General features: G+C 72.1%; 48 protein-coding genes. 29 read left to right on the top strand and 19 right to left on the bottom strand.

Features of this window, described 5'->3' with window-relative positions:
- Window positions 1-178: 178 nt before the first annotated feature.
- Together ACIGWZ_RS11930 and ACIGWZ_RS11925 are read right to left on the bottom strand one after the other, a co-directional pair.
- Window positions 179-1,975 (bottom strand): ABC transporter substrate-binding protein, encoded by a 1,797-nt coding sequence (locus ACIGWZ_RS11930; protein WP_400063387.1) that lies wholly within the window; start codon window positions 1,973-1,975, stop codon window positions 179-181.
- An 88-nt stretch (window positions 1,976-2,063) separates the two neighbouring features.
- Complete coding sequence (locus tag ACIGWZ_RS11925; RefSeq protein WP_400063385.1) at window positions 2,064-3,095, bottom strand: ABC transporter permease; 1,032 nt, start codon at window positions 3,093-3,095, stop codon at window positions 2,064-2,066.
- A gap of 490 nt (window positions 3,096-3,585) precedes the next feature.
- On the opposite strand from ACIGWZ_RS11925, the gene ACIGWZ_RS11920 reads away from it, so the two are divergent.
- Window positions 3,586-4,683, top strand: coding sequence for a hypothetical protein (locus ACIGWZ_RS11920; protein WP_400063384.1), 1,098 nt, complete (start codon window positions 3,586-3,588; stop codon window positions 4,681-4,683).
- Between the two features lie 21 nt (window positions 4,684-4,704).
- Here the strand turns inward: ACIGWZ_RS11920 and ACIGWZ_RS11915 are convergent, their stop codons facing one another.
- Window positions 4,705-6,858: a prolyl oligopeptidase family serine peptidase gene (locus ACIGWZ_RS11915; RefSeq protein ID WP_400063382.1), complete on the bottom strand. Its 2,154-nt coding sequence runs from the start codon at window positions 6,856-6,858 to the stop codon at window positions 4,705-4,707.
- Window positions 6,859-7,089: 231 nt separating this feature from the next.
- Between ACIGWZ_RS11915 and ACIGWZ_RS11910 the strand changes: the two genes are divergently transcribed.
- The 8 genes from ACIGWZ_RS11910 to ACIGWZ_RS11875 all read left to right on the top strand — a co-directional run bounded on the left by ACIGWZ_RS11910 (window position 7,090) and on the right by ACIGWZ_RS11875 (window position 15,079).
- Window positions 7,090-7,284 carry a hypothetical protein gene (locus ACIGWZ_RS11910; RefSeq protein WP_046926170.1) on the top strand — a complete coding sequence of 65 codons (195 nt, stop codon included), beginning with the start codon at window positions 7,090-7,092 and terminating at the stop codon, window positions 7,282-7,284.
- Window positions 7,285-7,450: 166 nt separating this feature from the next.
- Window positions 7,451-8,491, top strand: coding sequence for an N-acetyl-1-D-myo-inositol-2-amino-2-deoxy-alpha-D-glucopyranoside deacetylase (gene mshB, locus ACIGWZ_RS11905; protein ID WP_400063380.1), 1,041 nt, complete (start codon window positions 7,451-7,453; stop codon window positions 8,489-8,491).
- Window positions 8,488-9,009 carry a DUF6113 family protein gene (locus tag ACIGWZ_RS11900; RefSeq protein ID WP_400063378.1) on the top strand — a complete coding sequence of 174 codons (522 nt, stop codon included), beginning with the start codon at window positions 8,488-8,490 and terminating at the stop codon, window positions 9,007-9,009. Before mshB ends, ACIGWZ_RS11900 begins: the two co-directional genes overlap by 4 nt.
- Before the next feature lie 215 nt (window positions 9,010-9,224).
- Window positions 9,225-11,396 (top strand): hypothetical protein, encoded by a 2,172-nt coding sequence (locus ACIGWZ_RS11895; RefSeq protein ID WP_400063376.1) that lies wholly within the window; start codon window positions 9,225-9,227, stop codon window positions 11,394-11,396.
- 209 nt (window positions 11,397-11,605) lie between these two features.
- The gene (locus tag ACIGWZ_RS11890) at window positions 11,606-12,595 is read left to right on the top strand and encodes an ABC transporter ATP-binding protein (protein ID WP_400063374.1); all 990 of its coding nucleotides are present in this window, start codon (window positions 11,606-11,608) and stop codon (window positions 12,593-12,595) included.
- Window positions 12,592-13,329, top strand: a complete 738-nt coding sequence (locus tag ACIGWZ_RS11885; RefSeq protein WP_400063372.1) for an ABC transporter permease — start codon at window positions 12,592-12,594, stop codon at window positions 13,327-13,329. Before ACIGWZ_RS11890 ends, ACIGWZ_RS11885 begins: the two co-directional genes overlap by 4 nt.
- Window positions 13,326-14,567: a sensor histidine kinase gene (locus ACIGWZ_RS11880; RefSeq protein ID WP_400063370.1), complete on the top strand. Its 1,242-nt coding sequence runs from the start codon at window positions 13,326-13,328 to the stop codon at window positions 14,565-14,567. The genes ACIGWZ_RS11885 and ACIGWZ_RS11880 overlap by 4 nt, the downstream gene beginning before the upstream one ends.
- A 116-nt stretch (window positions 14,568-14,683) precedes the next feature.
- The gene (locus ACIGWZ_RS11875; RefSeq protein ID WP_400064399.1) at window positions 14,684-15,079 is read left to right on the top strand and encodes a hypothetical protein; all 396 of its coding nucleotides are present in this window, start codon (window positions 14,684-14,686) and stop codon (window positions 15,077-15,079) included.
- A gap of 129 nt (window positions 15,080-15,208) precedes the next feature.
- Here the strand turns inward: ACIGWZ_RS11875 and ACIGWZ_RS11870 are convergent, their stop codons facing one another.
- The gene (locus tag ACIGWZ_RS11870) at window positions 15,209-15,559 is read right to left on the bottom strand and encodes a hypothetical protein (RefSeq protein WP_400063368.1); all 351 of its coding nucleotides are present in this window, start codon (window positions 15,557-15,559) and stop codon (window positions 15,209-15,211) included.
- 180 nt (window positions 15,560-15,739) lie between these two features.
- Here ACIGWZ_RS11870 and ACIGWZ_RS11865 point away from each other — a divergent pair, with 180 nt between their 5' ends.
- Both ACIGWZ_RS11865 and ACIGWZ_RS11860 read left to right on the top strand, forming a co-directional pair.
- Window positions 15,740-16,375 carry a response regulator transcription factor gene (locus ACIGWZ_RS11865; RefSeq protein ID WP_400063366.1) on the top strand — a complete coding sequence of 212 codons (636 nt, stop codon included), beginning with the start codon at window positions 15,740-15,742 and terminating at the stop codon, window positions 16,373-16,375.
- A gap of 67 nt (window positions 16,376-16,442) precedes the next feature.
- On the top strand, window positions 16,443-17,552 hold the full coding sequence (locus tag ACIGWZ_RS11860; RefSeq protein WP_400063364.1) for a PP2C family protein-serine/threonine phosphatase: 1,110 nt from the start codon (window positions 16,443-16,445) through the stop codon (window positions 17,550-17,552).
- 91 nt (window positions 17,553-17,643) lie between these two features.
- Here the strand turns inward: ACIGWZ_RS11860 and ACIGWZ_RS11855 are convergent, their stop codons facing one another.
- Together ACIGWZ_RS11855 and ACIGWZ_RS11850 are read right to left on the bottom strand one after the other, a co-directional pair.
- Complete coding sequence (locus ACIGWZ_RS11855; RefSeq protein ID WP_400063362.1) at window positions 17,644-18,504, bottom strand: transglutaminase-like domain-containing protein; 861 nt, start codon at window positions 18,502-18,504, stop codon at window positions 17,644-17,646.
- Between the two features lie 14 nt (window positions 18,505-18,518).
- On the bottom strand, window positions 18,519-19,547 hold the full coding sequence (locus ACIGWZ_RS11850) for a GNAT family N-acetyltransferase (protein ID WP_400063360.1): 1,029 nt from the start codon (window positions 19,545-19,547) through the stop codon (window positions 18,519-18,521).
- A 140-nt stretch (window positions 19,548-19,687) separates the two neighbouring features.
- On the opposite strand from ACIGWZ_RS11850, the gene fdxA reads away from it, so the two are divergent.
- Both fdxA and dapC read left to right on the top strand, forming a co-directional pair.
- On the top strand, window positions 19,688-20,008 hold the full coding sequence (fdxA, locus tag ACIGWZ_RS11845; RefSeq protein ID WP_033319951.1) for a ferredoxin: 321 nt from the start codon (window positions 19,688-19,690) through the stop codon (window positions 20,006-20,008).
- A 167-nt stretch (window positions 20,009-20,175) separates the two neighbouring features.
- A complete protein-coding gene (dapC, locus tag ACIGWZ_RS11840) occupies window positions 20,176-21,273 on the top strand; it encodes a succinyldiaminopimelate transaminase (protein ID WP_400063359.1) in 1,098 nt (365 codons plus the stop codon).
- A gap of 77 nt (window positions 21,274-21,350) precedes the next feature.
- Here dapC and ACIGWZ_RS11835 read toward each other — a convergent pair whose 3' ends face one another.
- Entirely contained in the window at window positions 21,351-21,752 is a 402-nt protein-coding gene (locus tag ACIGWZ_RS11835; RefSeq protein WP_400063357.1) for an ATP-binding protein, read from the bottom strand.
- Between the two features lie 301 nt (window positions 21,753-22,053).
- Window positions 22,054-22,983, bottom strand: a complete 930-nt coding sequence (locus ACIGWZ_RS11830; RefSeq protein WP_400063356.1) for a heavy metal transporter — start codon at window positions 22,981-22,983, stop codon at window positions 22,054-22,056.
- A gap of 40 nt (window positions 22,984-23,023) precedes the next feature.
- Here ACIGWZ_RS11830 and dapE point away from each other — a divergent pair, with 40 nt between their 5' ends.
- Both dapE and ACIGWZ_RS11820 read left to right on the top strand, forming a co-directional pair.
- Window positions 23,024-24,115 carry a succinyl-diaminopimelate desuccinylase gene (gene dapE / locus ACIGWZ_RS11825; protein ID WP_400063354.1) on the top strand — a complete coding sequence of 364 codons (1,092 nt, stop codon included), beginning with the start codon at window positions 23,024-23,026 and terminating at the stop codon, window positions 24,113-24,115.
- Window positions 24,116-24,236: 121 nt separating this feature from the next.
- Window positions 24,237-24,986 (top strand): TIGR00730 family Rossman fold protein, encoded by a 750-nt coding sequence (locus tag ACIGWZ_RS11820; RefSeq protein WP_400063353.1) that lies wholly within the window; start codon window positions 24,237-24,239, stop codon window positions 24,984-24,986.
- Window positions 24,987-24,994: 8 nt separating this feature from the next.
- On the opposite strand, the gene folP is transcribed toward ACIGWZ_RS11820, so the two are convergent.
- Complete coding sequence (folP, locus tag ACIGWZ_RS11815; RefSeq protein ID WP_400063351.1) at window positions 24,995-25,855, bottom strand: dihydropteroate synthase; 861 nt, start codon at window positions 25,853-25,855, stop codon at window positions 24,995-24,997.
- 92 nt (window positions 25,856-25,947) lie between these two features.
- Between folP and ACIGWZ_RS11810 the strand changes: the two genes are divergently transcribed.
- Both ACIGWZ_RS11810 and ACIGWZ_RS11805 read left to right on the top strand, forming a co-directional pair.
- Window positions 25,948-26,394, top strand: coding sequence for a DivIVA domain-containing protein (locus tag ACIGWZ_RS11810; protein WP_400063349.1), 447 nt, complete (start codon window positions 25,948-25,950; stop codon window positions 26,392-26,394).
- Window positions 26,391-26,996, top strand: a complete 606-nt coding sequence (locus ACIGWZ_RS11805) for a DNA-3-methyladenine glycosylase I (protein WP_400063347.1) — start codon at window positions 26,391-26,393, stop codon at window positions 26,994-26,996. Before ACIGWZ_RS11810 ends, ACIGWZ_RS11805 begins: the two co-directional genes overlap by 4 nt.
- A gap of 41 nt (window positions 26,997-27,037) precedes the next feature.
- Here ACIGWZ_RS11805 and ACIGWZ_RS11800 read toward each other — a convergent pair whose 3' ends face one another.
- Complete coding sequence (locus tag ACIGWZ_RS11800) at window positions 27,038-27,838, bottom strand: enoyl-CoA hydratase-related protein (protein ID WP_400063346.1); 801 nt, start codon at window positions 27,836-27,838, stop codon at window positions 27,038-27,040.
- A 333-nt stretch (window positions 27,839-28,171) separates the two neighbouring features.
- Between ACIGWZ_RS11800 and ACIGWZ_RS11795 the strand changes: the two genes are divergently transcribed.
- Window positions 28,172-28,339 carry a DUF3117 domain-containing protein gene (locus ACIGWZ_RS11795; protein WP_006603288.1) on the top strand — a complete coding sequence of 56 codons (168 nt, stop codon included), beginning with the start codon at window positions 28,172-28,174 and terminating at the stop codon, window positions 28,337-28,339.
- Window positions 28,340-28,533: 194 nt separating this feature from the next.
- Here ACIGWZ_RS11795 and ACIGWZ_RS11790 read toward each other — a convergent pair whose 3' ends face one another.
- On the bottom strand, window positions 28,534-29,217 hold the full coding sequence (locus tag ACIGWZ_RS11790) for an O-methyltransferase (RefSeq protein ID WP_400063343.1): 684 nt from the start codon (window positions 29,215-29,217) through the stop codon (window positions 28,534-28,536).
- A gap of 177 nt (window positions 29,218-29,394) precedes the next feature.
- Between ACIGWZ_RS11790 and sigE the strand changes: the two genes are divergently transcribed.
- The 5 genes from sigE to ACIGWZ_RS11765 all read left to right on the top strand — a co-directional run bounded on the left by sigE (window position 29,395) and on the right by ACIGWZ_RS11765 (window position 34,791).
- A complete protein-coding gene (gene sigE / locus ACIGWZ_RS11785) occupies window positions 29,395-30,165 on the top strand; it encodes an RNA polymerase sigma factor SigE (RefSeq protein WP_400063341.1) in 771 nt (256 codons plus the stop codon).
- Window positions 30,162-31,106, top strand: coding sequence for a zf-HC2 domain-containing protein (locus ACIGWZ_RS11780; RefSeq protein WP_400063339.1), 945 nt, complete (start codon window positions 30,162-30,164; stop codon window positions 31,104-31,106). The genes sigE and ACIGWZ_RS11780 overlap by 4 nt, the downstream gene beginning before the upstream one ends.
- A gap of 125 nt (window positions 31,107-31,231) precedes the next feature.
- Window positions 31,232-33,418 (top strand): trypsin-like peptidase domain-containing protein, encoded by a 2,187-nt coding sequence (locus tag ACIGWZ_RS11775; RefSeq protein ID WP_400063337.1) that lies wholly within the window; start codon window positions 31,232-31,234, stop codon window positions 33,416-33,418.
- A 116-nt stretch (window positions 33,419-33,534) separates the two neighbouring features.
- Window positions 33,535-34,026 (top strand): sec-independent translocase, encoded by a 492-nt coding sequence (locus ACIGWZ_RS11770; RefSeq protein WP_400063335.1) that lies wholly within the window; start codon window positions 33,535-33,537, stop codon window positions 34,024-34,026.
- A gap of 117 nt (window positions 34,027-34,143) precedes the next feature.
- Entirely contained in the window at window positions 34,144-34,791 is a 648-nt protein-coding gene (locus tag ACIGWZ_RS11765) for a hypothetical protein (protein ID WP_400063333.1), read from the top strand.
- Between the two features lie 163 nt (window positions 34,792-34,954).
- Here the strand turns inward: ACIGWZ_RS11765 and ACIGWZ_RS11760 are convergent, their stop codons facing one another.
- Genes ACIGWZ_RS11760 through ACIGWZ_RS11750 form a run of 3 tightly spaced genes read right to left on the bottom strand, consistent with a single transcriptional unit; the run spans window position 34,955 to window position 38,036 of the window.
- Window positions 34,955-36,121 carry an Mrp/NBP35 family ATP-binding protein gene (locus tag ACIGWZ_RS11760; protein ID WP_400063331.1) on the bottom strand — a complete coding sequence of 389 codons (1,167 nt, stop codon included), beginning with the start codon at window positions 36,119-36,121 and terminating at the stop codon, window positions 34,955-34,957.
- Between the two features lie 42 nt (window positions 36,122-36,163).
- Window positions 36,164-36,748, bottom strand: coding sequence for a DUF1003 domain-containing protein (locus ACIGWZ_RS11755; RefSeq protein WP_400063329.1), 585 nt, complete (start codon window positions 36,746-36,748; stop codon window positions 36,164-36,166).
- Entirely contained in the window at window positions 36,738-38,036 is a 1,299-nt protein-coding gene (locus ACIGWZ_RS11750; RefSeq protein ID WP_400063328.1) for a magnesium transporter MgtE N-terminal domain-containing protein, read from the bottom strand. The genes ACIGWZ_RS11755 and ACIGWZ_RS11750 overlap by 11 nt, the downstream gene beginning before the upstream one ends.
- 243 nt (window positions 38,037-38,279) lie before the next feature.
- Here ACIGWZ_RS11750 and ACIGWZ_RS11745 point away from each other — a divergent pair, with 243 nt between their 5' ends.
- Complete coding sequence (locus ACIGWZ_RS11745) at window positions 38,280-39,062, top strand: hypothetical protein (protein WP_400063326.1); 783 nt, start codon at window positions 38,280-38,282, stop codon at window positions 39,060-39,062.
- 332 nt (window positions 39,063-39,394) lie between these two features.
- Here the strand turns inward: ACIGWZ_RS11745 and ACIGWZ_RS11740 are convergent, their stop codons facing one another.
- The 3 genes from ACIGWZ_RS11740 to ACIGWZ_RS11730 all read right to left on the bottom strand — a co-directional run bounded on the left by ACIGWZ_RS11740 (window position 39,395) and on the right by ACIGWZ_RS11730 (window position 41,833).
- Complete coding sequence (locus ACIGWZ_RS11740; RefSeq protein ID WP_400063324.1) at window positions 39,395-39,985, bottom strand: hypothetical protein; 591 nt, start codon at window positions 39,983-39,985, stop codon at window positions 39,395-39,397.
- 65 nt (window positions 39,986-40,050) lie between these two features.
- Complete coding sequence (locus ACIGWZ_RS11735; protein WP_400063322.1) at window positions 40,051-40,644, bottom strand: hypothetical protein; 594 nt, start codon at window positions 40,642-40,644, stop codon at window positions 40,051-40,053.
- A 58-nt stretch (window positions 40,645-40,702) separates the two neighbouring features.
- The gene (locus tag ACIGWZ_RS11730) at window positions 40,703-41,833 is read right to left on the bottom strand and encodes a magnesium and cobalt transport protein CorA (protein WP_400063320.1); all 1,131 of its coding nucleotides are present in this window, start codon (window positions 41,831-41,833) and stop codon (window positions 40,703-40,705) included.
- Between the two features lie 476 nt (window positions 41,834-42,309).
- Here ACIGWZ_RS11730 and ACIGWZ_RS11725 point away from each other — a divergent pair, with 476 nt between their 5' ends.
- A complete protein-coding gene (locus ACIGWZ_RS11725; RefSeq protein WP_400063318.1) occupies window positions 42,310-42,897 on the top strand; it encodes a suppressor of fused domain protein in 588 nt (195 codons plus the stop codon).
- Between the two features lie 93 nt (window positions 42,898-42,990).
- Here ACIGWZ_RS11725 and ACIGWZ_RS11720 read toward each other — a convergent pair whose 3' ends face one another.
- Window positions 42,991-43,260: a hypothetical protein gene (locus ACIGWZ_RS11720; RefSeq protein ID WP_400063316.1), complete on the bottom strand. Its 270-nt coding sequence runs from the start codon at window positions 43,258-43,260 to the stop codon at window positions 42,991-42,993.
- 163 nt (window positions 43,261-43,423) lie between these two features.
- On the opposite strand from ACIGWZ_RS11720, the gene ACIGWZ_RS11715 reads away from it, so the two are divergent.
- The 3 genes from ACIGWZ_RS11715 to ACIGWZ_RS11705 all read left to right on the top strand — a co-directional run bounded on the left by ACIGWZ_RS11715 (window position 43,424) and on the right by ACIGWZ_RS11705 (window position 45,751).
- On the top strand, window positions 43,424-44,062 hold the full coding sequence (locus tag ACIGWZ_RS11715) for a DUF6758 family protein (RefSeq protein WP_400063314.1): 639 nt from the start codon (window positions 43,424-43,426) through the stop codon (window positions 44,060-44,062).
- 128 nt (window positions 44,063-44,190) lie between these two features.
- The gene (locus ACIGWZ_RS11710) at window positions 44,191-45,045 is read left to right on the top strand and encodes a PHP domain-containing protein (protein ID WP_400063312.1); all 855 of its coding nucleotides are present in this window, start codon (window positions 44,191-44,193) and stop codon (window positions 45,043-45,045) included.
- 100 nt (window positions 45,046-45,145) lie between these two features.
- On the top strand, window positions 45,146-45,751 hold the full coding sequence (locus tag ACIGWZ_RS11705) for a MarC family protein (protein ID WP_400064398.1): 606 nt from the start codon (window positions 45,146-45,148) through the stop codon (window positions 45,749-45,751).
- Between the two features lie 121 nt (window positions 45,752-45,872).
- On the opposite strand, the gene ACIGWZ_RS11700 is transcribed toward ACIGWZ_RS11705, so the two are convergent.
- Window positions 45,873-46,028: a hypothetical protein gene (locus ACIGWZ_RS11700; RefSeq protein WP_400063310.1), complete on the bottom strand. Its 156-nt coding sequence runs from the start codon at window positions 46,026-46,028 to the stop codon at window positions 45,873-45,875.
- A 201-nt stretch (window positions 46,029-46,229) separates the two neighbouring features.
- Between ACIGWZ_RS11700 and ACIGWZ_RS11695 the strand changes: the two genes are divergently transcribed.
- Complete coding sequence (locus ACIGWZ_RS11695) at window positions 46,230-47,156, top strand: NYN domain-containing protein (protein WP_400063308.1); 927 nt, start codon at window positions 46,230-46,232, stop codon at window positions 47,154-47,156.
- The last annotated feature ends 201 nt before the right edge of the window (window positions 47,157-47,357 follow it).

Below are 47,357 nucleotides of genomic sequence, written 5' to 3'. Positions count from 1 at the left end.
TACGGGGGGGGGGGGGGGGGGGGGGGGGGGGGGGGGGGGGGGGGGGGGGGGGGGGGGGGGGGGGGGGGGGCCGCGGGGGGGGGGGGGGGGGGGGGGGGGGGGGGGGGGGGGGGGGGGGGGGCGCCGGCGGGGGGGCCCCCCCCCCCCCGGCGCCGGGGTAACCGTTAGGGGTGCGCGGTTACTTCTTGACGTACAGCTTGGTCGGGTCGATGGAGCTGATGATGTCGTTGTTGACGACGCCGCCGACCTTGGAACCGTGCAGCTGGATCTGCTTGTAGTAGAAGGTCGGGATCTGCGGCAGGTCCTCCTTGAGGATCTTCTCGCCGAGCGCGAACCAGTCGTCCGCGGCCTTCTTCTGGTCGGTCACCTCGGAGATCCGGTCGATCTCCTTGTTGGTCTCAGGGCTGTTGTACAGCGAGTAGTTGGTCCCGCCGTCCTGGATCTGCCGGCCGTCGTACACCGGGGGGAGCACCGTCAGCGCGCTCGGCCAGTCCGCGCCCCACGCCGAGGGGTAGACGTCGAACTGGTTGTCCGTCTTGCCGATGATGTCGTAGTAGGTGTCCGGCGGCAGTTCCTTGCTCTGGACGTCGAAGCCGGCCTTCTTGAGGTTGTCGACCACCTTGACGGAGTACTTCGACGGCTCGGTCGCCGTGTTGTGGGCGTAGGTCAGCTTCATGCCGGACTTGCCGGCCGCCTTCAGGATCTTCTTGGCCTTCTCGATGTCACCCATCGGCTTCTTGAGCTTGCCGTAGGGGTCGATGTCCTTGAAGCCGGTCAGCGTCGGGCTGATGTAGCTGCCGGCGAGCTCGCCGCCGCCCGGGGTGCCGTACTGGTCGAGGATGGCCTGGGTCGGCATCGCGTAGGCGATGGCCTCGCGGACCTTCTTGTCCTTCAGACGCCGCATGTTGAAGTTCATCACGCCGACGTAGGGCTGGTAGCCGGAGGTCGAACGGGCCTTGATCTTCGGGTCGTTGGCGACCTGCAGCATGCTCGCCGAGTCGACCTGGTTGTTGAAGCTGATCGCGGCCTGGTTGTCCGGGTTGTCGGCCATCAGACGCTGGGTCGACTGGGGGTAGGACACGCTGAACTGGATGTCGAACTTGTCGACGTACTGGTGACGCGAGATGTCGGTGTTCGGGTCCCAGTTGGTGTTCTTGACCAGCGTGATGCCCTTGCCGTTCTTGAACGACCCGGGGACGATCTTGTACGGACCCGAGGAGACCGGGGCCCTGTCGTACTTCTCCTTGGTGTCCTTGGCCTTCTCGACCGCACCGTAGCCCGCCATCGCCAGGGCGTAGGGCAGGTCACCCACCGGCTTCTTGAAGTGGAAGACGATGGTCTTGTCGTCCGGCGTGTCCAGGACGGTCTTGGGCAGGTGCTTCCCCGCGTAGGGGCCGCCCTTGAGGAGCTTGCGGTAGTCGGTGGAGTCGGCCAGCCAGCGCTGGACGTAGGTCGGGCCGCTGGAGATGAAGTTCGCGAACGTCCGCTCGATGGTGTGGCGGATGTCCGTCGAGGTGATCGGCTTGCCGTCCTCGAACTTGACGCCGTCCTTGAGCTTGTACGTCCACGTCTTGCCGCCGTCGGACTTCTGGCCGCTGTCCGTGGCGAGGTCGCCGACGACCGTGTACTTGCCGCTGTTGTCCAGGTGGTACGTGGTCAGCCGGCGGGTGAGCAGGAGCGAGAGGGTGCCCATGTCGGAGACGTACTGCTGGGCCGGGTCCAGGTGGGCGTAGGTGTCACGCTGGTAGACCTTGATCGTGCCGCCCGGCTTGGCGCCGGCCACCGGCTCGGCCGGGCCCTTGGAAGCGGCCGCGTCACCGAAGGCGATCTGCGCGCGTTGCTTTTCGGCATTGCGGCGGGCGCCGTCGTCGGACGCACCCTGCTTCTGGCCGGCGCTGCACGCGGTCAGGGCGAGCGCCCCGGCGGTCAAAGCCACGATCGCGGCCTGCGCTCTGCGCATACGGACATTGCTCATGGTGATGAATGCACCTGCCTGTCGTTGATCCGTTGCTGCTGCCTGACTGATGCGGTGCTGGGGTGGCAGCACCCCCCGTGGAACGGAGTTACCGAGCCCTCTTGGGGTCGAAGGCGTCCCGGACGGAGTCCCCGAGCAGGTTGAACGCGACGATGAAGAGGACCATCGCGGTGCCGGGGAAGAACAAGTACGTGATGTCGTTGCGGTAGTAGTCGGCCGCGTAGGCGAACATCCGGCCCCAGTCCGGGGTGGGCTCGACGAGACCCACGCCGAGGAAGGAGAGCCCCGCGATGGAGGTCACGAAGTTCGGCAGCATGTAGGTCGTCTGGACCAGGATCGGTGTCATCACGTTCGGGATCAGTTCGCGCCGGATGATCCGCCACGGAGACGCGCCGCTGATCTTGGCCGCCTCGATGAACTCACGCTCGCGCAACGACAGCACTTGGCCGCGCAGCAGCCGGGCCAGGCTCATCCAGCCCAGGAACCACATCACCAGGATGATGATCGTGACCCGCAGCCAGTCGGGCATCTGGTCCGCGGGAGCGACGAAGATGGCGCTCACAACCGGGACGAACGCGACATAGAACAGCTGGTTGGGGAAGGCCATCAGCAGGTCGATGACCCGGCCGATGAAGTAGTCGGTGCGGCCGCCGAAGTAGCCGGCGGTGACACCCAGCAGGATCGCGGTGAGCACCGAGACGAGCGTGATGGCCACGGCGAGGCCCAGCGTGTTGCGGATTCCGTAGAGCAGCTGCATGAACACGTCGCGGCCCAGGCTCGGTTCGATGCCGAACCAGAAGTCCGAGGAGATGCCGCCGTTGGGGCCGGCGGGGTACGAGTTGATCAGCAGGCCCGGGGTGTTCACCCCGTACTGGGTGTAGGGGTCCTTGCCGTAGATCTTGGAGATGACCGGTGCGAGCACCCCGATCGCGAAGAAGAACAGCACGACGCAGGCGCTGATGATGCCGGTCCGGTCGCGCTTGAAGCGCGCCCACATCAGCTGGCCCGGCGAGCGCCCCGTCAGCACACCGTCCTTGCGACTCTTCTTCGAAGTCACACCTTCGGAGCCCGGACCTGGGGTGTCGGTCTTGGTCACCGCGGTCTGGGATGGACTAGTCATCGCGAAGTGCCCCCGCGCCGAGTTCTTTTGGAACATGATGCGGCGCAGAGTCGCGCCGTCTGGATGAGCGCGACTTTCGCAAGTGATTTATGGCGGAGTCAAGGGTATGCGGTGTGCCGGTGTGCAGGTCGTCCGCTTCTTGAGCGAAGATTACGCAGATCGACGCATAGGCGTGCTTGACACCCTGCGCTCAAGTACGGCATGGGCGACATATCGCTCTGAACTTCTTTAACAAGAAGGCAACTCTGCCGTCGCAACACCGATATACGGACGCGGAACCATGAACAACGTACGGCCGTGCGGGTGCCGTAGACCGGCCGGGGACCGTCCGAAGGGACCCCGGCCGGTCACCGTTCCGCCGGTGTCCGCCGCCCCGGCGGATGCGGATGTGTTGTCCCGTTCCCTCGCGTGCAGTAGACCTGCGGTGGGCGCCCTCGCACCGGCGGGCGCCGAGGACGGCGAGGCGCATCGACGCGGACGGGGGCGGGCCGTGTCCACCAGGCAACGGAAAGATCTCAGCGACGGCGCGCGCGGCATCGGCGCGCTGGCCTGTCTGCTGCTGGCGCTGCTGAGCGTCGGCTGGATCATCCGGGACCTCGGAATCGCGCAGCAGCCCGCCGACGTGTGGTGGACGTGGCTGGGCGAGGCCCGACGGCCCGGCGAGTTCACCGCCTGGGCCACCTCCGCCCTCGACCCGCTGCTGGTGCTCGGCGCGCTCACCGCCGCGGTCACCGCGCTGCGCGCCGCCTCCTCGGTGGTCTCCGGCGCGCTGCTCGCCGTCGGGGCGGCCACGCTGCTGCTGCGGCTCCCGCTGCTGTGGGTGCTGGGTGCGAGCTGGCTGCAAGGACTGGAGAGCGGACTCACCGGCCGGGCCCGGCTGACCGCCGGAACCCAGATCGCGCTCGCCGCGGTGCTCGTCGTCGTGGTCGCGGCGGGCCGCCGGCCGGACGGGAGCGCGCAGCGGGGCCTGCGGGGCGTGGCACGCACCGCGTACGGCGTGGTCCACCGTCCGCCGTCCCAGGCATCCGGCGGCATGCCCGGCCGGCCGCGCAAGGGACCGGCCGTCGCGCTCGGTGTCCTCCTGGCCACCTCCGGGCTGGCGGTCGCCGCCTGGGAGGCCCACTGGTTGCTGCGGCTCGGCTGGGACACCTACCGCAAGGGGCTGCTGGGCGATGCCTCCGTCTTCCGGGTGCTGCTGCAGCCCCCGGTGCACTGGCAGGCGGCGGCGCTCGCCCTGCTGGCCCTGACCGGCGCCGCCGCGGCGGTCCGCCGGGCGTCCTGGGCTCGGCCGGCGGCCATGGCGGCCGGGGCGCTGCTGTTCGCCCAGGCGGCCGCCGCGCTCGCCTTCGCCGGCGCCACCGGGCAGCTGGACCGCTTCCCGGTGCTGCCCGGCCAGGCGCAGCTGGAGCTCGGCACCGCGCTGTGGGTGGCGGCCGCCGGGCTGGCCGCGGTGGTCGTGGCGGCCCGGCCCGGGGTGCCGGACGAGAGCCGGGACGCGGTCGCGGCGGTGGCGTACGGCGCCTCCCCGGGCGCGGAGCGGCCGCCGCACGCCCCACCCCCGCCGTCCACCCTCCCGCCCGGCTGGTAGGCCCCGGCGCCGGCCGCTCCGTCAGCGCATCCCCAACGACCGCTTGAGGAAGTCCACTTCGAGCAGCAGCAGGTTTTCGGCCACCTGTTCCTGCGGCGTCATATGGGTCACCCCCGACAGCGGCAGCACCTCGTGCGGGCGGCCCGCCGCGAGCAGCGCGGCCGACAGCCGCAGCGAATGCGCCACCACCACGTTGTCGTCCGCCAGCCCGTGCACGATCAGCACCGGCCGGTGCGGCTCCGCCGCCCCCGACAGCCCCTCGTCCGTGACCAGGGAATTCTCGGCGTAGACCGCGGGCTCCTCGTCCGGGTGCCCCAGATACCGCTCCTGGTAATGGGTGTCGTACAGCCGCAGATCGGTGACCGGCGCGCCCGCCACCGCCGCGTGGAAGACGTCCGGGCGGCGCAGCGCGGCGAGCCCGGCCAGGTAGCCGCCGAACGACCAGCCCCGGATCGCGACCCGGTCCAGGTCGAAGGGAAAGGATCCGGCCAGTGTATGGAGGGCGTCGACCTGGTCCTCCAGGACGACCGAGGCGAGGTTCCTCGACACCGCCTTCTCCCAGCCGGGCGAGCGCCCCGGGGTGCCCCGGCCGTCCGCGACGAGCACCGCGAACCCCTGGTCGGCGAACCACTGGGACGTCAGATAGGCGTTGTGCGCGGCGACCACCCGCTGGCCGTGCGGACCGCCGTACGGGTCGAGCAGCACCGGCAGCGGACCGTCGGCGTCCGTATATCCGGTGGGCAGCAGTACCGCGCACGGGATCTCCCGGTCGCCGGCCGAGGCGAAGTGGGGGCGGGCGGTGAGCGCCGGCCGCTCGGCGTACGAGGCGATCGGGGCGAGCGTCTTCTCGCCGCCGTCCGCGTCCAGTCGGATCACCTCGACCCGGGCGCCGGGCCACTCAGGCGAGGACTGCGAGAGCACCATCAGCCCCCCGCCGCGCACCGCGGAGGACACCGTCGGATGCGGCCGCTCGCCGACCCGCTCCCAGCCGCCCTGATCGCCGCTGCCGCGGAACCAGGCGCGGAAGACGCCGATGTCCTTCATGTCGGTGCCGCTCGCGGAGAAGAGGACGTCGTCCTCCCCGATGTCCAGTACGGCGCGGACGTGCAGCGGCGCGCCGGTCAGCGGGCGGTCCCCGACGAACAGCTTGCGCGCCCCGCCTTCGTCGGCGATGCGCACGAGGCGGCCGTCCGGCGTCCAGGCGGGCGTCCCGGGGAACGGCTCCACCCATGCCTCGTCGTCGTCCTCGTGCACCGTGCGGGTCGCGCCGGTCGCGGTGTCGACGGTCAGATACCGCTGGTCGCGCTGGTCGCGGGACTGCACCAGCAGCAGCGGGGGACCGGCCGCCGACCAGTGCACCCGCGCCAGATAGGGGTAGCGCTCATGGTCCCAGGTCACGTCCGTACGGGAGCCGTCCAGGCCGAAGAGGCCCAGCGTGACCACGGCGTTGGCGGTGCCCGCCGCGGGGTAGGCGACCCGGGCGGGCTCGCGGTCCGGGTGCGCGGGGTCGGCGATCCACCAGCGCCGCACCGGGGATTCGTCGACCCGGGCGGCCAGCACCTGGTCGCTCTGCGGGGACCACCAGTAGCCCCGGTGGCGCCCCATCTCCTCGGCGGCGATGAACTCCGCGAGGCCCCAGCTGACTTCGGGGCCGTCCGGCTCGGCGAGCACCCGGTCCGTGCCGTTCTCCGCGGCGTCCGCCGCGATCACCCGCAGCCGGCCGTCGGCCACATAGGCCACCTGCCGGCCGTCCGGCGACGGCCGCGGGTCCACCACCGGCCCCCGGACCGGGAGTTCGCGCGTGGTGCCGGCCCGCAGCTCGCAGACGAAGAGCCGGCCGGAGAGGGTGAACGCCGCCAACTCCACCGCGGCGTCCACCGCGTAGTCGACGATGCCCGCCGAGCCTTCCCGGGTACGCTCGCGGCGCGCCCGCTCCTGCGCGGTGAGTTCCTCGTCCGCGCCGGCCAGCAGCGCCCCGGGGTCGGCGGCCGTGAACTCCCGTCCCTCGTCCAGGTCGAGGACCCACAGCCGCTGCGCCCGGTCGCTGCCGCCGGGGGAGCGGAGGAAGACGACGCGGGCGCCGTCGGGCGAGAGGGAGTAGCCGCGCGGGGCGCCCAGCGTGAAGCGCTGGGTACGGGCGTACTGCCGGGGGAAGGAAGGCTGTCCGGTCGTCATACGCCGAGCCTAGAGGGGCGCGGACTCATGGCAGTCGCACTCGTGAAGATCGTGTGCGCCCCTCCTCTGCTTCCGTGCTCCGACTTATGCGCTCGGACGGAAAGTTATGATCCCTTGCGCGTCGTGGGTACGGGGTAAAGAGCCCATGGCATACCCCGGTGTGCGGGCCGTCGAGGCGGTTCGTGTGCCGTGAACTCTGTCCGGTCCGTGCGTACTTGGAGGTGAGCCGCCGTGGCACTCTCGATTTCGGCGGTGGTGCTGCTGGCGATCATCGTCTTCTTGCTTGTCAAGAAGTCCGGGCTGAAGGCTGCGCATGCGTTTGTCTGCATGCTGCTGGGCTTCTATCTGGCCAGCTCGTCCATCGCCCCGACGGTCAAGCAACTGACGACGAACGTCGCCAGCATGCTCGGCAACATCAAGTTCTGAAACGCCCCGCCTGCCGAGCGCTGGGCCGCATCGCGCGCCGAGTGCTCGGCACGGCACCGGGGCCGTCCGAGGGGGAGCCGCCGGGTGCCCATCACCCGATCGGGCGTATCGACGGCAACGGGAATCGCATGCTGAAGGCGGGACGGGCGGCTCGTAGGCTGTCCGTATGACCGCCCACCCTCGCCCAGCCACCGCTGGGAGGTGCCCCCAGCCCACCACCGGCCCCAGCGGAGAAGCGCCCGGCCTTCGTCCGGGGGGACCCCCGGCGCAGCGCAGTGACCTCCCCGCCCGCCGTCTGCTGCTGGTGCATGCGCACCCGGACGACGAGTCGATCAACAATGGCGTGACCATGGCCAAGTACGCCGCCGAGGGCGCGCTGGTCACGCTGGTGACCTGCACACTCGGCGAAGAGGGCGAGGTCATCCCGCCCGAGCTCGCCCATCTCGCGCCCGACCGCGACGACGCCCTGGGCGCGCACCGCGTCGGCGAGCTGGCCGCCGCCATGGCGGCCCTCGGCGTCACCGACCACCGCTTCCTCGGCGGGGCGGGCCGCTACCGCGACTCCGGAATGATGGGCGCCCCCCAGAACGACCGGCCCCATGCCTTCTGGCAGGCCGATCTCGACGAGGCCGCCGCCCACCTGGTGGCCGTCGTCCGCGAGATCCGCCCGCAGGTCCTGGTGACATATGACCCGAACGGCGGATATGGCCACCCCGACCACATCCAGGCACACCGCGTCGCGATGCGGGGCGCGGAGCTCGCCGGGCAGGCGGCGTTCCGGCCCGATCTGGGCGCGGCGTACGCGATCGAGAAGATCTACTGGAACTGCAACCCCCGCTCGGTCGTGGAGGAGGGCTTCGCCCGGCTGACGGCCGCCGGCGTCGGCTTCCCCGGGATCGCCGCCGTGGACGACGTCCCGGGCGTGGTGCCGGACGCGGATGTCACGGCCTCCATCAGCGGCGGTCCGGACCACGCCGCCGCCAAGACCGCGGCGATGCGCGCCCACTACACCCAGATCGCGGTCGACGGGCCGTTCTTCGCGCTCTCCAACGACTTGGGGCAGCCGCTGTTCGGCAGCGAGCACTATCAGCTGGTGCACGGCGAGCCGGGTGTCCCCGAAGGCGAGCGCGAGCGCGACCTTTTCGCGGGAATCGCCGTCGGCGGGGAACGGGACGAGAGCGTCCGGACCGAGGAGGCCGCGGAATGAGTACCGGAAAGGGCGGCAGCGCCGCAGGAAATGGGGCCAACGGGGCCAACCGGGCCCGTGGTGCCCAGCGGTCGCGGGCGGGCGGCGGCAACGGCTCCGGCGCGCGCCCCTCGCCGCCGCGGCCCGCCAACGGGATGTCCGCGCCGGTGACACCGGGCAGGATCGGCATATATGTCCTGCTGCTGGTCGCGGGGGTGCTGGTCGCGCTCGCCGGGACGCTCGTCCAAGCGGCGTGGTTCCCGGGCGGGTTGCTGCTGGCCCTGGCCGGGATCGGCGGGCTCTTCTACGGCGGGGTCACCGCGACCGGCACCCTGGCCGGCGCCCTGATCCCGGGCGCGGGCTGGCTGGTGGCGCTGGTCCTGCTGCTCGGCAACGTCCGGCCGGAGGGTGACTTCCTGTTCGGCGCCGGCATCAGTTCGTACCTCTTCCTGGGCGGCGGCAGCCTTCTGGCTGTGATCTGCGCCACCGTCGCAATGCGGCGGGCTACGGGCGTACCGTACGGCCGAGTTGGCGGATGACGTGGTCCATAACGGGACGGATGCCGCGCGGTGCCCGCTGAACGATTCGGGTGCAGGGGGTTCGCCCGTGCCAGCGGTCTTCGTACGCTCTTCGGGTGTCCATCGGCGGCGGACAGTATGGTGGTGCGCGCCGCCGCGCCGCCCTGGGGGCACCTCCCGGCCCGAGCCCGGGAATCATCTCTGACGAGCGGCGGAGCCAACCGGGAGAACCTGCTTTGAGTCGTGAATCTGACAGTTCGTCCTCCGGCCCCCAGGGCCGCGGCGGAGCCGCGTACCCCTCGGGCACGCAGCCGTACGGCTCGCCCGGGGGAGACGCCGACGAGGCCACGGCCCAGCCGGAGGAGCCGAAGACCGAGACCACGCTGACGACGCGGATCAAGATCAACATTCCGGGGTCCCGCCCCATCCCGCCGGTCGTCGTGCGCAAGCCCGTCGGTGAGGAGTCCGGCATGAACGCATCGGCTGCACCCGGCGGCCCCGCCGGATCCCGGGGCGCGCCCCGTCCCGCACCCGGCGCCGAACGGGCCGGCGAACGTACCGCGAACACCCCGCGGCCCGAGGCCCCGGCGGCGGACGCACCGCCCGCGGGCGGCCCCGCCGAGAAGACCAGCGACTGGTTCGCCCCGCGCAAGCCGCAGGCCGGCGCCGGCGGCGGATCGTCGAGCACCGGGTCGCACGCGGCGCCGCCCGTCCCCCCGGCTGCGACGCCGCCGCGCGCCCCGTCGGGTGCGAATCCCCCGCAGCGTCCCGATCTGCCCTACTTCTCCGACGGCCAGGCCGCGCCGGGCGGCGGTTCGCCGTTCGACACCGGGGCCCCGCAAGGCGGTTCGCCGTTCGACACGGGTGCGTCCCAGGGCGGCGCGCCGTTCGGCGGCTCCCCGTTCGACGGCGCCGCGCACGGCGGCGGTTCGCCGTTCGACGGGGCCGCGCGCGAGCACAGCCCCTTCGACTCCCCGATGGGCGGCGCGGCCGACACCCCCGCGCCCCCGAGCGGCCCGACGACCGGCCCCGCGCGCGGCGACAGCGTGCTGGGCCTCCCGCCCGGCTTCCGCGACCCCGTGACGGGGGGCACGCCCGGCAGGCCCGACGACACCGCCGAGCTCACCCCGCAGCCCCCGGCGCCCCCGCTGGCGGGCCCGAGCAGCGGCATCGGCGTCGCCGGAGGCATCTCGGGCGGGCTGCCCGGCAGCGCGGCCGCCGCGGCGCCCGGCGCCGCGAGGAAGGGCGGCCGCAAGGGCGGCGTGCCCGGTGCCGTCGGCGCGGGCGACGGCGTGCCCGGCGGCCGGGTGTCCGGTGACACCCTGGTCAGTGGCATCCCGACGGTCTCCGACGGCCCCTCGGCCCCGTCGCCGTTCGCGTCCGGCCCGGCCGACGGTGACGACAGCGCCGCCCCCGCGCCGCCGCGCCGCAAGATCCCCGAGCCGATCAAGCCGCCCAAGAAGGGCCGCAGCAAGATCGTCCTGGTGGGCGTCGGCCTGGTGGCCCTGGTCGGCGTCGCGTACGGCGCCGGTCTGCTGCTCGACCATGCGGACGTGCCCAACGGCACCACCGCGCTCGGCGTCGACATCGGCGGCATGGCGAAGGACGACGCCGTCAAGCAGCTGGAAAAGGAGCTGGGGGAGCGGCGTACCGCGCCGCTCAAGCTCACCGTCGCCGGCAAGTCCGTCACGCTCCAGCCCGCCCAGGCCGGTCTGGACATCGACCTGCAGGCCACGGTCCGTAACGCGGCAGGACGGGACTACAACCCCGTCTCCGTCATCGGCTCGCTGTTCGGGGGCACCCGGGTCGCCCAGCCGAAGATGATCGTCGACGACGAGAAGCTGGGGGTCGCGCTGCAGAACGTGGCGGGCTCCGCGAGCGCCACCAAGGACGGCGGGATCACCTTCGAGAACGGCAAGGCGGTGCCGCACTACGGCGTCCCGTACAAGTCGGTCGACACCGGAGCGTCCAAGACCAAGGTCTCCGACGCCTACCGCGACCGCGCCTCGACGGGCACCGACACCCCCGTCGTGCTGGCCGCCGCCACCCAGCAGCCGAAGGTCGGCAAGGCCGCGGTGGACAAGGCGATGAAGCTCTTCGCCGAGCCCGCGATGTCGGGCCTGGTGACGGTCCGTGCGGCGGGCCACCAGGTCTCCTTCAGCCCGGAGAAGTCGATCCCGAAGTTCCTGTCCATCACGCCCGACCCCGAGGGCAAGCTGACGCTGAAGTACGACCTGCCGGCCCTCCAGCAGCTCTACGGCGACACGTTCGACGGCGTGCTGGTCACGACGGGCAGCGGCGTCAAGAAGCCGGTCAGCGTCAACATGGTGGCGAGCACGGTGGGCAAGGCGCTCCTGGGCCGCACGCCCGCCGAGCGGGTCCAGACGATCGGGGCCGACACTCCGTGACCGATGCCCCGTGACCGGGGCCGGGGACGGCGACCGCCCGTCGCGGTGCGGGGCGAGCGCGCGTCGTCCCGTGCAGAAGCGCAGGTGAGGCCCCCTCGGGGCGATTCCTCAGGGAATCCCCTAGGGGGCCTCACCCATGACATCTGTCATGACGGAGTGGCTACACACGACACTGCCGCGCGGCCCGCGCATGCCGGAAGCTCAAAGGCATGACGACGACAGCCACCACCGAAGCCACCGCCGCGCAGGCCGCCGGTCCGGCGCCCGTGGTCAGCTTCCGAGGGGTCAGCAAGAGCTACGGCGCGGTGCGCGCGGTGGCCGATCTGGACCTGGAGCTGCACCGGGGCGAGACCGTCGCCCTCCTCGGGCCGAACGGTGCGGGCAAGTCCTCCACCCTCGACCTGCTCCTGGGGCTGCGCAGCCCCGACTCCGGCAGCCTCTCGCTCTTCGGGACGACCCCGCAGCGCGCGATAGAGCAGGGCAAGGTCGGTGCGATGCTGCAGAGCGGCGGCCTGATGGAGGGCGTCAAGGTCAAGGAGCTGATCGGGCTCGCCCGCGATCTGCATCCGCGCGGCTATCCCGTCGACCAGATCATGGCCACCGCCGGCATCACCGACATCGCCGACCGCCTCGTCGACAAGCTCTCCGGCGGCCAGGAGCAGCGGGTGCGCTTCGCCCTCGCCACCGCCGGCGCCAACGACCTGATCGTGCTGGACGAGCCGACCACCGGCATGGACGTCTCGGCCCGCCGGACCTTCTGGGGCACGATGCGCAGCCAGGCCCAGCAGGGCCGTACGGTCCTCTTCGCCACCCACTACCTCGAAGAGGCCGACGAGATCGCCGACCGGGTGATCGTTCTGCACCGCGGCCGGGTGCTGGCCGACGGCACGGCCGCCGAGATCAAGGCCAGGGCCGGCGCCCGCCGGATCACCTTCGACCTCGAGGGGCCGATCGACCGCGAGGCGCTGTCCGGCCTGCCGTTCCTGACCTCCCTGTCCGTGTCCGACGCCGGGTCCGGCTCCGGGCGCACGGTCCGCATCCGGTCCCAGGACGCCGACGCGACCGTGCATGCGCTCTACGGCCTCGGCGCCTACCCCCGCAATCTCGAGGTCTCCGGCCTCGGCCTGGAGCAGGCCTTCATCGCCCTCACCACGGCATCCGACGCGACCCCCACCACCGCCGAGGAGGCGGCCCGATGAGCACCCTGATCAAGCTGGAGATCGTCCGCGCGCTGCGCAACAAGAAGTTCATGTTCTTCTCGGTGATCTATCCGCCGGTGCTGTATCTGATCATCGCCGGCGGCGCGGACAGCAAGCCGATCCCCGGTATGAAGCTGGACATGGGGCTCTATTTCATGGTCTCCATGGCAGCATTCGGTGCCATGACGGCCGTCCTGCTGGGCAACAGCGAGCGCATCGCCAAGGAGCGCGAGAAGGGCTGGGTGCGGCAGCTGCGGCTGACGGCCCTGCCCGGCCGCGGCTATGTCGCCGCCAAGATCGGCGCGGCGGCGACGGTCAGCCTGCCCTCGATCCTGCTGGTCCTGATCGTCGCCGCGGCGGTCAAGGGCGTACGGCTCGAGGCCTGGCAGTGGATCACCATCGCGGTCGGCACCTGGCTCGGCAGCTTCGTCTTCGCCGCGCTGGGCGTCGCCATCGGCTATATGGCCACCGGCGACGCGGTCCGCCCGATCGCGATGCTCTTCTACTTCGGCCTGGCGTTCCTCGGCGGCCTGTGGATGCCGCTGACGATCCTGCCGGAGTGGGTGCAGAACATAGCGGAGTGGCTGCCGACGCATGCGTACGCCGCGCTCGGCACCGCGGTCGAGGCCGGCGGCGCACCGCATCTGAAGGACGTGGCCATTCTGGCCGGCTATCTGCTGGTCTTCGCCAGTGGCGCGGCCTGGCTCTACCGGAAGGACACCCGCAAGGCATGAACGAGCCGGAGGCCGAGCGGAGCCCCGTCATGATCGGGACGGCCCCCCGTAACCGCAGGCAGGCGCTGAGCAAGGCCGCATGGATCGCCGTCTGGTTCCTCTACCTGGCCGGTCCCGTCGGACAGCTGCTCGACGGCAGGATGTCCGCGGCCGACGAGGCGCTGGGCTGGAGTGGGCTCATCGTCTTCGTCGGTGGCTACTTCGCCGTGGTCTTCCGGCACATGATCCATCTGCCGACGCGCGGAAGCCTGGTGCGCTGGCTGCTGGTCTTCCTGGCGGTGCTCGCCGTACTGCTGTCCTCCACGCTCGGCCCCAACTGGCTGGTTCTCTTCACCTTTGTCTGCGTCGCCGCCGCGGTGACGCTGCCCTTCTCCCTGTCGCGGTGGGTCATCCCGGCGCTGACCGCCGCGCTGATCCTCATCGGGCTGCGCTACGAAGATGTGCGCATCTATCTCTTCTCCTACGCCCTGCCCTGCCTGCTGAGCGGCTTTGCCATGATCGGGGTGCAGCATCTGATCCGCACGATGGCCGAACTGCGCGTCGCCCGCGAGGAGGTCGCCCGCCTCGCCGCCAATGAGGAGCGGCTGCGCCTGGCCCGCGATCTGCACGATCTGCTCGGCCACTCCCTCTCCCTGATCACCCTCAAGAGCGAGCTGGCCGGGCGGATGCTGCCCGACCGTCCGGACGACGCCGCCCAGCAGGTCGCCGACATCGAGCGGGTCAGCCGGCAGGCGCTGGTCGACGTCCGCGAGGCGGTCACCGGATACCGCCGGCCGCGGCTCGCCGTCGAACTGGCCGGGGTGTGCGCGGCGCTCCGTACGGCCGGTGTCGAGGTCAGCGTCGACCCGGCCCTGGAGAGCGGGCGGCATGGGCTCGCGACCGTCGAGGAGGGCGCGCTGGCCTGGGCGCTGCGCGAGGCGGCCACCAACGTCCTACGGCACAGCGGCGCCCGCCACTGCGAGCTGCTGCTCACCGAGGAGTGGGAGTCCGACGAGCGCCGCTATCTGTGCCTTTCGGTGCTCGACGACGGCACGGGCCCGCCCCGCGCCCTGCACGACGGCAACGGCCTCAGCGGCCTGCGCGAACGCCTTGCGCTGGCCGACGGCCGCCTGGAGACCGGTCCCGCACCGCAGGGCCGCGGCTTCGCCCTGAGGGCCTATGTACCCCTGGGCGGCTCGGCACGGTCCGGCGGCGGCGTAACCGGTACGGCCGCCGGAACCGTTGGGCCACATGGCTGAAATTCCCCGACGAGGGTTTGAGTTTCTGCGGTTCGACGGCGTGGCGCACGGACATCGGCAGCACGATATGTCTGACATCCACCAGGACGAAGGCTAGGAGCGCCGTGAGAAGACTTATTCAGGCGGGAAGTGTCATCGGGGCATGCGGTGTGATGCTGCTCGCCGCCGGAACGGCCGAGGCGCAGACCCCGGATCCTTCCCTGCTCGAGGCCGCGGTGGGCGCCGATCTGGCCGATGTGACCGGCATGGTTTCCAATGTCATGTGTGACAACCGGCTGGCCGACTTCAATTACAAATCGCCGCAAGTCAAGTCGCCGCACCCCTGTATCAATGGTCCGGTGCGCAGCGGTAACAGCCTGCACAGTGGGAACTTCATCAACCGCGGGAATCCGAGCAACAGCGGAAATCTCAGCAGCGCCAATGGTTCCACCAATAGCGCCAATTCCGCATCGGGGAATGAAGCGGGCAGTGAAAACAATATTCAGCGGCTCCTCGGAGGGTTCCCCCACTGATAAAGCACCACTGAAAATTCCGCCGAATAGCCAACAAACCGCCTCCGCCCCCGTTACGTCGCGGGGGCGGAGGCGTGTGTCCGTCAGCGCTGCGTGCACACGCGCCACGAGGTTCGGCCCGGAGCAGGCCTAGAGCTTCTGCTCGTTGTTCTCGCTGCCCGCTTCATTCCCGTTGGCGGTGTTGCCGGAGTCGGAGGTCCCGTTGGTGTTGGTCGGGCTGCCGCTGTTGCTTGCCGAGCCGCCGATGTAGATGTTCTGCGCATTCCTGAGGTTTCCGCTGTTCACCGGCCCGTTGATACACACCCTGGCTCGGTGCCGGCACACCAGGTTGGAGTTCATCTCGATCCAGGTGTCGCCGTTCGCCGAACCGCCAATGTCGTCGTACCCGCCCCACGCCAGAGCGGGCGTCGCCCCGCCCAGCGCCATGAGCACCCCGCAGACACCTGCGATCAAATGATTGGTGCGTGCCGAATTCTTCACTGTGTGGTCCTGCCCCTCGCGGTTGGTAAGCCGCAGTCTTGCTATCGGGCAAGCCCCCCTCCGCCAAGCTTGAACGGCGGCCCGTCCCCGTATTCACTCTCTTTGACCGCCGGATTCACCGTGACGGCTCTCTCCTGCGTCAACTCCCGGGCGACGCTCCGTCCTGGCTACCCTGAGCGAATGATGGACCCGGACGGCGAGCGAGCCGTGAATCGCGTACGACTCCTCCTCGCCGAGGACCAGTCGATGGTCCGCGAGGCGCTGGCCGCCCTGCTGTCCCTCGAACCCGATCTGGAGGTCGTCGCCCAGGCGTCCCGCGGCGACGAGGTCCTCCCGGCGGCCCGCGCCCATGCCGTGGACGTCGCCCTGCTCGACATCGAGATGCCCGGCGGCAGCGGCCTGGACGCGGCGGCCGGGCTCCGGGACGAGTTCCCCGCCGTCAGGATCGTCATCCTCACCACCTTCGGCCGCCCCGGCTATCTGCGCCGCGCCATGGAGTCGGGAGCCGACGCCTTCCTGGTCAAGGACGCCCCGGCGGCCCGGCTCGCGGATGCCGTACGGCGCGTACTGCGCGGCGAGCGGGTCATCGACCCGGCCCTGGCCGCGGCCGCGCTCGCCGACGGCGCCAGCCCGCTGACCGAACGGGAGCGCGAGGTGCTGCGGATGGCCGACGGCGCCACCAACGCCGAGATCGCCGCCGCCCTGAACCTCTCCCAGGGCACGGTCCGCAACTACCTCTCCCTCGCCATCCAGAAGACCCACGCCCGCAACCGCGCCGAGGCGGTCCGCACGGCCCGCGACAAGGGCTGGCTGTAGGGCCCGGCCACCAGAGGACCTTCGTCCCTGTGCACCGCCGCCCCATCTCGCGCAGGCTTGAACTGTTATGCCGCACACCCGTCCGCCGGAGAGTGGCCGCCGCGCCGCCCTCCTGCTGATCCTCGCCATCGCGATCTTCGTCGTAGTGGACGCGACGACCGGCCCGGAGCTGCACATCTCCGGCTTCCTGGGCATCGCCCCGCTGGTGGCCGCGCTGCGCTGCTCGTACCGCTGGACGGTCGTCGTGGCGGCCGTCTACGTCGGGTGCCTGACCTACGTCGACCTCCTGACGGTGCCCGACTGGGCCCCGGCGAGCCGGGCCGTCGGGATCTTCGGCGCGGTCCTGGCGGCCGTCTTCGCGCTGGTGCTGTGCCGTACGAGGCTGGAGCGTGAGGCGCTGCACGCCCGGACGAGCCTGGTCGCCGACGCGGTGCAGCGGGCCGTGCTGCGCGAGCTGCCGCTGCGCGCCGGGCCCGTCGAGGCGGACGGCTTCTATGTCTCCGCCCAGGAGGGCGCCCGCGTCGGCGGCGACATCTTCGAGGCCGTCGACACCCCGCACGGGCTGCGGCTGATGATCGGCGACGTCCAGGGCAAGGGCATGCCGGCCATCGGCGCGGGCCTGGAGGTGCTCGCCTCGTTCCGGGAGGCCGCCCAGCACCAGGACTCCCTGGAATCGGTGGCCGGACGCATGGAACATGCGCTGACCCGCTACAACACCCGCTCCGCCGAGCAGGGCACCGACGAGCGCTTTGTGACGGCGCTGCTGATGGAAGCGCGCGGGCCGGACGAGGGCCGGGTGCTCTCCTGCGGCCATATCCCGTACTACCTGGTGCGCGACGGGGTGGTGTACGAGCGCAGCGACGGCGAAGGGGGGTTGCCGCTGGGACTGGGCACGCTGAACGCCGAGCCGCGCCGGAGCGTACGGGTCCGCCCCCGGTCCGACGACTGGGTCGTGCTGTGCACCGACGGGGTGACCGAGGCACGCGGCGAGGACGGTGCCTTCTACCCGTTGCGCGAGCGGCTGGCCGCCTGGACCCATCTGTCGCCCGCCGACCTGGCCCGCACCCTGCGCGCCGACCTGGAGGCCTTCACCGGCGGCGACCTCAAGGACGATGCCACCGCGCTGATCGTCCACCGCAGCGCGCCCACCCGGGCCGAGGATCCCGGCTCTCCCTGAAGCCTCCTGCACGGCCCGAGGCCGTCGGCCTCGCGCACGTCCCGAGGCGCACGTCCCGAGGCGCAGGCCCCGAGGCGCAGGCCCCGCTCCGTCAGTTGAGCAGGGCGCGGGCCGCCGCCGCCTGCCGCCGGATCGCGGTGGCGGCGGCCGGATCGAATGCCTCCATCACCCGCGCGTACTCCTCCAGCTCATCCGCCCCGGCCGTGAAATCCCCGCGCTGGACGAGGAGCTGGGCCCGCTCGTGCCGCAGCCGCGCCGGATGGCTGGGCAGGAGCAGCGACAGGTCCAGCGCCCACAGCTGTACCGCGCTGTGCTCGGGGCGTGCCTGTGCCCAGGCCCGGATGTTGTTGAGGATCCGCAGCACGATCTCCAGCGGATCGGCGGGCGTGAGCATCCGCTCGGTCAGCTCCCCGCCGGTGGCGCCCCGCACCAGCAGCGCCGCATCCCCCTCGCCGAGCGGCCGTCCGCCCGCGAAGGGGTCCACCAGCACATGCGCGCCGTGGGGATCGCCGAAGCCGACGACGAAATGGCCCGGCAGCGCCACCCCGTACACCGGGGCCCCGGCCCGCCGCGCGACCTCCGTCCACACCACCGACAGCAGGATCGGCAGCCCCCGGCGGCGGCGCAGCACCTCGTGCAGCAGGGAGGACTCCAGCCGCCGGTAGTCGGCGGGCGAGCCGGCGAAGCCGCAGCGGGTGCCGAGCAGCTCGGCGAGATTGCGCGCCCAGGCGCCGGGCCCTCCGGTGGGGGCGTACGGAAGCATCCCGGCCAGCCGGTCCAGTTCGATCTGGGCCTCGTCGATGCCCGCCTCGCCCAGCGCCGGGTCGGCCTCCGCGGCGATCAGCAGGCACAGCAGTGCCAGATCGGGCTTCTCCGCGCGGGCGGCCTCGGCGAACTGCCGCCGTCGCGCGGCGCGCGTGCCGTCCGCCTCCGGCTCCGGTTCCTTGGGCATGGCAGGGATCCCGTTCAGCCCGCGGCGCCGGGCAGCGCGCGCCGGTAGTGGTAGCCGTGGTGGTCGGCGAAGCCGAGCCGGTCGTAGAGCCCGCGGGCCCCGTCGTTGTCCGCCTCGACCTGGAGATACGCGGCCGAGGCACCCTCGTCGAGGGCCCGCTGGGCGAGTGCCGCCATCATCAGCGTGGCCAGCCCCTGGCGCCGCTGCGCGGGGGCCACCTCCACGGCCGCGAAGCCCGCCCAGCGGCCGTCGATCACCACCCGGCCGATCGCCGCGGCGCTCCCGTCCGGAGCCGGCACCGTCGCGAACCACACCGAGGGCCCGCCGGTCAGCACCTTCAGCGCGTCCGCGGTGGGGCCGCTGCCGTCCCCGGTCCGGTTGTAGAGCGCCAGCCACTGCGCGGCGGGCTCCCGGGACAGGGCGACGCGGGGGGCGGCGCCCCCGGGAGCGTCGGTGTCGGCGAGCGGCGCCAGCGCGGCGATCCGGACCGAGGTGTGCCGCTCGGCGGTCCAGCCGCGCCGGTCCAGTTCCGCGGCGAGCGCCTCGTCGCCGTCCGCCCGTCCGGTGGCGACCACGATCGTCGGCGGCAGCCCGCGGGCGCCGTACCACCGGCCGATCCGCTCCAGCGCCGCGTCCAGGGGGAGACCGGGGTCGCCCAGGGGCAGGACGGAGTTGGCCCGCCGGGTGAAGCCGCCGGATGCGCGCAGCGTCCACTCCCCGAGGCGTTCCGTCTCGACGGCGGGCCAGCCGCGGGCCGCCACCTGCTGGAGTTCGCGGGTCGTGGCGGCCGGGACCCTGCGCCGTGCCGGTGCGGCGGGCACGACCTTGCCCGCTATCAGCGACGCCTCATCGATCCGTACGGTCTCGCCGCTGCGCCGTGTGATGCTCAGCACACCCGCATCCCAGGATGTGAGAACGCCGACCGCGTCGGTGAACGCGGCCTCCCCGGGGCCGCCTCCGGTCAGGCGCCGAACGGATACCCTTTTCCCCACGTCAGCAAGGGTGATCCGGACTTCCACGCGACCGCCGGCCATGAATTCCATCGCTCTTCCCGCCCCTCTTGTTCGTCTCGTGCCCGGGAACGGAGATACTAGGTGGCGGGCATCGACGACGCCGCGCTCCCGCGCGCCCAGCGGCGGTACTGCCTAACGGACCGCCGGCCCTACTGAGGAGGAACGACAGCGTGACCTACGTCATCGCGCAGCCTTGTGTCGACGTCAAGGACAAGGCATGCATCGAGGAGTGCCCCGTCGACTGCATCTACGAGGGTTCCCGGTCCTTGTACATCCACCCGGACGAATGTGTCGACTGTGGTGCGTGTGAGCCGGTGTGCCCCGTCGAGGCGATCTTCTATGAGGACGACACTCCGGAAGAGTGGAAGGACTACTACAAGGCGAATGTGGAGTTCTTCGACGAGCTCGGTTCGCCCGGTGGCGCCAGCAAGCTCGGCCTGATCGAGCGCGACCACCCCTTCATCGCAGAGCTGCCGCCGCAGAACCAGTAATACCCCCGGGGGACCGGGAGGGCGCCCGTCCGCTCCCTCCCCCCTTCGAGGTCGACAGCGGTCGCACGGCGCCGCCCGGTCCCGTACGGCCCTGATGCCGTACGGGGCCGAGGCATTTCTGCGCCGCCGGCCCCGCGTCACCCCGCCTGAGAAAGTGAGCACCGATAGTGGGCGCAGTCTCATCCCGCCTCCCTGTCTTCCCCTGGGACCGGCTGGAGCCGTACAAGGCCACCGCCGCCGCGCACGCCGACGGCATCGTCGACCTCTCGGTCGGCACCCCGGTCGACCCCGTGCCCGCGGTGATCCAGCAGGCCCTGACCGACGCGGCGAACAGCCCCGGCTATCCGACGGTGTGGGGCACGGCCGCGCTGCGCGACGCGCTCACCGGCTGGGCCACCGAGCGCCTGGGCGCCCGTGGCCTGGCGCACACCAATGTGCTGCCGATCGTCGGCTCCAAGGAGCTGGTGGCCTGGCTGCCGACCCAGCTGGGCCTGGGCGCCGGCGACAAGGTCGCCTACCCGCGCCTGGCGTACCCCACCTACGAGGTGGGCGCCCGGATGGCCGGCGCCGAGCCCGTCGCCTACGACGAGCCCACCGACCTGGACCCGGCCGGTCTGAAGCTGCTCTGGCTGAACTCGCCCTCCAACCCCACCGGCCGGGTCCTGACCGCCGACGAGCTGCGCCGCACCGTCGCCTGGGCCCGCGAGCACGGCGTCCTGATCTTCAGCGACGAGTGCTACCTGGAGCTGGGCTGGGAGGCCGACCCGGTCTCCGTGCTGCACCCGGACGTCTGCGGCGGCTCCTACGACGGCATCGTCGCCGTCCACTCGCTCTCCAAGCGCTCCAACCTGGCGGGCTACCGCGCCGCCTTCCTCGCCGGTGACGCCGCCGTCCTGGGCGAGCTGCTGGGGATCCGCAAGCACGGCGGGATGATGGTGGCCGCGCCCGTCCAGGCCGCCACCGTGGCCGCGCTGGGCGACACCGCCCATGTCGCCGAGCAGCGCGCACGCTACGCCCGCCGCCGCGCCGCCCTGCGCACCGCCTTCGAGGGGGCCGGTTTCCGCATCGAGCACAGCGAGGCCTCGCTCTACCTCTGGGCGACCCGCGACGAGCCCTGCTGGGACACCGTCGGCGAACTCGCCGAGCGCGGCATCCTGGTGGCCCCCGGCGAGTTCTACGGGTCCGCGGGCGAGCGCTTCGTACGGATCGCCTTCACCGCCACCGACGAGCGGGTGGACGCCGCGGTGCGCCGCCTGGCGGAGTGAAGCGCGGCCGAGGACGACCACGCGCCGGGGCCCGGGGAGAGCGATCTCCCCGGGCCCCGGCGCGTGGCGCAAAAGCGTCAGCCGATCGGCATGCCGCCGATCAGGCCGTGCGCGTGGCTGAGTGCGCCCCGGGCCGCCTCGGGGGCCATGGCGTTGGTCGACATGCCCTTCTTGGCGACCCCGCGGGCCATGCGCTCCGCGTTGTGGGCACCGGCCTGCGAGAGCGGCGCGGCCTTCGCGGCGACCGTGCCGGCGGCCTTGGCCAGCGCCGGGGCGACGGTCGTGGCGGTCTGCTTGCCGAGCTCGTTCACCACGCCGACGCCGGTCTTCGCCGCGCTGTCCAGGGCGGTCACTCCGCCCAGGTCGGGCGCCTTGGGCGCCGCGGCCTCGGCGGAGCCGGCCGCCGCCACCACAGGAGCGGCACCTGCGGCAACGAGCAGGGCGGCTCGGGCGATCCGACGCGTAACGGGGAGGGACATGGTGCTCCTTTTACGGAGAGGGACTCGTACTTCTGACAGATGTGCCATGTCCGCCGGGCGGACGCACTGACTACCGCGTCAGACCCCCGAAGGTTGCGGTGAACTCAGGTAAAGAGTTGGTAACGCGTCACATAATCGGCCCCTGGTGAAGGTGGGCAATATGTGCGCCGCATGCGGGCGTGCGGAAACGTCACGGCTCTTCCGGCGCAACGGAATTGCCGGAATGAGCGGTGCCCGCCCGACAACTCCCGTTCGGTAAAAGGGAATTGGCGCCGGTGCCCCTTTCGGGCGACCCGGCGGACTAGTGCGCGGTGACGATGCGGACCGCGTCGGCGCCCGCCCCGGAGGCGTCCGGCTTCTTCTGCCAGCCCTTCCCCGAATCGGCCGCCGACCACATACGGCCGGCGTAAGAGATCTGTTCGATACGCAGCTCCGCGGAGTGCGCCATCGCCCAGGTCGCCAGCTCCCAGCCGCGCCGCGCACCGTCGCCGCCGACCCGCGCGCCGTCCCGCTGCACCGGCACCGTCACGCTGCGCTCACCGACCGCCGCCCGGCCCCCGCCCCCGGCCGTCCGCGGCAGCACCTCGGGCCCGAACTCCCGCACCAGCTTCTCCCGCAGGTTCGCGCCGCCGCCGGTCCTGCCGTCCACCGGGCGGCTCTGGCTGCACACCATCGCCGCATGATCGCGGCCGGTCAGCGCCCCGGTCAGCCGCGCCGCGTTCGCCTCGTGCTTCGCGTACGCCTGCGGATAGCCGCTGCGCTGCACCTTCTGCGCGGCCACGGTCAGCGGCAGCCGGGAGTAGCCGGGCACCCTCGCCAGGTGCGTGTAGAACTCCCCGGCCGAATAGACCGGGTCCATGATCTGCTTGACGGTGCCCCAGTCCTGGGACGGCCGTTGCTGGAAGAGCCCGACCGAGTCCCGGTCGCCGAAGTCGATGTTGCGCAGCCCCGACTCCTGCATGGCGGTCGCCAGCGCGATCGTCACCGCCCGCTCCGGCAGCCGGCGCGAGGACGCCACCGCCGAGATCGTCGCGGCGTTCGCGGCCTGCTCGGGGCTCAGCTCGTACGGCTTGTCGTCGCCCTCGGCCTGCACCAGGCAGTGCGGCGCACCGGGGCCGCCCGTGACGTACTGCACGACCAGATAGCCGGCCAGCCCGATCAGTACGGCGATGGCCGCGGCGATACGCCACAGGCGCTTACGGGAGGTGGGGGCTTTGGACTGGGCAGACACGGCCCCACGGTACTGGAGTGCTCCGGATAGGGTCGGCCCCATGGAGCACTCCGCACACCACCCGGCCCTCGACCTGTCGCTCGACGCCGCCCAGCTCACCGCGCAGCTGGTCGACTTCCCGTCCGTCAGCGGCGACGAGAAGGACCTCGCCGACGCCGTCGAGCACGCCCTGCGTGCGCTGGAGCACCTGACCGTCGACCGGTACGGCAACAACGTCGTGGCCCGGACGAACCTGGGCCGCGCCGAGCGGGTGGTGCTCGCCGGACACCTCGACACCGTGCCGATCGCCGACAACGTCCCCTCCCGGCTCGACGAGAACGGCGTCCTGTGGGGCTGCGGCACCTGCGACATGAAGTCCGGGGTCGCCGTCCAGCTGCGGATGGCCGCCACCGTGCCCGCGCCCAACCGTGACCTGACCTTCGTCTTCTACGACCAGGAGGAGGTCGCCGCCCACCTCAACGGCCTCGGCCGGGTCGCCGACGCCCACCCCGACTGGCTCGTCGGCGACTTCGCCGTCCTCCTGGAGCCCTCCGACGGCCAGGTGGAGGGCGGCTGCCAGGGCACCCTGCGCGTCCTGCTGCGCACCACGGGCGAGCGGGCGCACTCCGCACGCAGCTGGATGGGCGCCAACGCCATCCACGCCGCCGCCCCCCTCCTGGACAAGCTCGCCGCGTACGAGCCGCGCCGCACCACGATCGACGGCCTCGAATACCGCGAGGGCCTCAACGCCGTCCGCATCGAGGGCGGCGTCGCCAACAACGTCATCCCCGACGCCTGCACCGTCACCGTCAACTTCCGCTACGCGCCCGACCGCACCCCCGAGGAGGCGCTCGCCCACGTCCGGGAGGTCTTCGCGGACTGCCCGGTCGACGAGTTCGTCGTCGACGACCACGCCCCGGGGGCGCTGCCCGGTCTGTCCCACCCGGCGGCCGCGGCCTTCATGGAGGCGGTCGGCGGCACCGCGATGCCCAAGTTCGGCTGGACCGACGTCTCCCGCTTCAGCGCGCTCGGCGTCCCCGCCGTCAACTACGGCCCCGGCCACGCCCTGCTCGCGCACAAGAAGGACGAGCGGGTCGAGGTCGACCGGATCCTGCACTGCGAGGAGCGGCTGCGCAGCTGGCTGACCGGCTGAGCCCCGGCCGCCGCCTCCCGACGGCCCGCCGCCTGCCCGTATACCGGCCGAATTCCCTTCCGCGTCACGTCCGTGGATCTACGCTGAAGCAGCAACGATCTGTCAGCGGAGGGAGCACGTCATGGCCAACCCCGAGGGAGCACCGACCCCCGAGGAGCAGCGGCTGGGTCCCGTACTGCGCCGTCACGACCAGGTGCAGCCGGGCACGACGGACCAGCGGCTGCTGGACTCCGAAGGGCCCTCCGAGTGGGTGCACACCGACCCCTGGCGTGTGATGCGCATCCAGTCGGAGTTCGTCGAGGGCTTCGGCGCGCTGGCCGAGCTGGGCCCGGCCGTCAGCGTCTTCGGCTCCGCCCGGACGCCCCAGGACTCCGCCGAGTACGACGCCGCGGTGCGCATCGGCGCGGCCCTGGTGAAAGCCGGCTTCGCGGTGATCACCGGTGGCGGGCCCGGCGCCATGGAGGCGGCCAACAAGGGCGCCAGTGAGGCCGGCGGCGTCTCCGTCGGCCTCGGGATCGAGCTGCCCTTCGAGCAGGGCATGAACCCGTACGTGAACCTCGGCGTCGACTTCCGCTACTTCTTCGTCCGCAAGACGTGCTTTGTGAAGTACGCCCGCGGGTTCGTGGTGCTCCCCGGCGGTCTGGGCACCCTGGACGAGCTCTTCGAGGCGCTCACCCTCGTCCAGACGCGCAAGGTCACCCGCTTCCCGATCGTGCTGTTCGGGTCGGCCTACTGGAGCGGCCTGATCGACTGGCTGCGCGGCACCCTCATCGCCCAGGGCAAGGCCTCCGCGCACGACCTGGAGCTCTTCCACGTCAGCGACGATGTGGACGAAGCCATCGCGCTGGTGACCAAGGAGGCCGGCATCTAGGGGGTGGCTCAGGCCAGTCCCCGGCGGGCGACCGCCGGGGGCCGGTGGCCGGCGATCGAGGCGACCATGTCCAGCACCTGCCGGGTCTCGGCGACCTCGTGGACGCGGTAGACCTGGGCGCCCAGCCAGGCCGAGACGGCGGTGGTCGCCAGGGTTCCCAGCACCCGCTCCTTGACCGGCTTGTCCAGGGTCTCGCCGACGAAGTCCTTGTTGGAGAGGGAGACCAGCACCGGCCAGCCGGTCTCCGCCATCTCGCCCAGGCGGCGGGTCGCCTCGAGGCTGTGCCGGGTGTTCTTGCCGAAGTCGTGCCCGGGATCGATCAGGATCCCCTCGCGCGGCACGCCCAGCTCCACGGCCCGCTCCGCCAGTCCCAGCGTCACCCGCAGGATGTCGGCCATCACGTCGTCGTACGTCACCCGGTGCGGGCGGGTACGCGGCTCGGCGCCGCCCGCGTGGGTGCACACCAGGCCGGTGCCGTACCGCGCCGCGACCTCGGCGAGCGCCGGATCCACGCCGCCCCAGGCGTCGTTGAGCAGATCCGCGCCGGCCTCACAGACCGCCTCGGCGACGTCGTGCCGCCAGGTGTCGACGCTGATCACCACGTCGGGGAAGCGCTTGCGCACCTCGGCGACGAAGCCGACCGTGCGGCGGGCCTCCTCCTCGGCGCTCACCTCCTCGCCGGGACCGGCCTTGACGCCGCCGATGTCGATGATCGCGGCGCCGTCCGCCACCGCCTGCTCGACCCGGGCGAGCGCGGGCTCGTCGCGGAACGTGGCCCCCTGGTCGTAGAAGGAGTCCGGGGTCCTGTTGACGATGGCCATGATCACCGGCTCATGCGCACCGAACTCGCGATTTCCCAGCCGCAGCATTCCCTGACTCCCTCTTCGTGGTCCGGGAGCGACCCTAACTGTCGGACCCGCATGGCACGATCAGTGCAGACACATAGTTCGGGGAGTCGCTCGTGTTCTGGTTCTTGCTGATCGCGATGGTCGTGGTGGTGGCCGCGGTCACCCTCGTCGTGGTGGGCGGGGGCGACGGCGGCGAAGGCGGCGGGCTGCGGGACGCCGAGCCGGACCGGCTGCACGACCCGCTGCCCGCGGACCGCCCGCTCGCCCGCGCCGACGTGGAGGCCGTCCGCTTCCCCGTGGCCGTCCGCGGCTACCGGATGGACGACGTCGACGACGCCCTCGACCGCCTCGGCGCCGAGCTGGCCGAGCGGGACGCCCGGATCGCCGAACTGGAGGCGACGCTGGCCGGGGCGCATGCCGCCGCGATGGGCGGACCCGGGCTGATACGGGACACCGGCGCCGGCCCGGCGAAGGACACGCGGACCGGCACCGAGGCTCCGGGTGCCGCCGCGGATTCCGACGACGAAGAAGACCGAGAAGAAGGCGAGGGGCGGGCATGAGCGGTGTGGTGACGGCTCCGGACGGCGTCCCGCGCTGTCCGTGGGGGATGGAGTCGGAGAAGATGGCCGACTACCGCGAGTACCACGACACCGAATGGGGCCTGCCGGTCCACGGGGACGATGCGCTCTTCGAACGGATGAGCCTGGAGGCGTTCCAGTCCGGGCTGTCCTGGATCACGATCCTGCGCCGCCGCTCCGGTTTCCGGGCCGCGTTCGCCGACTTCAGGATCGCGGCGGTGGCACGCTTCACCGACGCGGACGCCGAGCGGCTGCTCGCCGACCCCGGCATCATCCGCAACCGCCTCAAGATCGCCGCAACCGTCAACAACGCCAAGGTCGCCGCCGAGCTGGCCCCCGGCGAGCTCGACGCCCTCATCTGGTCCTACGCCCCCGACCGGGCCGGCCGCCCGGTGCCGCACACCCTCGGCGATCTGCAACCGGTGACCCCGGAGTCCACGGCGCTCGCCAAGGACCTCAAGAAGCGCGGCTTCCGTTTCGTCGGCCCCACGACCGCATACGCGATGATGCAGGCGTGCGGTCTGGTCAACGACCATCTGGCGGACTGTCACGTCCGTCGCAAGGTGGAGGCGGCGGCCGGCTGAGTCGGGCGGACGGCCCGGCCCGGGGCCGGGCGCGCGAGGGATCAGCGCCCCAGGAAGGCCGGCTTCTCCTTCTTCACGAACGCCTCGACCGCGATGTGGTGGTCCTCCGAGGCCCCGGCCCGGCCCTGGAGCTCGTCCTCCTTGCCGAGGGTCTCGGCGAGCGAGTGCCCGGCCCCGTAGGCCAGCGACTCCTTGATCGCGGCATACGCAGCGGTCGGCCCCTGCGCCAGCCGCCGGGCGACCGCCGCCGCCTCCTCGGCCAGCTCCGCCGCCGGGACGACCTTGTTGGCGATGCCGAGGTCGTACGCCTCCTGGGCGCTCACATTGCGCGGGAAGAGCAGCAGATCGGCGGCCCGGCCATGGCCGATCAGCCGGGGCAGCGTCCAGGACACCCCGGAGTCGGCGGTCAGCGCCACGCCCGCGAAGGAGGTGTTGAACGACGCCGAGTCGGCGACGACCCGGTAGTCCGCGGCCATGGCAAAGCCGGCGCCCGCGCCCGCCGCGACCCCGTTGACGCCCGCGACGACCGGCTTGGGCATCTCGGTCAGCGCCGTCACGATGGGGTTGTAGTGCTCACGCACGGTGTTCATGGTGCCGCCCGAGCCCGTCGCCCGGTCCTCGGCCAGCAGCCCGATGTGCTCCTTGAGGTCCTGCCCGACGCAGAAGGCGCGCCCGGTGGCGGTCAGCAGCACGGCCCGTACGGCCCGGTCGGCGGCGGCCTCCTGGAGGATGTCCCGCAGCAGGACCTTGGCCTCCGTGTTCATCGCGTTCATCGCGTCGGGCCGGTTGAGGGTGATCGTCGCGAGTCCGTCGGTCACGTCGTAGAGCACGGTGTCGGCCATAGTGGGGGTCCCCTCCGTCGCGGTTCGAACTGCCCGGTAGTGGCAGCCAGCGCTCAGAATGCCGGAGATCATCGACTGTCGGCATGTGACGTACATCAAACAACTCGGGCGCGTCGGGCATCGGCAAGTGGCGCAGTATCGCAGCCCCCTCCCCGAATTGGGTGGTTTTGGCAGAGCGCGTTGCACAAGGGATGCTCCCCGATGTTGGTCATCGGGTCGTTCGATGCGGGATAATGGCCTGGAAGCAATGTGTTCGATGCCGGTGACACGCGCCTATTGAGGCCGTCGGCTGACGATGAGCTGGTTGAGCTGGTTTCAGGAAGGGGAACGAGCATGGCGGCCATGAAGCCGCGGACGGGTGACGGCCCGCTCGAGGTGACCAAGGAGGGGCGGGGCATCGTCATGCGCGTTCCGCTCGAAGGCGGCGGGCGACTCGTCGTGGAGCTGACCCCGGACGAGGCCAAGGCACTGGGTGAGGCTCTGGACAAGGTCACCGTCTGACAAGGGGCGGAACAACCGCTGCGGTTTCCCGGGGCTGACCCCGGTACCCCCAGCCGACTACCCCGGCCCCGGCAGGCGGCGCGCAGATATGGCGCGCCGCCTGCCGGGGTCGTTGTTCTCCCACCGCTTTCGCTGGGCTTTGCCCGGGCCCCACGGTTTCGGCTGTCCCGCCGGCCGACAACGTAGGACGCCGACTAGCCCCGTTTGACGGCGCACAGCAACCCGTCCCCCACCGGCAGCAGCGACGGCACCAGCGTGGTGCTCTCCCGTACCGTGCGCAGCAGTTCGCGCAGTCGCAGTACCTCAGCGGGCTGCACCGCGGAATCGACCGTACGGCCGTCCGCGAAGACTCCCTCGAAGCACACCAGGCCGCCGGGGCGCAGCAGACGCAACGATTCAGCGAGGTACTCCAGGCACTCCATGAGGTCCCCGTCGCAGAAGACGAGGTCGTATCCGCCGTCCGCGAGACGGGGGAGCACGTCCAGGGCGCGGCCGGGGATGAAGCGCGCGCGGTTGCCGGCGAAGCCCGCCTCGCGGAACGCCTGCTTGGCGAAGGTCTGCCGCTCGGGCTCGAGATCGACGGTGGTCAGCACGCCGTCCGGCCGCATGCCGTGCAGGAGGTAGATGCCCGACACGCCCGTGCCGGTGCCGATCTCGGCGACCGCCTTGGCGTCCGCGGCGGCGGCGAGCATCCGCAGGGCCGCGCCGGTGCCGGTCGTCACCGCACGGATGCCGGCCTCCCGCGCCCGCGCCCGGCACCAGCTCAGGGCGGCCTCGGCACTGTCGTCGATGGTCCCGGCGCCGTACGCCTCGGCGAATGCCAAGTTCGTCTGCCGGTTGCCGGTAATGGCCCTCTCCTGTCCCCGTAGTTGACGCAACCGTGACTGTATCCGCTGTGTGCGGGAACCCGCAGATGGGACCGGGCGTTAATAAACAGCAGGGGGAAAGGCAGGGGGGATGCACCGGTGAAGACGGCGCGTGACACGAAGCAAGGTCGGAAGCAGGACCAAATGCAGGTCAAAACTGCTTATCCGGAGCTAACGGGCGAGGTGGATATGGTAGGGGCTCTACTGGACACCACCAGAGCCACCAGGGGAGGTGCGGCTGCGACGGGTGACCGAATGGCGCGAAGGCGCTGGAGAAGGTCGTTCGCCGAGCCGAAATCCGTGACAAACACTGCTGCAGGTCTCCGTACCACCGACTCCGCAACGACCGCGACCTTCGCCGAGGGCGCGGATGCGCAGGCGTGGACCCCGCCCAGCTGGGAGGAGATCGTCAGCACCCACAGTGCACGGGTCTACCGTCTCGCCTACCGTCTCAGCGGAAATCAGCACGACGCCGAGGACCTCACCCAGGAAGTGTTCGTCCGCGTCTTCCGCTCCCTGTCGTCGTACACCCCCGGCACCTTCGAGGGCTGGCTGCACCGCATCACGACCAACCTCTTCCTGGACATGGTCCGCCGCCGCCAGCGCATCCGCTTCGACTCGCTCGGTGACGACGCCGCCGAACGCCTGCCCAGTAACGAGCCGGCGCCGCAGGAGCACTTCGACGACACCCACTTCGACGCCGACGTCCAGCACGCGCTGGACACCCTCGCGCCCGAATTCCGGGCCGCGGTCGTCCTGTGCGACATCGAAGGCCTCTCGTACGAGGAGATCGCCGCGACCCTCGGCGTGAAGCTCGGCACGGTCCGCAGCCGGATCCACCGCGGCCGCTCCCATCTGCGCAAGGCGCTCAAGCACCGCTCCCCGGCGGCGCGCGCCGAGGAGCGCAAGCAGCAGCGGTCGCTGGCCGTGGCCTCCACCGGGGAGGTCGGGATCGCGTGAGCCTCAGTGGCGGTCCGTCCCCCGCCGAGCAGCATCTCGGCGACCGCCTCGCGGCCCTGGTCGACGGCGAGTTGGGGCATGACGCGCGCGAGCGGGTGCTCGCGCATCTTGCGACGTGCGGAAAGTGCAAGGCAGAGGCCGATGCCCAGCGCCGGCTGAAGAACGTCTTCGCGCAGTCGGCGCCCCCGGGGCCCTCCGAGGGGCTGCTGGCGCGCCTCCAGGGGCTGCCCGGCGGCGATCCGGGCGGTCCCGGCAGCCCGCTCGACGGCGGCTTCGGACGCGGCGGCTTCGCCCGGGACGGCTCCTTCGGCTATGTCCCCGGCAACGACCACGGCCGGCGGGCCGACCGGGCGGCGGGCCTTGTCGCGCCGCCGCGGCAGCGCGGTTTCCGGGTCCATGTGGCCGAGCGGCCCGCGCCGCAGCGGCGCCGGTTCGCCTTCGCGGCGGCCGGGGCGGTCTCGCTCGCGGCCTTCGCGCTCGGCGGCGCCCTTCCGCTGGAGGCGGCCGTCGACCGGCCCGCCGGCCGCCCCGACGCCGGCGGCACGGCCGTCACACCGCTCAGCGCCACCCCGGCGGCGGGCGACGGTTCGCTGACCCGTACCGGCGAATTCCTCACGACCGGGGACTCCCGCACCGGCACCGGCCCGCGGAACGGCGCCCCCACCGTGGCCCCGGCCCCCAGCGCCATGAGCCTCTACGCCCCCGGCGCTGTGTTCCCGCACCGCCCGTCACTCGGCCCGAACCCGACCGGACGTTTCGGCCTCCCGCCCCTGATAGCCGCCACCGGCCCGGCCTCGCCCTACCACCACTCCCCGGTGGCCGGCGGCCCCGGCAACGCGCCCGCCCGCGCCTTTCCCCCGCTTCCCCCACTGGAGCCCAAGCGCCCGCTGATCGGCTCCGCCGCCCCCGCCGCGCCCGGCGCAACTCCCGACCGGCACTGACCGCGCACTGCGCAGCCCCGCGCAGAACTGGTTGAATCCCTGTTGGGCGGCGCGCCCCTGTCCGGGGCGCGGGCCGCGAGGTGGCGGTGGCCCGTGCGTGACCGCGGGCGAAAAATGGGGAGAGCATGGACGACGGTAAGGCCGCCGGGCCGAAGCTGAAGTGGTGGAGCCGCCCGGGACGCCCGGTGACGCAGCCGCCCACCGAAGCCGCTCCGCAGGCACCGGCGCCGCCCGCCGACCGCACGGCAGGGACGGCGGAGGCGGCGGAGACGGCCGCGGGGGCCCCGGGAGTCGCGGGGACCTCGGAGGACGGGGACTGGACCGTTCGGCCGCCGGAGGGCGCCGGGGCCGAGGGCGCGGATGCGGCGCCCGGACCCTCGGGGCCCGAGCCGTCCGCGGCGGCCGCTGTGCCCGAGCCCGCGGGCGCGGTGAAGGCGGCCGATGCGACAGGCACGGCAGATACGGCAGGCACGGCCGAAGCGGCGGCGGACGGGGACTGGACGGTCCGGCCGCCGGACGGTGAGGCCGCTGCGCCCGAGCCCTCGACGGTGACGCCCGGTCAGGTGGGCGCCGCGGCGCGCGACGACGCATCGGCCGGTTCCCGGGCCGAAGCGCCGGACGGCAACGCCGCGACGGCCACGGTCACTGCCGGGGCGCACGGTGCGCCGGAGCGGCCGCGGCCGCTGCACGCCGAGGACCCCTACGGCACGCCTCCGTACGGCGGCCCCGGGCCCTGGGCGCCCGCGCCGCCCGTACAGCGGCCGATGGCGACCCCGGCGCAGGGCACCAGGCTCCCGCCGTACGCCATGCCCGCACAGGCACCGATGCCCGGCGCGCCGTACCCCGGCCCGGCCCCGCAGCCGCCCGCCGGCGCCGCACCGTCCGCCCCCGCCCCCACGGGCGACGACCGCCCCTCCCTCCGGAAAGCCGCTGCCCCTCAGGAGCCCGCCGCCACCCCGTCCGACGCCCCCGACACCACACCGTTCGTCCCCCACCCCGGCGACGGCGGCCCCCGCCCCGCCACGAGCCGGGCGGCCATGCCGGGCGGCCACGGACCGGCCCCCGCTCCGGCCGCCGCCCCCGCTCCGGTCCCGGCCCCCGCGCCCCTCCCCGCCCCCACCGGCGCCTGGCAGCAGTACGACCCCTGGAGCGCCCCCCAGCACGGCGGCCCCGCCATGCCCCCGCCGCCCGGCAGCCGGCGCACCAGGCGCGCGCCGCTGGTGGCCGGCGCGGTGGCCCTCGCGCTGCTCGCGGGCGGTGTCGGCGGCGTCATCGGCGCGTACATCGAGCGGTACGGCGGCATCAACGACATCCAGCTCACGCAGGCCGCCGACGACGGCGGGGCCCGTAACCCCGACAGCGTCGCCGGGATCGCGCAGCGGGCACTGCCCGGCGTGGTCACCCTCCACGTACGCGGCAGCGCCGAGCAGGGCACCGGCACCGGCTTCGTCCTCGACCGCGAGGGGCACATCCTCACCAACAACCACGTCGTCGAGCCGGCCGGGACCGGCGGCGAGATATCGGTGACCTTCAGCGGCGGCCAGACGGCCAAGGCCAAGGTCGTCGGGCAGGACGGCGGCTACGACCTCGCCGTCGTCCAGGTGGAGGGCGTCACCGGGCTGCGGCCGCTGACCCTCGGCAACTCCGACGCGGTGCGGGTCGGCGACCCGGTGGTGGCGATCGGCGCCCCCTACGACCTCGCCAACACCGTCACCTCCGGCATCATCAGCGCCAAGCAGCGCCCGATCACCGCAGGCGGCCGGAAAGGGGACGGGAGCGATGTGTCGTACGTCGACGCGCTGCAGACCGACGCCCCGATAAACCCGGGCAACTCCGGCGGCCCGCTGGTCGACGCCAAGGCGCGGGTGATCGGCATCAACAGCGCCATCCGGGCGGCCGACAGCGGCAGCGGGGCGGACGCCGGCGGACAGGGCGGCAGCATCGGCCTGGGCTTCGCCATACCGATCAACCAGGCCAAGCGGGTGGCCGAAGAACTGATCAACACCGGCCGGGCGACACACCCGGTGATCGGCGTCACGCTGGAGATGGAGTACGCCGGGGACGGCGCCCGGGTCAGCGCCCGGAGCAAGGACGGAAAGGCGGCGGTCACCCCGGGCGGGCCCGGCGCCAAGGCCGGGATCAGGGCCGGCGATGTGATCACCAAGGTGGACGGCGCGGCGGTGCACAGCGGCGAGGAGCTGATCGTCAAGGTCCGCAGCCACCGGCCCGGCGACACGCTGGTACTGAGCCTCCAAAGGAGCGGAAAGGAGCGGACCGTTCGGCTGACGCTGGGCTCCTCCAGCGGCGGCTGATCGTTTGCCCTGTGTTGGCACGGGTGACTCCCACCCGATACGGCGGGCCAGGTACCGTGATAGTCGGCCTGGCCCCTAGGCCATCGAAGGCCGCGGATATTCCAAGGAGCTGCAAGGTGTTCTTCGACATAGGACCCCTCGAGCTGGTCGCGCTCGTGATCCTTGCGGTGCTCATCTTCGGGCCGGACAAGCTGCCCAAGGTCATCAACGACGCCATGCGGTTCGTCCGGAAGGTGCGCGCGTTCTCCGACAGCGCCAAGGAGGACATCCGCAGCGAGCTGGGGCCGGAGTTCAAGGACTTCGAGTTCGAGGACCTCAAGCCCAAGAACTTCGTCCGCAAGCACGTCCTGGACAAGGACGAATACGGCCTCAAGGACCTCCAGGAGATCCGTAACGGCTTCGACTTCACCTCGGAGATGGCGGACCTCGAGGACGTCGTCCACGGCCGCGACGACGCCCCTGGCGCTTCCGCGAGTCCCTCGAACGGCGCACGCGCCAACCTCACCAAGGAGCCCGCGGCCGGCGCCTCCGGCCGCCCCGACCTGGTCAAGAAGGGCGACCGGGCCGAATCGCCGGAGCGTCCGCCTTTCGACGCCGACGCCACCTGATACTCCCGTATGCCCGGCTGTGTTGACCCCTATGGCTATGCTCCCGGTGTCCGGGGTGAGGACGCCTGAGGGGGGCGGGCCGCCCACGACGCAGGGCAACAAGGAGGCGCCGCGCAGATGGAGACGACGAGTCCGACACCGACCCATGAGGTGTCCGCCGACGTCGGCCGGAAGGTCGATGGCTATCTGCTGGCCGCGTTCCCGTGGTACGGCCTCGACGAGGCGTTCACCGGGCCACGCTGGCTGATGCAGGTCGGCACGGCCGCGGACGGCACCGTCGAGCACGGTGCCACCGGGCACGGCCAGGAGCCGACCATAAAGGTGGAGACGGGCAAGGACGAGGACCGGTTCGCGGTCGTGGTCACCGTCGCCAGCCGGCCCGTACGGCGCAGCGCCGACGGCACCGGCGTCCTGGAGGCCACCTCGGTCTCCACGGCCGCCTGGCTCGCCGGGTCCGGGCTGCTCGCGCAGACCTGGCCGTCCCACATGGACCGGGCGCTGCGCCAGGACTGGCTGGACCAGCAGACGATGATCGCCTGGGAGCTGGCCGACGATCTGGACGGCGAGAGCTGGAGCGAGCTGATGCTGCCGGTGGACGGCGTGCCGATGCCGTTCAGCTACCGCGAGTCCGAGTATGGCTGGGTGCTGGCCGGTTCGTCGAGCGACGGCCCCGAGGCCGTGCACCTCGGCGCGTACGGGCGCGGTATGAGCGCCTACGGCCTGGCATTCTCGGTGGTCAAGGACCTGACGACGTACGAGGGCTGAGCCGCCCCGGGCCGGGGGCGGGCCCCCGCGGGCCGTCCCCGGAGCGAACAGAAGGGGCGGACCCGGTGGGCCCGCCCCTGCGGCGCCGGTCCGGCGGGCCGCCGCCCCGCGGCCCGCACGACCTCACGCCCCGAGAACCTCAGGTTCTCCGCGCTTCACGCCCTCAGAACTTGTTGCGCGGCGTGATCCCCAACGACATGCCCGACAGGCCCCGCTGACGGCCGCCCAGCTTGCCCGCGATGGCGCGGATCGCCGAGCCCGCGGGGGAATCCGGGTCGGTCAGCACGACCGGCTTGCCCTCGTCGCCGCCCTCGCGCAGCCGGACGTCGATCGGGATGGCGCCGAGCACCGGCACCTGCGTACCGGTCGTCTTCGTCAGGCCCTCCGCGACCCGCTCGCCGCCGCCGCTGCCGAAGACATCGACCATCTCGTCGCAGTGCGGGCAGGGCAGCCCGGACATGTTCTCCACCACGCCGACGATCTTCTGGTGGGTCTGCACAGCGATCGAACCCGCCCGCTCGGCGACCTCGGCCGCGGCCTGCTGCGGCGTGGTGACGACCAGGATCTCGGCGTTCGGGACGAGCTGCGCCACCGAGATGGCGATGTCGCCCGTACCCGGCGGCAGGTCCAGCAGCAGGACGTCCAGGTCGCCCCAGTACACATCGGCGAGGAACTGCTGGAGCGCGCGGTGCAGCATCGGGCCGCGCCAGACCACCGGGGCGTTGCCCGGGGTGAACATGCCGATCGAGATCACCTTCACGCCGTTCGCCGACGGCGGCATGATCATGTTCTCGACCTGGGTGGGCTTGCCGTCCGCGCCCAGCATCCGCGGCACGGAGTGGCCGTAGATGTCGGCGTCCACCACGCCGACCTTCAGGCCGTCGGCCGCCATTGCCGCGGCGAGGTTCACGGTCACCGACGACTTGCCGACGCCGCCCTTGCCGGAGGCGACGGCGTAGACGCGGGTCAGCGAGCCGGGCTGGGCGAACGGCACCTCGCGCTCGGCGGTACCGCCGCGCAGCGACGTCGCCAGCTCCTTGCGCTGCTCGTCGCTCATCACCTCCAGCTCGACGGCGACGGAGGTGACGCCCTCGACCCGCGCGACGGCCTCGCGCACATTGCTGGTGATCGTCTCGCGCATCGGGCAGCCGGAGACCGTGAGATAGACCACGACCGCCACCGCGCCGTCCGCCGCGATGTCCACCGATTTGACCATCCCCAGATCGGTGATGGGGCGGTGGATCTCGGGGTCGTTCACCGTCGCGAGCGCGGCGCGGACCGCGTCCTCGCTGGGCGCGGAGCCAGGGGACTGGGGCGTGTCGGTAGCCATGCCCCGATGGTACGGCTCCAGAGGCGGCCTCCGGTAAGGCCGTCAGCGGTCGCGTTCGTCACTCTCCGCTTCGACCATCCGGCGCAGCTCCAGGTCGCGCATCAGGTCCTCCAGTTCGGAGCGGATCCAGTCGCGGGTGGCCACCTCGCCCAGGCCCAGCCGCAGCGCCGCGATCTCCCTGGTCAGATATTCGGTGTCGGCGATGGAGCGCTCGTTCTGCGCGCGGTCCTGTTCCTGGGAGACCCGGTCCCGGTCGGCCTGGCGGTTCTGCGCCAAAAGGATCAGCGGCGCCGCGTACGAGGCCTGCAGCGACAGCGCCAGCGTCAGGAAGATGAAGGGGAACTCGTCGAATCGCAGATGGCCGGGCGCGAGGACGTTCCAGCCGACCCACACGATGACGACGACCGTCATCCAGACGATGAACCGGCCCGTCCCCAGGAACCGGGCGATCTTCTCCGACAGCCGCCCGAACGCCTCCGGGTCGTACTCCGGCCAGAACGTACGGCGCGGCACCCGCGGCAGGTCCAGGCGCACCCGCGGCCGTTCGGGCGGGCTGCCGCGGCGCACCGCGGAGGCGCCGACCGCCCGCGCCCGGTCCTTGCCGCCGTCCCGCTCCTCAGCGCCCATCCGCGGCACCCCGCAGCGCCTGCGCCCCGGCCGTGACCGAGCCGTGCATCTCGGCCTCCCGCCAGTCGTCCGGCAGCAGATGGTCCAGGACGTCATCGACGGTGACCGCGCCCAGCAGCGACCCGCTCTCGTCCACGACCGGCGCGGAGACCATGTTGTACGCCGCCAGATAGCGGGTCACCTCGGGCAGCGGGGTGTCCGGGGGCAGGGCCGGCAGATCGGTGTCCGCGATGGAGCTGACGAGGGTGAACGGCGGATCGCGCAGCAGCCGCTGGAAGTGGACCAGGCCCAGATACTTGCCGGTGGGGGTCTCGTCGGGCGGGCGGCAGACGTACACCTGGGCGGCGAGCGCGGGGGACAGGTCGGGGTCGCGCACCCGGGCCAGTGCGTCCGCGACCGTCGCGTCCGGGCGCAGCACGATCGGCTCGGTCGTCATCAGACCGCCCGCCGTGCGCTCCTCGTACGACATCAGCCGCCGCACGTCCGCGGCCTCCTCCGGCCGCATCAGGGTCAGCAGCCGCTCCTTCTCCTCCTCCGGCAGCTCCGAGAGCAGGTCGGCGGCGTCGTCCGGATCCATCGCCTCCAGGACGTCCGCGGCCCGTTCCTCCTTCAGCTTGCCGATGATCTCGATCTGGTCGTCCTCCGGCAGCTCCTCCAGCACATCGGCCAGCCGGTCGTCGTCGAGCGCCGCGGCGACCTCCGCGCGCCGCTTGGCGGAGAGATGGTGCAGGACGCCCGCGAGGTCGGCCGGCCGCAGCTGCTCGAAGGTGGCCAGCAGATTCTCCGCGCCCTGCCCGTGCTCCTCCAGCGAGAAGCCGGTCACCGCCGACCACTCCAGGGTCAGCGTCTCCCCCTTGCGGCGCAGCGCCCCGCCCTTGCCGCGCCGTACGAAGACCTTGTCGATCTCCCAGTCGCGGCGGGCCGGCAGTTGGATGATGCCGATGTCCAGGACGGTGACCTCCTCGCCGCTCTCCACCAGGCGCACCCGGCGGTCCAGCAGCTCGCCCAGCACCAGCGTCTCGGAGGCGCGCTGTTCGAAGCGCCGCATGTTGATCACGCCGGTCGTGATGACCTGGCCGGACTCCACTCCGGTCACCCGGGTCATGGGCAGGAAGATGCGACGCCGGCTGATCACCTCGACGACCAGGCCCAGCAGCCGCGGCGGGCGCGCGCCGACCCGCAGCATCGCCACCAGGTCGCGCACCCGGCCCACCTGGTCGCCGTTGGGGTCGAAGACGGCGACGCCGGAGAGATGGGAGACGAAGACCCGGGGAGTGACCACTGCCATGCGCAGCGCCTCCCTTTCTCCCGTTCCGCCCGGAACGATCCCTCGAGTCGGCTTCAGGCTAACGCGCCCCGGTCGGCCACGCCCCGGGGAGAACGGCCGTATGGTGGCCCCTCACCACGGGCGTGCGGAGCCGCCCGCAGGGTCGTACGGGTGTACTGCCCACACCCCGCCGAAAACCGTGCACGGCCCAGGTACGCTGCCGTACTGCTGTCGAGGTCACCCGCATCAGGAGGCAGAGCCGACGTGACTGCTACCCCCTCGGGGACGCGCCCCCGAGCCCTGACCGGCCGCCGTCGTACGGGACGGGCGGCGCTCGTCGGGGCGGTGTGCGCGGGGCTGGCCGCGGCGCTCGCGGGCTGCGGCGGCGAGGACCCGGACGCCGGCACCAACGGCGTCGGCAAGCTGCCCGCCGCGAAGATCGAATCCAAGGCGCGGGCGGCCGCCGAGCGGGCCGACACGGTCCGGCTCTCCGGCAATGTCGTCAGCCAGGGCCGCACCTACAAGCTCGACATGCGGCTCGCGAAGAACGGCGCCAAGGGCGAGCTGAGCACCAAGGCGGCGGCCTTCTCGCTGCTGCGGGTGGGCGATGCGCTCTACCTCAAGGCGGACGCCGCCTTCTGGGCCGGCGAGAAGAGCGCCAACTCCGGGACGCCCGACGAGTCCGCCGCGGCCAAACTCGGCGGCAAGTACGTCAAGGTGCCCGCCGCCGACCCGGTCTACAAACGCTTCAGCGGCTTCACGGACAAGGACACGCTGCTGGGCAGCCTGCTCGGGCTGCACGGCAAGCTGGCCACCGGCGACCGCAGCGACATCGACGGCGTCCGCACCATCCGCGTCACCGCGGCCGCGGGTTCCGGCGGCACCCTGGACGTCTCCCTGGAGGGCACGCCGTATCCGCTGCGGCTTCAGCGCGCGGGCGGCGCGGGCGTGGTCCGCCTCGACGACTGGGGCAAGAGCGTGGACCTCAGGGCCCCGGCCAAGGACCAGGTCGTCGACTACGGCTCACGGATCTCGGGCCGGGGCTGAGGGGGCGGGGGCCTTAGGGGGCGGGCGAACAGATCCCTTAGGGGATGCGGGCGCCCCTTGCGGGCCACAACGCGGCGGCGCCGGGGCGGTATTCCTCCGGCGCACTGCATGAGCGGCAATCCCGCGGCGCACCGCATGCGCGGCAATCCCGCCAAGCCCACGCACGAGCGGCAACCCCGCGGCCACCGCATGCGCGGTGTTCCCACGGCCCACCACCTGTCACGTGCCCGGCCGGACGCCGGCCCGCCCTTCGCCCCCGGCGCAGCGGCCGGTCAGCGCCCACGACTCGGCGCAGCGGCCGGTCAGCCCCTACGACTCGGCGCAGAGCCCGGTCAGCCCCGACGGCCCCGGCGCAGCAGCTTGGGCAGCGCGGCCGGAATGGGCTGACGGGTGAGGGCGGGCGAGGCCAGCGGGGGCGCGGCATGCGACGTGTCCGGCATCCGGCCGGGACGCTGCGCCGCCTCCTCGCCGACCGGCTCCAGTCGCAGCACCCGGCACTCCCGTGCCCAGCGCTCCGTGAGGGTGTCCGCGTCCGGGGCGTTGAGCCGCTTGCCCCTGAGCTCCTCGACCGCCGTCCGCCAGGCCTCGCTCTCCGGCGTCAGCTCGACGACCCGCGCCTGCCAGACGACCAGCCGGCCGCCCTTGTCCTTGCTGCGTACGGTGACCGTGGCCGGACCGCCGTCGGTCAGCCCGAGATCGGCCAGCGGCTGCTCGTCGGAGCCGTTCCGCCGCGGCGCGCCGGTGCCCCGCTCCGGTCCGCCGGGCGCGGTGCCCCCGACGAGGCAGGCCGCCCCGTCGTGCCACACATGCCACAGTGCGCGCGCCGGGCCCGCCGTCCCCTGCACCCAGATCAGGCCGGACTTCTTCGTGGCCTCTTCGATGAGCGCCCGATCCTGCAGGGCCTGCGACACGGTCTCCGTCATACGGATCAGCCTAATGGGCCCGTTCACGGCGGCCCGGGGCCGCCCAGGCGCTGAGACGCGACGCCTCAGGCGAGGAACGCGCGGGCGAACCCGGCCAGATTCCGCGGGCAGGCCCATATCTCCCGGGTGAGCCGGCCCTCGTACCAGGACTCCCGCCACTCGTCGTCCTCGTCCTCGTCGGCGTGCCCCTCGGCGAGAGCCGCCTCATGGGCCGTGTCCCGCTCGGGATGGGCCAGCATCTCAAGGACCGGCGGGAAGCCTTCCATGTGCCCGTCGTCCGGGACGTCGTCGCAGGGGTGCGCCGGATGGCCGCAGGGGGTGTCGCCCAGGGTGCCGGCGACGGTCGCCATCACCGCTCTCACCCGGCGCTCGGACTCCGCATGCGGCCGGGCGCAAACGACGTGGTTGCCGATGCAGTACAGCCCGAGCGTCCACAGCGCGGTCTCGGCACCGCCGGCCGCGACGCTCGACTCGAGGTGCCGCGCGCACTCCAGCACCGCGTGCCGGGCGCTGCCGAGGTAGTAGCCCTGAACGAGGCTGTCCCAGTCGCCGACCAGGCCGTCCCACTCCGCGGGCGTGGCCGGCGCCTCGAGGGGCACCGACCGCTCTTCCTCGTAGCACTCCTCCTCGACGCTCTCGGGACTCACCTCATGGCTCATGCTCCGAGAATGACACGGGGGTCCGACAACGCCCCGCCGCACCGGCCCAACTACCGGTTCACAGCCATCCGTTCCGCTTGAATCCGCGGTGGATGCCGAAGCAGATGGCCACCGTCACCAGCATCATCGCCGGGTAGCCGAACTTCCAGTGCAGCTCCGGCATGTAGGTGAAGTTCATGCCGTAGATCCCGGCGATCATCGTCGGGACGGCGAAGATGGCCGCCCACGCCGTGATCTTGCGCATGTCCTCGTTCTGCGCGACGGCTGCCTGCGCGAGATTGGCCTGGAGGATGGAGTTGAGCAGGTCGTCGAAGGAGAGCACCTGCTCGTTGACCCGGGCCAGGTGGTCGGCCACATCGCGGAAGTACTTCTGGATGTCCGTGTCGACCAGCCGCATCGGGCGCTCGCTCAGCAGCTGCATCGGCCGCAGCAGCGGCGACACCGCGCGCTTGAACTCCAGTACCTCACGCTTGAGTTGGTAGATCCGCCCGGCGTCGCCGCCCTTGGCGGAGGAACCCTTCGCGCCGGGCCCCTTCCCGTTGGTGCCGGAGCTGAAGACGTCGATCTCCACCTCGTCGATGTCGTCCTGCACCGCACCCGCGACCGCCATGTAGCCGTCGACCACCTGGTCGGCGATGGCGTGCAGCACCGCCGACGGGCCCTTGGCCAGCAGCTCCGGGTCGTCCTGGAGCCGGTGCCGCAGGGCGCGCAGGGAGCCCTGGCCGCCGTGCCGCACGGTCACGATGAAGTCCCGGCCGGTGAAACACATCACCTCGCCGGTCTCCACGACCTCGCTGGTCGCGGTCAGCTCGGCGTGCTCGACGTAGTGGACCGTCTTGAAGACGGTGAACAGGGTGTCGTCGTAACGCTCCAGCTTGGGCCGCTGGTGGGCGTGCACGGCGTCCTCGACGGCGAGCGGGTGCAGCCCGAATTCCTGGGCGATACCGGCGAATTCGGCCTCGGTGGGCTCGTGCAGACCGATCCAGGCGAAGCCGCCCTCGGCGCGGACGCTCGCCATCGCCTGGGCGGGGGTGACGTGCTCGCTCACCCGGCGCCCCTCGCGGTAGACGCCGCAGTCCACGATGGCGCTGTTGGTGCACGCCGGGGCGGTGGCTTCGTAGCGGTAGGGGGTGTCGTCGCGGCGCCGGGACGGGCGGACGGCGGCGCGCAGGTCGCGGATCATCGACATGGCAGGCTCCTTCACGGGCCGGCCGTCAGCCAGGGGCGCGGGGCGCAACGCTGCCCGGAACGTGGACGTACGAGGCATTCTTGGCCGTACGTCCGCAAAGCGGGCGGCGTTCCGTGCGGTGACACTGACGGCAGTTCGCAGAACACGGAAATTGAGAGTCGAAGGCGCTCTTCCGTCATCTACATCCGGCGCAAAGGAACTTCCCGGGTTTCGCCGCCGAGCGGCTGGGTACGGAAGCTCTCGGATCAGGAGATTCGCTGCGCGAGGGGGATGACAGGAGAACTATCGGTACTGCACGGTCGACTCGGATCCACCGCAGCCCCACCTCCTCCGGCCGGTCCCCGTTGGGGGACGACGTCATTCCCTGACCAGACGGCAAGGCTATCAGCCGTCTGAAGCGTTACGGTGCCGCTTTGCCTGTTCGATACGAACGGTGGGGCGCCGGTCGGGTGAGCGGCCGGCCGTATGCTCGCGGCATGTCTGACGTTCTTGAGCTGGTCGAGGCCCGGTTGCGGACGACCCTGGGCGAGCCGGACGCGCGTGCCGCCGTCACCTTCCTCGGCACCGACCGTATCGAGGTCCTCCGCTTCGTGGACAACGGGGTGGTGCGCTACGCCACGCTCGGGATGTCCGCCCAGCCCATGGCCGACCCCACCGCGGTGGTAGCCGACCCCGTGCGCGGCCCCCGCGCCGAACTCGTCCTGACCGTACGGGGCGGCCGCGCCGACACCGACAAGGCGCTCCGCCCGCTCGCCGTCCTCGGCGCGTCCCCGCAGGTCGAGGGGGTGATCGTGGCCCCGGGTGCCTCGCTGGACGTGGGGGAGCCGCTGTGGCCCGGAGCGCCCTTCACCTCGGTCCTGGTGGCCGAGCCCGGCGGGCTGATCGAGGACCTGGAGCTGGACGAGCCGCTCGACCCGGTCCGCTTCCTTCCTCTCCTGCCGATGACGCCCAACGAGTCCGCCTGGAAGCGGGTGCACGGCGCCGAGGCCCTCCAGGAGCGCTGGCTCCGGCACGGCACGGACCTGCGCGATCCGCTGCGCACGGGCGTACCGCTCGACGACTGAGGGCGGCCGGGGGAGCGGACGACGGGGAGGGCGTACCGGGCACGGGCCGGGCGGATCTGACGCCCCGACCGATCGGGCGGGGCGTCAGGCGGCTTACGGGCCACCGCCCGGCGGTCGGTCGGCGAAGACCGTGATGCCGTCCTCCGCGGCTCCCTTGGGCTCCGTCCGGGGGACCCCGCGCGCGGTTCCGGTTCCCCGGCCCGGAGGGTCGGCGCGGTGGCGGACGGCGACGAGGCCGGCGCCGGTCACCGCCGTGACGGCCGCGACCGCGAGCGGGACGTGGATGTCGGTCCACTCCGCGATCTTGGGCTTGGTGCCGTCGTGGCGCTCCCCGAGGCCCTCGGGGGTGGCTGGCATATGCATGCAATAAGTGAGCCGAGTGAAAAAGTGCAATGCGCAACTAGTCTTTGGGAGGGGGACGGCGCGCGGGCGGCGGCCAAATGGGCGGCCGGGCACGCGAATCCGGCCGCACCGGACGGGTGATCGTCCTTGACGCGGCGCCGGGGCTGGAGGACCGTTGGTCCTTATGAGGGGCGAACCCAGTTGCCCGAAGTGCGGTGGCCGGGTGCGGGCGCCCGGTCTTTTCTCCGACTCCTGGCAGTGCGCCGTGCACGGCGTCGTGCACCCACTCCAGCCGGTCGTCCCGCCGAGTGTCGAAGCGCTCGGCGTTGTGGTGCACCGCGCGCAGGTGCCCGTATGGATGCCCTGGCCGCTCCCCGTCGGCTGGCTGTTCACCGGCGTCGCCTGCGCAGGTGACGACCGCAGCGGCGGCCGCGCGACCGCGGTGGCCTGCTCGGGGCCCGGACCGCTGGGCGGCCCCGGTGAGCTGCTGCTGATCGCCGAGGAGCTGGGCGTCGGCCTCGGCGCGCGCTACGCCGGTATAGACGGCCTCGACCCCGGCCCCCGTATGTGCGTGGACAAGCCCCCGCACGCCAAGGTGCTGGCCGCCGGGCGGCCGACCGCCATGTGGCATGTCGACGGCTCGCCCGAGGACCGCGCGGTCTTCGCGGGGGAGGCGCGCGGGCTGTGGCTGTGGGCGATCGCCTGGCCGGAGAGTTCGGGCCTGCTGATGTACGACGAGCTGGTGCTGACGGATCTGCGGGAGGCGGGCGCGGAGGTGGACCTGCTGCCGTGCGGGGCGCTGTCGCCGCGGATCCTGGGCTGAGCGCGCGGCGCGGGGGCCCGTAGGCCGTCCGACGAGGGCGCATCCGGGTGGCCGGTATCCTTCTGGGGGCACCGTTGTACGAGCGCCCCGAGAGTCCCCCGTCCGTCCCGCAGTCTGGAGTCCGCGTCGTGCGTATCGATCTGCACACCCACTCCACGGCCTCCGACGGTACGGACACCCCCGCCGAGCTGGTGCGGGGCGCCGCGGCCGCCGGTCTCGACGTGGTCGCGCTGACCGACCACGACACCGTCGGCGGCCATGCCGAGGCCCGGGCCGCGCTGCCCGAGGGGCTCACGCTGGTCACCGGCGCCGAACTCTCCTGCCGGATCGACGGGGTGAGCCTGCACATGCTCGCCTACCTCTTCGACCCCGACGAGCCCGAACTCTCCCGCGAGCGGGAGCTGGTCCGCGATGACCGGGTGCCGCGGGCCCAGGGCATGGTCGCCAAGCTGCGCGACCTCGGCGTGCCGATCACCTGGGAGCGCGTGGCGGAGATCGCCGGGGACGGCGCCGTCGGACGCCCGCACCTCGCGACCGCCCTCGTCGAGCTGGGCCTGGTCGCCTCCGTCTCCGACGCTTTCACCGCCGAGTGGCTCGGCCAGGACGGCCGGGCCTACGTCGAGAAGCACGAGCTGGACCCGTTCGACGCGATACGGCTGGTCAAGGCCGCCGGCGGGGTCACCGTCTTCGCGCACCCGCTGGCCCTCAAGCGCGGCAGCTGCGTACCGGAGAGCATGATCGGCGAGCTGGCCGCGGCCGGTCTCGACGGCATCGAGGTCGACCACATGGACCACGACGAGCCCACCCGCGCCCGGTTGCGCGGTCTGGCCGCCGACCTGGGCCTGCTGGCCACCGGCTCCAGCGACTACCACGGCAGCCGCAAGACCTGCCGCCTCGGTGAGTACACCACCGACCCCGAGATCTACGGCGAGATCGTGCGCCGTGCGACCGGCGCCTTCCCCGTGCCCGGCGCGGGCGGCTGAGCGCCGCTCCCGCTGCTCCACCCTTCCCGCTACCGGTCCCGTGCGCGCCGCGCCGGCCCGTGATCCGCTGCTCCGTACCACCTCCCGCAAGGCCATCACCGTGTTCGACGTTGCCGTCTTCAGTACGCTCTTTGTCACCCTTTTTGTCATCATGGATCCCCCTGGGATCACCCCGATCTTTCTCGCCCTGACGTCCGGGCGCCCGGCCAAGGTGCAGCGCCGGATGGCCTGGCAGGCCGCCGCCGTCGCCTTCGGCGTCATCGCCGTCTTCGGCCTCTTCGGCCGGCAGATCCTGGGCCGGCTGCACATCTCCACGCCCGCGCTGATGATCGCGGGCGGGCTGCTGCTCCTGCTGGTCGCGCTGGACCTGCTGACCGGCAAGTCGGAGGAGCCGACCCAGACCAAGGACGTCAATGTGGCGCTGGTGCCGCTGGGCATGCCGCTGCTGGCCGGGCCGGGCGCGATCGTGTCGGTGATCCTGGCGGTGCAGCACGCGCACGGGGCCGCGGCGCAGCTCTCCGTCTGGGCGGCGATCGCCGCGATCCATGTGGTGCTCTATCTGGTGATGCGGTTCTCGCTGGTGATCATCCGGGTGATCAAGGACGGCGGGGTGGTCCTGGTCACCCGGCTGGCGGGCATGATGCTCTCCGCGCTGGCGGTGCAGCAGATCATCAACGGGGTGACGCAGGTGATTCAGGCGTCCTGACCCCCGGAGCCCCCCGGCCCTTCCCGGTCCGGACACGCGAAGCGCCCCCGTACGGAGATCCCGTACGGGGGCGCTTCGACGTCGTCATCTCAGCGGGCGTCGTTATCGGCGGGCGTCGGTGTCATCGGGCGGCAGCGGTGTCGGCCGGGCGGATGTAGATGCGCTGGCCTATGGCTGCGGCCTGCTGCACGATCCGGTTGACGGAGGCGGCGTCCACGACGGTGCTGTCCACGGCGGTGCCGTCGGCATCGTCCAGGCGCATGATCTCGAAGCGCATACGGCTTCTCCCTTCGTCTGATCCTCCTGCGGAGAACTGTGTGGTGTGGAGGGCGCGGCTTCATTGCCAGGCGGTCCGTACGGGTACAACGACCCGCATCCTGCAATCATTCCCTACGCTAAAGAAAAGTTTCGATGAACTAAGTACTTGCTGGTGGAGCGGTTGTGCTCACAGAGTGACCGCCCGGACAATGAGTCCGGTATGAACGACGTCCAGCCCCCGGGCCCCACAGACCTCACCGCGCTCGCCGCAGGGATAGAGCGCACCAACGAGCTGCTCACACGGGTGCTCGCCGAGGTCGCCACCACCCCGTCCACGCACGCCGCGTTCGTGGACGCGGGCTATGTCTATGCCGCGGCGGGGCGGCTGGTCGCTGGAACGGAGGATCGCAAGGCATTCGAACTGGATGCGGAAGGAATCATCGAGGCCTTCATCGACAAGGCCCGGATGATCTTCCCGGACAGCCGGCTGCTGCGCGTCTACTGGTACGACGGTGCCCGCCGCCGCATCCACACCCAGGAGCAGCAGCGGATCGCCGAGCTGCCGGACGTCAAGGTCCGCCTCGGCAATCTCAACGCCAACAATCAGCAGAAGGGCGTCGACTCCCTGATCCGCAGCGACCTGGAGTCGCTCGCCCGGCACCGCGCGATCAGCGATGCGGTGCTCATAGGAGGCGACGAGGACCTGGTCTCGGCGGTGGAGGCGGCGCAGGGGTACGGCGCACGGGTGCACCTGTGGGGCATCGAGGCCGCCGGGGGCCGCAACCAGGCCGAGCCGCTGCTGTGGGAGGTCGACAGCCAGCGCACCTTCGACCTGGACTTCTGCAAGCCGTACGTCACACGGCGGGCGGGTGTGGAATGCGCCGAGCCGCAGGTCGTCGAGGGCCCGGTGCCCGCCCGCGAGGAGGTCCGCTTCGTGGGGGCGCGGATAGCGGCCCAGTGGCTGTCCGAACGCGGCCGCGAATGGGTGGCGACGCTGCTGCCCGGCCACCCGTATCTGCCCGGCGCCGTCGACCAGGACCTGCTGACCACCGCCGAGGCGCTCCTCCAACACTCGCTACGCGCCCACGCCGACCTGCGGCGCGTCCTCCGGGACGGCTTCTGGGATCATGTTCAGGGGCAGTATTAGCCGGTTCGCTGCGCTTTGCCGGGGCCCCACGTTGTCGGCCGTCCCGCCGTGGTGGTTTGTCGCCGTTTCGCCTGTGGCGGGCCCGTGCGCTGCGCTTTGCCTGGGTCGGTGTTTCGGGCTTTCTCGCCGTTGCGCCTGCGGCGGGCTGGTTGCCGCTGCGCGGGGCTGTTCGGCAGCGGCACCGGGCCTACACGGCTCCGC

The organism is Streptomyces sp. NPDC053427 (assembly GCF_044544985.1).
In the GTDB taxonomy this organism is placed as follows: Bacteria; Actinomycetota; Actinomycetes; order Streptomycetales; family Streptomycetaceae; genus Streptomyces.
The sequence above is the reverse complement of the archived record's forward strand: the minus strand, read 5'-3'. Positions and strand labels throughout refer to the sequence as shown.

What these genes read in the sequence shown, in the direction of transcription:
- ACIGWZ_RS11700 (WP_400063310.1), bottom strand. Translation starts at nt 46,028, where the DNA reads ATGCGCTTCGAGATCATGCGCCTGGACGATGCCGACGGCACCGCCGTG.
- ACIGWZ_RS11890 (WP_400063374.1), top strand. Translation starts at nt 11,606, where the DNA reads ATGACGACGACAGCCACCACCGAAGCCACCGCCGCGCAGGCCGCCGGT.
- ACIGWZ_RS11835 (WP_400063357.1), bottom strand. Translation starts at nt 21,752, where the DNA reads ATGTCCCTCCCCGTTACGCGTCGGATCGCCCGAGCCGCCCTGCTCGTT.
- ACIGWZ_RS11775 (WP_400063337.1), top strand. Translation starts at nt 31,232, where the DNA reads ATGGACGACGGTAAGGCCGCCGGGCCGAAGCTGAAGTGGTGGAGCCGC.
- ACIGWZ_RS11805 (WP_400063347.1), top strand. Translation starts at nt 26,391, where the DNA reads ATGAGCGGTGTGGTGACGGCTCCGGACGGCGTCCCGCGCTGTCCGTGG.
- ACIGWZ_RS11930 (WP_400063387.1), bottom strand. Translation starts at nt 1,975, where the DNA reads ATGAGCAATGTCCGTATGCGCAGAGCGCAGGCCGCGATCGTGGCTTTG.
- ACIGWZ_RS11800 (WP_400063346.1), bottom strand. Translation starts at nt 27,838, where the DNA reads ATGGCCGACACCGTGCTCTACGACGTGACCGACGGACTCGCGACGATC.
- ACIGWZ_RS11880 (WP_400063370.1), top strand. Translation starts at nt 13,326, where the DNA reads ATGAACGAGCCGGAGGCCGAGCGGAGCCCCGTCATGATCGGGACGGCC.
- mshB (WP_400063380.1), top strand. Translation starts at nt 7,451, where the DNA reads ATGACCGCCCACCCTCGCCCAGCCACCGCTGGGAGGTGCCCCCAGCCC.
- ACIGWZ_RS11755 (WP_400063329.1), bottom strand. Translation starts at nt 36,748, where the DNA reads ATGGGCGCTGAGGAGCGGGACGGCGGCAAGGACCGGGCGCGGGCGGTC.
- ACIGWZ_RS11720 (WP_400063316.1), bottom strand. Translation starts at nt 43,260, where the DNA reads ATGCATATGCCAGCCACCCCCGAGGGCCTCGGGGAGCGCCACGACGGC.
- ACIGWZ_RS11725 (WP_400063318.1), top strand. Translation starts at nt 42,310, where the DNA reads ATGTCTGACGTTCTTGAGCTGGTCGAGGCCCGGTTGCGGACGACCCTG.
- ACIGWZ_RS11760 (WP_400063331.1), bottom strand. Translation starts at nt 36,121, where the DNA reads ATGGCTACCGACACGCCCCAGTCCCCTGGCTCCGCGCCCAGCGAGGAC.
- ACIGWZ_RS11900 (WP_400063378.1), top strand. Translation starts at nt 8,488, where the DNA reads ATGAGTACCGGAAAGGGCGGCAGCGCCGCAGGAAATGGGGCCAACGGG.
- ACIGWZ_RS11735 (WP_400063322.1), bottom strand. Translation starts at nt 40,644, where the DNA reads ATGAGCCATGAGGTGAGTCCCGAGAGCGTCGAGGAGGAGTGCTACGAG.
- ACIGWZ_RS11820 (WP_400063353.1), top strand. Translation starts at nt 24,237, where the DNA reads ATGGCCAACCCCGAGGGAGCACCGACCCCCGAGGAGCAGCGGCTGGGT.
- dapE (WP_400063354.1), top strand. Translation starts at nt 23,024, where the DNA reads ATGGAGCACTCCGCACACCACCCGGCCCTCGACCTGTCGCTCGACGCC.
- ACIGWZ_RS11925 (WP_400063385.1), bottom strand. Translation starts at nt 3,095, where the DNA reads ATGACTAGTCCATCCCAGACCGCGGTGACCAAGACCGACACCCCAGGT.
- ACIGWZ_RS11855 (WP_400063362.1), bottom strand. Translation starts at nt 18,504, where the DNA reads ATGCCCAAGGAACCGGAGCCGGAGGCGGACGGCACGCGCGCCGCGCGA.
- ACIGWZ_RS11695 (WP_400063308.1), top strand. Translation starts at nt 46,230, where the DNA reads ATGAACGACGTCCAGCCCCCGGGCCCCACAGACCTCACCGCGCTCGCC.
- sigE (WP_400063341.1), top strand. Translation starts at nt 29,395, where the DNA reads ATGGTAGGGGCTCTACTGGACACCACCAGAGCCACCAGGGGAGGTGCG.
- ACIGWZ_RS11885 (WP_400063372.1), top strand. Translation starts at nt 12,592, where the DNA reads ATGAGCACCCTGATCAAGCTGGAGATCGTCCGCGCGCTGCGCAACAAG.
- ACIGWZ_RS11765 (WP_400063333.1), top strand. Translation starts at nt 34,144, where the DNA reads ATGGAGACGACGAGTCCGACACCGACCCATGAGGTGTCCGCCGACGTC.
- ACIGWZ_RS11750 (WP_400063328.1), bottom strand. Translation starts at nt 38,036, where the DNA reads ATGGCAGTGGTCACTCCCCGGGTCTTCGTCTCCCATCTCTCCGGCGTC.
- ACIGWZ_RS11915 (WP_400063382.1), bottom strand. Translation starts at nt 6,858, where the DNA reads ATGACGACCGGACAGCCTTCCTTCCCCCGGCAGTACGCCCGTACCCAG.
- ACIGWZ_RS11730 (WP_400063320.1), bottom strand. Translation starts at nt 41,833, where the DNA reads ATGTCGATGATCCGCGACCTGCGCGCCGCCGTCCGCCCGTCCCGGCGC.
- ACIGWZ_RS11715 (WP_400063314.1), top strand. Translation starts at nt 43,424, where the DNA reads ATGAGGGGCGAACCCAGTTGCCCGAAGTGCGGTGGCCGGGTGCGGGCG.
- ACIGWZ_RS11860 (WP_400063364.1), top strand. Translation starts at nt 16,443, where the DNA reads ATGCCGCACACCCGTCCGCCGGAGAGTGGCCGCCGCGCCGCCCTCCTG.
- folP (WP_400063351.1), bottom strand. Translation starts at nt 25,855, where the DNA reads ATGCTGCGGCTGGGAAATCGCGAGTTCGGTGCGCATGAGCCGGTGATC.
- ACIGWZ_RS11865 (WP_400063366.1), top strand. Translation starts at nt 15,740, where the DNA reads ATGATGGACCCGGACGGCGAGCGAGCCGTGAATCGCGTACGACTCCTC.
- ACIGWZ_RS11795 (WP_006603288.1), top strand. Translation starts at nt 28,172, where the DNA reads ATGGCGGCCATGAAGCCGCGGACGGGTGACGGCCCGCTCGAGGTGACC.
- ACIGWZ_RS11850 (WP_400063360.1), bottom strand. Translation starts at nt 19,547, where the DNA reads ATGGAATTCATGGCCGGCGGTCGCGTGGAAGTCCGGATCACCCTTGCT.
- ACIGWZ_RS11740 (WP_400063324.1), bottom strand. Translation starts at nt 39,985, where the DNA reads ATGACGGAGACCGTGTCGCAGGCCCTGCAGGATCGGGCGCTCATCGAA.